This window comes from Leptospira bourretii (genome assembly GCF_004770145.1).
Lineage (GTDB): Bacteria > Spirochaetota > Leptospiria > Leptospirales > Leptospiraceae > Leptospira_A > Leptospira_A bourretii.
Window position 1 is genome coordinate 173,015 of sequence record NZ_RQFW01000018.1, and the last position, 57,211, is coordinate 230,225.

At 38.5% G+C, this 57,211-nt stretch carries 62 protein-coding genes (2 of these 62 cut by a window edge); 31 read left to right on the top strand and 31 right to left on the bottom strand.

Going from position 1 to position 57,211, the window contains the following annotated elements; genetic code table 11:
- Window positions 1-594: the 5' portion of a cytochrome c oxidase subunit II gene (gene coxB, locus EHQ47_RS12805; protein ID WP_135694041.1), read on the bottom strand. 369 nt of this gene lie to the left of the window's left edge; 594 of the gene's 963 nt are visible here — the first part of the coding sequence; the start codon lies at window positions 592-594; its stop codon lies beyond the left edge, outside the window.
- Window positions 595-1,428 (bottom strand): SCO family protein, encoded by an 834-nt coding sequence (locus EHQ47_RS12810; protein WP_135746704.1) that lies wholly within the window; start codon window positions 1,426-1,428, stop codon window positions 595-597.
- A 295-nt stretch (window positions 1,429-1,723) separates the two neighbouring features.
- Between EHQ47_RS12810 and EHQ47_RS12815 the strand changes: the two genes are divergently transcribed.
- The 4 genes from EHQ47_RS12815 to EHQ47_RS12830 are packed head-to-tail and all read left to right on the top strand — an operon-like array spanning window position 1,724 to window position 5,090.
- Complete coding sequence (locus tag EHQ47_RS12815; protein WP_135777301.1) at window positions 1,724-2,605, top strand: COX15/CtaA family protein; 882 nt, start codon at window positions 1,724-1,726, stop codon at window positions 2,603-2,605.
- Window positions 2,605-3,459, top strand: coding sequence for a heme o synthase (locus tag EHQ47_RS12820; RefSeq protein ID WP_135746702.1), 855 nt, complete (start codon window positions 2,605-2,607; stop codon window positions 3,457-3,459). The genes EHQ47_RS12815 and EHQ47_RS12820 overlap by 1 nt, the downstream gene beginning before the upstream one ends.
- Before the next feature lie 9 nt (window positions 3,460-3,468).
- The gene (locus EHQ47_RS12825; RefSeq protein ID WP_135746701.1) at window positions 3,469-4,170 is read left to right on the top strand and encodes a TPM domain-containing protein; all 702 of its coding nucleotides are present in this window, start codon (window positions 3,469-3,471) and stop codon (window positions 4,168-4,170) included.
- Window positions 4,170-5,090, top strand: a complete 921-nt coding sequence (locus EHQ47_RS12830; protein ID WP_135746700.1) for a TPM domain-containing protein — start codon at window positions 4,170-4,172, stop codon at window positions 5,088-5,090. Before EHQ47_RS12825 ends, EHQ47_RS12830 begins: the two co-directional genes overlap by 1 nt.
- A 79-nt stretch (window positions 5,091-5,169) precedes the next feature.
- On the opposite strand, the gene EHQ47_RS12835 is transcribed toward EHQ47_RS12830, so the two are convergent.
- From EHQ47_RS12835 to EHQ47_RS12860, 6 genes are all read right to left on the bottom strand, one after another.
- Window positions 5,170-7,197 (bottom strand): SpoIIE family protein phosphatase, encoded by a 2,028-nt coding sequence (locus tag EHQ47_RS12835; RefSeq protein ID WP_135777302.1) that lies wholly within the window; start codon window positions 7,195-7,197, stop codon window positions 5,170-5,172.
- A 73-nt stretch (window positions 7,198-7,270) separates the two neighbouring features.
- A complete protein-coding gene (locus tag EHQ47_RS12840; protein ID WP_135777303.1) occupies window positions 7,271-8,551 on the bottom strand; it encodes a citrate/2-methylcitrate synthase in 1,281 nt (426 codons plus the stop codon).
- 56 nt (window positions 8,552-8,607) lie between these two features.
- Complete coding sequence (locus EHQ47_RS12845; RefSeq protein ID WP_165779520.1) at window positions 8,608-8,958, bottom strand: STAS domain-containing protein; 351 nt, start codon at window positions 8,956-8,958, stop codon at window positions 8,608-8,610.
- Between the two features lie 42 nt (window positions 8,959-9,000).
- Complete coding sequence (locus EHQ47_RS12850) at window positions 9,001-9,222, bottom strand: hypothetical protein (protein ID WP_100744298.1); 222 nt, start codon at window positions 9,220-9,222, stop codon at window positions 9,001-9,003.
- A gap of 51 nt (window positions 9,223-9,273) precedes the next feature.
- Complete coding sequence (locus tag EHQ47_RS12855) at window positions 9,274-9,678, bottom strand: c-type cytochrome (protein ID WP_004787200.1); 405 nt, start codon at window positions 9,676-9,678, stop codon at window positions 9,274-9,276.
- Between the two features lie 63 nt (window positions 9,679-9,741).
- The gene (locus EHQ47_RS12860; RefSeq protein WP_135777304.1) at window positions 9,742-10,656 is read right to left on the bottom strand and encodes a TIGR01777 family oxidoreductase; all 915 of its coding nucleotides are present in this window, start codon (window positions 10,654-10,656) and stop codon (window positions 9,742-9,744) included.
- A 74-nt stretch (window positions 10,657-10,730) separates the two neighbouring features.
- Here EHQ47_RS12860 and EHQ47_RS12865 point away from each other — a divergent pair, with 74 nt between their 5' ends.
- The gene (locus EHQ47_RS12865) at window positions 10,731-11,312 is read left to right on the top strand and encodes a hypothetical protein (RefSeq protein WP_135750087.1); all 582 of its coding nucleotides are present in this window, start codon (window positions 10,731-10,733) and stop codon (window positions 11,310-11,312) included.
- Window positions 11,313-11,329: 17 nt separating this feature from the next.
- Here EHQ47_RS12865 and EHQ47_RS12870 read toward each other — a convergent pair whose 3' ends face one another.
- Together EHQ47_RS12870 and lmtA are read right to left on the bottom strand one after the other, a co-directional pair.
- Entirely contained in the window at window positions 11,330-11,587 is a 258-nt protein-coding gene (locus EHQ47_RS12870; RefSeq protein WP_135746696.1) for a hypothetical protein, read from the bottom strand.
- 6 nt (window positions 11,588-11,593) lie between these two features.
- A complete protein-coding gene (lmtA, locus tag EHQ47_RS12875; protein ID WP_135750058.1) occupies window positions 11,594-12,355 on the bottom strand; it encodes a lipid A Kdo2 1-phosphate O-methyltransferase in 762 nt (253 codons plus the stop codon).
- 47 nt (window positions 12,356-12,402) lie between these two features.
- On the opposite strand from lmtA, the gene EHQ47_RS12880 reads away from it, so the two are divergent.
- The 10 genes from EHQ47_RS12880 to thiE all read left to right on the top strand — a co-directional run bounded on the left by EHQ47_RS12880 (window position 12,403) and on the right by thiE (window position 21,315).
- A complete protein-coding gene (locus EHQ47_RS12880; RefSeq protein ID WP_135777305.1) occupies window positions 12,403-13,659 on the top strand; it encodes a lysophospholipid acyltransferase family protein in 1,257 nt (418 codons plus the stop codon).
- Complete coding sequence (locus EHQ47_RS12885) at window positions 13,659-14,306, top strand: hypothetical protein (RefSeq protein ID WP_135777306.1); 648 nt, start codon at window positions 13,659-13,661, stop codon at window positions 14,304-14,306. The genes EHQ47_RS12880 and EHQ47_RS12885 overlap by 1 nt, the downstream gene beginning before the upstream one ends.
- Window positions 14,307-14,337: 31 nt before the next feature.
- Entirely contained in the window at window positions 14,338-14,973 is a 636-nt protein-coding gene (locus EHQ47_RS12890) for a rubrerythrin (RefSeq protein ID WP_135747852.1), read from the top strand.
- Window positions 14,974-15,056: 83 nt separating this feature from the next.
- On the top strand, window positions 15,057-18,287 hold the full coding sequence (locus EHQ47_RS12895; RefSeq protein WP_135777307.1) for a SpiroCoCo family coiled-coil protein: 3,231 nt from the start codon (window positions 15,057-15,059) through the stop codon (window positions 18,285-18,287).
- A gap of 11 nt (window positions 18,288-18,298) precedes the next feature.
- On the top strand, window positions 18,299-18,502 hold the full coding sequence (locus tag EHQ47_RS12900) for a hypothetical protein (RefSeq protein ID WP_004787626.1): 204 nt from the start codon (window positions 18,299-18,301) through the stop codon (window positions 18,500-18,502).
- A gap of 3 nt (window positions 18,503-18,505) precedes the next feature.
- Complete coding sequence (map, locus tag EHQ47_RS12905) at window positions 18,506-19,261, top strand: type I methionyl aminopeptidase (protein WP_135777308.1); 756 nt, start codon at window positions 18,506-18,508, stop codon at window positions 19,259-19,261.
- A 59-nt stretch (window positions 19,262-19,320) separates the two neighbouring features.
- Complete coding sequence (locus EHQ47_RS19930; protein ID WP_265352285.1) at window positions 19,321-19,452, top strand: hypothetical protein; 132 nt, start codon at window positions 19,321-19,323, stop codon at window positions 19,450-19,452.
- A 5-nt stretch (window positions 19,453-19,457) separates the two neighbouring features.
- The gene (locus tag EHQ47_RS12910; RefSeq protein ID WP_002974709.1) at window positions 19,458-19,853 is read left to right on the top strand and encodes a response regulator; all 396 of its coding nucleotides are present in this window, start codon (window positions 19,458-19,460) and stop codon (window positions 19,851-19,853) included.
- 21 nt (window positions 19,854-19,874) lie between these two features.
- Window positions 19,875-20,678, top strand: a complete 804-nt coding sequence (gene thiM, locus EHQ47_RS12915; protein ID WP_135747849.1) for a hydroxyethylthiazole kinase — start codon at window positions 19,875-19,877, stop codon at window positions 20,676-20,678.
- Window positions 20,668-21,315 (top strand): thiamine phosphate synthase, encoded by a 648-nt coding sequence (gene thiE, locus EHQ47_RS12920; RefSeq protein WP_135747848.1) that lies wholly within the window; start codon window positions 20,668-20,670, stop codon window positions 21,313-21,315. Before thiM ends, thiE begins: the two co-directional genes overlap by 11 nt.
- A gap of 83 nt (window positions 21,316-21,398) precedes the next feature.
- On the opposite strand, the gene queG is transcribed toward thiE, so the two are convergent.
- A complete protein-coding gene (gene queG, locus EHQ47_RS12925) occupies window positions 21,399-22,382 on the bottom strand; it encodes a tRNA epoxyqueuosine(34) reductase QueG (RefSeq protein ID WP_135777309.1) in 984 nt (327 codons plus the stop codon).
- Here queG and EHQ47_RS12930 point away from each other — a divergent pair.
- The gene (locus tag EHQ47_RS12930; RefSeq protein WP_135694023.1) at window positions 22,381-22,767 is read left to right on the top strand and encodes an LIC_11502 family protein; all 387 of its coding nucleotides are present in this window, start codon (window positions 22,381-22,383) and stop codon (window positions 22,765-22,767) included. The genes queG and EHQ47_RS12930 overlap by 2 nt on opposite strands.
- A gap of 1 nt (window position 22,768) precedes the next feature.
- Here EHQ47_RS12930 and EHQ47_RS12935 read toward each other — a convergent pair whose 3' ends face one another.
- Window positions 22,769-23,164: an acyl-CoA thioesterase gene (locus tag EHQ47_RS12935; protein WP_135747845.1), complete on the bottom strand. Its 396-nt coding sequence runs from the start codon at window positions 23,162-23,164 to the stop codon at window positions 22,769-22,771.
- A gap of 43 nt (window positions 23,165-23,207) precedes the next feature.
- Window positions 23,208-23,546 carry a cell envelope biogenesis protein OmpA gene (locus EHQ47_RS12940; protein WP_244290340.1) on the bottom strand — a complete coding sequence of 113 codons (339 nt, stop codon included), beginning with the start codon at window positions 23,544-23,546 and terminating at the stop codon, window positions 23,208-23,210.
- A gap of 231 nt (window positions 23,547-23,777) precedes the next feature.
- Between EHQ47_RS12940 and EHQ47_RS12945 the strand changes: the two genes are divergently transcribed.
- The gene (locus EHQ47_RS12945) at window positions 23,778-26,054 is read left to right on the top strand and encodes a hypothetical protein (RefSeq protein WP_135777311.1); all 2,277 of its coding nucleotides are present in this window, start codon (window positions 23,778-23,780) and stop codon (window positions 26,052-26,054) included.
- Between the two features lie 72 nt (window positions 26,055-26,126).
- On the opposite strand, the gene EHQ47_RS12950 is transcribed toward EHQ47_RS12945, so the two are convergent.
- Window positions 26,127-27,071, bottom strand: a complete 945-nt coding sequence (locus EHQ47_RS12950; protein WP_135747842.1) for a patatin-like phospholipase family protein — start codon at window positions 27,069-27,071, stop codon at window positions 26,127-26,129.
- Between the two features lie 178 nt (window positions 27,072-27,249).
- Between EHQ47_RS12950 and EHQ47_RS12955 the strand changes: the two genes are divergently transcribed.
- A complete protein-coding gene (locus EHQ47_RS12955; protein WP_135747841.1) occupies window positions 27,250-27,810 on the top strand; it encodes a hypothetical protein in 561 nt (186 codons plus the stop codon).
- A gap of 109 nt (window positions 27,811-27,919) precedes the next feature.
- Window positions 27,920-29,044 (top strand): DUF1577 domain-containing protein, encoded by a 1,125-nt coding sequence (locus EHQ47_RS12960; RefSeq protein ID WP_244290341.1) that lies wholly within the window; start codon window positions 27,920-27,922, stop codon window positions 29,042-29,044.
- 1 nt (window position 29,045) lies between these two features.
- Here the strand turns inward: EHQ47_RS12960 and EHQ47_RS12965 are convergent, their stop codons facing one another.
- Window positions 29,046-29,360: a ribonuclease HepT family protein gene (locus EHQ47_RS12965; RefSeq protein ID WP_135694016.1), complete on the bottom strand. Its 315-nt coding sequence runs from the start codon at window positions 29,358-29,360 to the stop codon at window positions 29,046-29,048.
- An 83-nt stretch (window positions 29,361-29,443) separates the two neighbouring features.
- Here EHQ47_RS12965 and EHQ47_RS12970 point away from each other — a divergent pair, with 83 nt between their 5' ends.
- The 4 genes from EHQ47_RS12970 (at window position 29,444) to EHQ47_RS12985 (ending at window position 32,149) form a co-directional block, all read left to right on the top strand.
- Window positions 29,444-29,833 (top strand): FKBP-type peptidyl-prolyl cis-trans isomerase, encoded by a 390-nt coding sequence (locus EHQ47_RS12970; RefSeq protein WP_135747839.1) that lies wholly within the window; start codon window positions 29,444-29,446, stop codon window positions 29,831-29,833.
- 96 nt (window positions 29,834-29,929) lie between these two features.
- Window positions 29,930-30,841: a YHYH protein gene (locus EHQ47_RS12975; protein ID WP_135777312.1), complete on the top strand. Its 912-nt coding sequence runs from the start codon at window positions 29,930-29,932 to the stop codon at window positions 30,839-30,841.
- Window positions 30,842-30,917: 76 nt separating this feature from the next.
- Entirely contained in the window at window positions 30,918-31,412 is a 495-nt protein-coding gene (locus EHQ47_RS12980; protein ID WP_208727440.1) for a toxin-antitoxin system YwqK family antitoxin, read from the top strand.
- Window positions 31,413-31,417: 5 nt separating this feature from the next.
- The gene (locus EHQ47_RS12985; RefSeq protein WP_135747837.1) at window positions 31,418-32,149 is read left to right on the top strand and encodes an SCO family protein; all 732 of its coding nucleotides are present in this window, start codon (window positions 31,418-31,420) and stop codon (window positions 32,147-32,149) included.
- A 75-nt stretch (window positions 32,150-32,224) separates the two neighbouring features.
- Here the strand turns inward: EHQ47_RS12985 and EHQ47_RS12990 are convergent, their stop codons facing one another.
- From EHQ47_RS12990 to EHQ47_RS13000, 3 genes are read right to left on the bottom strand one after another with little or no spacing between them, the layout of a single operon-like run.
- Window positions 32,225-32,986, bottom strand: a complete 762-nt coding sequence (locus EHQ47_RS12990) for an ABC transporter permease (protein ID WP_135747836.1) — start codon at window positions 32,984-32,986, stop codon at window positions 32,225-32,227.
- Entirely contained in the window at window positions 32,983-33,909 is a 927-nt protein-coding gene (locus tag EHQ47_RS12995) for an ABC transporter ATP-binding protein (RefSeq protein ID WP_135747835.1), read from the bottom strand. Before EHQ47_RS12995 ends, EHQ47_RS12990 begins: the two co-directional genes overlap by 4 nt.
- A complete protein-coding gene (locus EHQ47_RS13000; protein ID WP_135747834.1) occupies window positions 33,906-35,402 on the bottom strand; it encodes an ABC-F family ATP-binding cassette domain-containing protein in 1,497 nt (498 codons plus the stop codon). The genes EHQ47_RS12995 and EHQ47_RS13000 overlap by 4 nt, the downstream gene beginning before the upstream one ends.
- A 187-nt stretch (window positions 35,403-35,589) precedes the next feature.
- On the opposite strand from EHQ47_RS13000, the gene EHQ47_RS13005 reads away from it, so the two are divergent.
- The gene (locus tag EHQ47_RS13005; RefSeq protein ID WP_135777314.1) at window positions 35,590-36,330 is read left to right on the top strand and encodes an adhesin OmpL37 family surface protein; all 741 of its coding nucleotides are present in this window, start codon (window positions 35,590-35,592) and stop codon (window positions 36,328-36,330) included.
- Window positions 36,331-36,404: 74 nt separating this feature from the next.
- On the opposite strand, the gene purT is transcribed toward EHQ47_RS13005, so the two are convergent.
- The 6 genes from purT to EHQ47_RS13035 all read right to left on the bottom strand — a co-directional run bounded on the left by purT (window position 36,405) and on the right by EHQ47_RS13035 (window position 41,793).
- On the bottom strand, window positions 36,405-37,577 hold the full coding sequence (gene purT / locus EHQ47_RS13010; RefSeq protein ID WP_135747856.1) for a formate-dependent phosphoribosylglycinamide formyltransferase: 1,173 nt from the start codon (window positions 37,575-37,577) through the stop codon (window positions 36,405-36,407).
- A 76-nt stretch (window positions 37,578-37,653) separates the two neighbouring features.
- Window positions 37,654-38,124, bottom strand: coding sequence for an ankyrin repeat domain-containing protein (locus tag EHQ47_RS13015; RefSeq protein WP_135747832.1), 471 nt, complete (start codon window positions 38,122-38,124; stop codon window positions 37,654-37,656).
- Entirely contained in the window at window positions 38,121-38,948 is an 828-nt protein-coding gene (locus tag EHQ47_RS13020) for a helix-turn-helix domain-containing protein (protein WP_135747831.1), read from the bottom strand. Before EHQ47_RS13020 ends, EHQ47_RS13015 begins: the two co-directional genes overlap by 4 nt.
- 26 nt (window positions 38,949-38,974) lie before the next feature.
- The gene (locus tag EHQ47_RS13025) at window positions 38,975-41,179 is read right to left on the bottom strand and encodes a heavy metal translocating P-type ATPase (RefSeq protein ID WP_135747830.1); all 2,205 of its coding nucleotides are present in this window, start codon (window positions 41,177-41,179) and stop codon (window positions 38,975-38,977) included.
- On the bottom strand, window positions 41,163-41,366 hold the full coding sequence (locus EHQ47_RS13030) for a heavy-metal-associated domain-containing protein (protein WP_135747829.1): 204 nt from the start codon (window positions 41,364-41,366) through the stop codon (window positions 41,163-41,165). Before EHQ47_RS13030 ends, EHQ47_RS13025 begins: the two co-directional genes overlap by 17 nt.
- Window positions 41,359-41,793, bottom strand: coding sequence for a hypothetical protein (locus EHQ47_RS13035; RefSeq protein WP_135747828.1), 435 nt, complete (start codon window positions 41,791-41,793; stop codon window positions 41,359-41,361). The genes EHQ47_RS13030 and EHQ47_RS13035 overlap by 8 nt, the downstream gene beginning before the upstream one ends.
- A 111-nt stretch (window positions 41,794-41,904) precedes the next feature.
- On the opposite strand from EHQ47_RS13035, the gene cueR reads away from it, so the two are divergent.
- Entirely contained in the window at window positions 41,905-42,294 is a 390-nt protein-coding gene (gene cueR / locus EHQ47_RS13040; RefSeq protein ID WP_135747827.1) for a Cu(I)-responsive transcriptional regulator, read from the top strand.
- Window positions 42,295-42,310: 16 nt separating this feature from the next.
- On the opposite strand, the gene EHQ47_RS13045 is transcribed toward cueR, so the two are convergent.
- Window positions 42,311-43,417 (bottom strand): SGNH/GDSL hydrolase family protein, encoded by a 1,107-nt coding sequence (locus EHQ47_RS13045; RefSeq protein WP_135750057.1) that lies wholly within the window; start codon window positions 43,415-43,417, stop codon window positions 42,311-42,313.
- Window positions 43,418-43,464: 47 nt separating this feature from the next.
- Here EHQ47_RS13045 and EHQ47_RS13050 point away from each other — a divergent pair, with 47 nt between their 5' ends.
- Both EHQ47_RS13050 and EHQ47_RS13055 read left to right on the top strand, forming a co-directional pair.
- Window positions 43,465-44,895, top strand: coding sequence for an LA_3751/LA_3752 family putative glycosyltransferase (locus EHQ47_RS13050; RefSeq protein ID WP_167483289.1), 1,431 nt, complete (start codon window positions 43,465-43,467; stop codon window positions 44,893-44,895).
- The gene (locus tag EHQ47_RS13055) at window positions 44,892-45,806 is read left to right on the top strand and encodes a hypothetical protein (protein ID WP_135777316.1); all 915 of its coding nucleotides are present in this window, start codon (window positions 44,892-44,894) and stop codon (window positions 45,804-45,806) included. Before EHQ47_RS13050 ends, EHQ47_RS13055 begins: the two co-directional genes overlap by 4 nt.
- Before the next feature lie 6 nt (window positions 45,807-45,812).
- Here EHQ47_RS13055 and EHQ47_RS13060 read toward each other — a convergent pair whose 3' ends face one another.
- On the bottom strand, window positions 45,813-46,118 hold the full coding sequence (locus EHQ47_RS13060) for a hypothetical protein (RefSeq protein WP_135750055.1): 306 nt from the start codon (window positions 46,116-46,118) through the stop codon (window positions 45,813-45,815).
- A gap of 114 nt (window positions 46,119-46,232) precedes the next feature.
- Here EHQ47_RS13060 and EHQ47_RS19700 point away from each other — a divergent pair, with 114 nt between their 5' ends.
- Together EHQ47_RS19700 and EHQ47_RS13070 are read left to right on the top strand one after the other, a co-directional pair.
- Window positions 46,233-46,517 (top strand): STAS domain-containing protein, encoded by a 285-nt coding sequence (locus EHQ47_RS19700; RefSeq protein ID WP_167483286.1) that lies wholly within the window; start codon window positions 46,233-46,235, stop codon window positions 46,515-46,517.
- Between the two features lie 73 nt (window positions 46,518-46,590).
- Window positions 46,591-47,706: a hypothetical protein gene (locus EHQ47_RS13070; RefSeq protein WP_135777318.1), complete on the top strand. Its 1,116-nt coding sequence runs from the start codon at window positions 46,591-46,593 to the stop codon at window positions 47,704-47,706.
- Here the strand turns inward: EHQ47_RS13070 and EHQ47_RS13075 are convergent.
- From EHQ47_RS13075 to EHQ47_RS13095, 5 genes are all read right to left on the bottom strand, one after another.
- Window positions 47,696-49,153: a PAS domain-containing sensor histidine kinase gene (locus EHQ47_RS13075; protein ID WP_135777319.1), complete on the bottom strand. Its 1,458-nt coding sequence runs from the start codon at window positions 49,151-49,153 to the stop codon at window positions 47,696-47,698. The two genes, EHQ47_RS13070 and EHQ47_RS13075, sit on opposite strands and share 11 nt — an antisense overlap.
- A gap of 4 nt (window positions 49,154-49,157) precedes the next feature.
- The gene (locus tag EHQ47_RS13080; protein ID WP_135748164.1) at window positions 49,158-50,399 is read right to left on the bottom strand and encodes a response regulator; all 1,242 of its coding nucleotides are present in this window, start codon (window positions 50,397-50,399) and stop codon (window positions 49,158-49,160) included.
- A gap of 145 nt (window positions 50,400-50,544) precedes the next feature.
- Window positions 50,545-53,664: an HAD-IC family P-type ATPase gene (locus EHQ47_RS13085; protein WP_135777320.1), complete on the bottom strand. Its 3,120-nt coding sequence runs from the start codon at window positions 53,662-53,664 to the stop codon at window positions 50,545-50,547.
- A gap of 67 nt (window positions 53,665-53,731) precedes the next feature.
- The gene (locus EHQ47_RS13090; RefSeq protein ID WP_135777321.1) at window positions 53,732-54,151 is read right to left on the bottom strand and encodes a hypothetical protein; all 420 of its coding nucleotides are present in this window, start codon (window positions 54,149-54,151) and stop codon (window positions 53,732-53,734) included.
- A gap of 15 nt (window positions 54,152-54,166) precedes the next feature.
- Window positions 54,167-54,970 carry an SDR family NAD(P)-dependent oxidoreductase gene (locus EHQ47_RS13095; RefSeq protein WP_135693992.1) on the bottom strand — a complete coding sequence of 268 codons (804 nt, stop codon included), beginning with the start codon at window positions 54,968-54,970 and terminating at the stop codon, window positions 54,167-54,169.
- A gap of 269 nt (window positions 54,971-55,239) precedes the next feature.
- Here EHQ47_RS13095 and EHQ47_RS13100 point away from each other — a divergent pair, with 269 nt between their 5' ends.
- Entirely contained in the window at window positions 55,240-56,547 is a 1,308-nt protein-coding gene (locus tag EHQ47_RS13100) for a beta-propeller fold lactonase family protein (protein WP_135777322.1), read from the top strand.
- Window positions 56,548-56,565: 18 nt separating this feature from the next.
- Window positions 56,566-57,211: the 5' end (the start) of a hypothetical protein gene (locus EHQ47_RS13105; RefSeq protein WP_135777323.1), read on the top strand. 797 nt of this gene lie beyond the right edge of the window; the window shows 646 of its 1,443 coding nt (coding positions 1-646); the start codon lies at window positions 56,566-56,568; its stop codon lies off the right edge, out of view.

Here is a 57,211-nt window from a genome sequence, read left to right on the forward strand (position 1 = left end):
AGAGTGTTTGGTTCCGCAGTATTCTGTACAGAATACGATGTATTCTCCTGGTTGTTTTGGTTCAAACCAAAGTTGTGTCAGTTTTCCAGGAACCGCATCTTGTTTGGTTCGGAAAGCTGGAACATAGAAACTATGAATGACATCTTTTGAAGTGAGGATGAGTTTTGTTGCTTTTCCAGCAGGAACAATCATTGGATCGTTTCCGGAACTATAAAACTCTTTTCCGTTCGCATAACGATAAGTCCAAGCCCACTGCTCTGCAGTGACATGAATTTCAGCAGCTATGTCTTCTGGTGGGGTTCTAAGTTTTTCGAAAATGACCATACCCCAGTAGAAAATCCCCATCATGATGATGAGAGGGATAAACGACCAAAGAAATTCTGCAAAATTATTGTGAGTAATGTATGCGGATTTCTGGTCTAAACTTGTACGTTTGAACTTGATGAGGAACCATGTCATTCCACCAATCAAGATGACAAACGAAACAAGGCTTGCTATGATCAGAAACGCATAGAGAAGATCGACTTCTTTTGCGATTTCAGTCGCCTGGATAGGCATGAACGAGGTCGCTGGAATGAGACTGCTCCAAGACATCTATGTGACTCCTTGACGGTTGTTATTTGTTATTTTTCGCCAGTTTATGTATAAAAACGCACCGAGAAGGAGTAAGGTGACCGCCCCCCCGAATTGCATCATCCTGTATGCGTATATCGTATATTTATTTTTTCTCGGATCAAATTGAAAGCAAAATAAAGCAAACTTGTCTACAAAACTCCCAATCTTCCCAGAAGATGCCTCTAAGAAGGCAAATTTCAAATCCCTTGGTTCCAATTGGATCCCTTGGAAAATGCGGGACACTTTCCCTTCTGGAGTCAAAACATAAACCCCACTGGCGTGGATGTATTGTTTTGCTTCCGAATCCCAAGCGTACCGAAAATCCAATTGTTTTGTCAAAGCATCAATGGATTCTTGAGTTCCCGTGAGGAGATGAAGGCCGGATTCAGCACCTTCTCTACCATATTCCTTCAAATAAGCTCCCTTTTTAGGAAAAGCTACGGATTCGTTTTCTTTCGGGTCAATGGATACAGCAATGTATTGGTATTCTTTGCCGAGAGTCCAATCGAGGGCTTTTAATCCTTGGAACACACCATTTAAGTGGAAGTTACAAAGAGTGGGACATTTGAAGTAAACGGGAGAAAGGAGGACTGGTTTTCCTTTCGAAAGAAAATCAGAGAACTTAACGGTTTTCCCAGATTCATCTCGGAACGGAATGTCGAGTTGGAGTGACTTCCCCGTGACATCAGAAAATCCAATATTTTCTAGTTCTTTCGGGAGTTTATTGTCCCGAGCCAGATTGGAATGCGGGTCATACGCAAAGACCTGAGTTCCAAACAACAGACAAAGAAAAAAGAAGAATCGAATGTTCACGAAGGTTTGGTAGTTACCCTATTTGGACTGAACGCTTTTGGATTCCATTCCTGGGTTGTCCGGTGTTCCCGGGTGAACGAAGGATATATAAGCGAAGAAAAGAATGTTAAGAACGAGTGTGACAAGGAAAGTCCAATAGCCACCCTTATTGTAAAGGTCTGTGTTTTGCATAATTTTACCTGATATAGTCTATACGAAAAACTGCTCTTTTTATCCAACAATTTTTAAAAGATGCAAGATTAATTTTATTTTCCCCAAACTCAGATCACAAAACCTGGAGGAAACAGATAGACGTATGACACTCAAACGTTTTTACACCATCCTTTCCGCTATGATCCTGATCAATCTCCTCTACGGACCACTCGTAAGAGCAACAGATTCAGGACTCGCATGCCCTGATTGGCCTTTGTGCCATGGGAAATTTGTACCAGAATTTACATTTCAGATTTTTATGGAAGTGGGCCATAGATACTATTCTGGAATTTTAGGGATCCTGGTAGGAATTGGATTTGTTTGGATTTTACGAAACCAAAGATATCGTAACCAATTGGGAATCCCAGCGACACTTTCACTTATCTTTCTTGTTTCACAAGTGATCCTTGGCGGACTCACTGTTACTAAACTTCTCCACCCAACAACCGTTAACCTACATTTACTCAATGCAGTTCTATTATTGTCTAGTTGTTTAACAGTTCGATTGCTGATCTCTGAAGATACCGATTCTAAATTTCAATGGAATCGACCAGGAAAGTATTTTTTTCTATTTGTACTCATCGTTGTTTTATACCAACTTTTCCTTGGAGGAAAGGTGAGCTCGCATTATGCAGGTCTTGTTTGTTCGGACTTCCCTACTTGTAATGGAGAGTGGTTTCCGAAAATGATAGGACCCATCCGATTTCAAATGGAACATAGATTGTTTGGATATTTAGCTGCCTTGTCTGTACTTTCTTTGTCTGCATATGGAATTCTTTACTTAAAAGATAATTTGGTCAAAAAGACTCTTAAAATAGCTGCTTATCTAATATCTTTTCAGATTTTTTTAGGTGCTATGAACGTTTTATACCAACTACCCAAACTCATCACCGGATTACACACGCTAAATGGTGTTCTCGTGTTTATGTTTTGTTTTATTGCAGCCTTTTATCATTTTAGGTCTCCAGGAAAAGAGGTTCTATAATGTTCCGATTATGGAACCAACTGACAAAACCTAGGGTCACTGTACTTGTACTTGCGACAGTTCTTCCGGGAATGTATCTAGGGACAACTGGTTACCCTTCACTTTTAGAAATCTCTATTACTCTATTTGGAACCTATTTAATGAGTTCTGCTTCTTTTATTCTCAATCAGTACATTGAACGAGAAAGAGATGCAGTGATGTACAGAACCAAACAAAGACCAATCCCTGCTGGTGAAATCTCTCCAGGATTTGCCCTCTTTCTTGGAGTCGCAGTGGCGATCATTGCCTTTATCATTTTAACTCATTTTATCAATCTTCTAACAGCTATTTGTGCGCTTTCTGCATTATTGTTATACGTGTTTTTATACACAATCTGGTTGAAACCAAGAACGGAACAAAACATCGTTATTGGTGGGATCTCTGGATGTATCGGACCTCTGATCGGATATTCTGCCATGGCCAATGCACTTCCAGTCCAAGCATGGGTTTTATTTTTAATGATCTTTCTCTGGACACCGGCACATTTTTGGGCACTTGCGATCTTCTTAAAAGACGATTATGAATTTGCAGGAATTCCAATGATGCCTGTTGTTTCAGGCATTCAAAAGACAGTGAACCAAATTTTCCTTTATGCAATTGCTTATTCTTTGTCTGTCATTGGGTTTTTCTTTGTAGATGAAAGGATGGGATTTTTATTTTTAAGTTCTGCGTTTGTATTAACGATTTTGATTTTAGTATTTGCTTATCGTTTGAAACTTTCAAAGGACAAAATTCTCGCAAAACGATTTTTCTTTTTTAGTATCTTTCATTTATTTTTAGTAAGTTTAGCCATCGTGATCGATTCCAAAATCTAGGTTTTTTGATTGATTTGGGCAGGAAATCCTGTTTTTCTTCTGCCCATGGGTATCCTCAAACATTATTTCAATCAATCTGATTTGGAAGAAATCAAAAGAGCTGTCGGTGAAGCGGAGTCAAAAACCTCTGCAGAAATTGTTCCTTATTTTGCAGAATCCTCTCACCACTACAAAGAATGGGCCTGGCTTGGTGCCTTCCTTATGGGTGGAATCACTGGTATCAGTTTTTATACTGCTCAAAAGTTTTATGGTCTTGTTTGGAATGGGGAATCTCTTTATGCAGTTCTTTCTGTTTGGATAGGAGCTATTTTTGGATTAATCCTAACTGCTCTTTTCCCAAAACTTAGAATCAACCTGGTTTCAAGAGCCGCAAAACAATACTTTGTCGACCTTAGAGCCAAAGAAGCCTTTTTGGACGAAGAAGTTTTCCGTACCAAAGACCGAACCGGAATTTTAATTTATATCTCTCTATATGAACACTTTGTTCGCATTTTGCCTGACAAAGAAATTGCAAGAGTTGTCCCTAAATCGGAATGGAATGAAGCAGTGAAACTGATCATTGAAGGGATGAAGTCGAATCAAAAAAAAGAAGGGATTGTATCTAGCATTCTCTTTTGTGGAGACTTACTCAAAAAATACAACATCCAAAGAGAAAAGGATGATAAAAACGAAATCTCAAATGAAATTCGAGATGGTGGGAAATTGATGTGATGTATCTCAAAAGAAAGCTGAATCATTCAAAACTAAATACATTTATCGATTTTGGAAAAATATCTCTTTTTATTTTTCTTTTATCCCCAATCTTTACAGAGATTCATTCCTACCCTGTTCCAAAATTAGAAAGAAGGGTGATGGACCATGCAGGAATTTTATCAGAAGCAACCATCACCCAAATTGAAACGAACTTGAAGCAGTTTGAAGCAGAAACTTCTAATCAGATTGCGGTGTATACAACCCCGAGTCTGCAAGAGGAACCGATTGAAGAGGTAGCCATTCAAATTTTTGATGAATGGAAGTTGGGACAGAAATCCAAAAACAATGGAGTTCTCTTCATCATTGCACCTAACGAAAGAAAGATGCGAATAGAAGTAGGCCGTGGACTCGAAGGGGCACTAACGGACATCCAAGCCAAACAAATCATTCGTGATGAACTTAAACCACGTTTTAAAGCAAAAGATATGGATGGTGGGGTGATAGCCGGTGTGAATGCGATTATGGCAACGATTCGAGGAGAATACACACCTTCAGCAGATGATGTCGCCACGACTGGAAATAGTTCCGACGATGAAGTTTTTTCCTCTGGAATTGTAGGAGGTATTTTTACCTTAATTTCCTTAATTGTCCCTTCGATTGGAGGAATCATTTTTACAATCATTGGGCTTTTAGTTTTATTCCCACTTTTAACCTTTCTGTTCGGAAGTACGTTTGGCCTTATCGTTGCTGTTTTGTTATTTTTTCTTGTTATGTTTATAAAACGTAAATTAGGAATCGGTAATGGTGGTGGCTCCGATGGTGGATATTTTGGCGGCGGTGGTTGGTCTAGTGGCGGAGACTCTTGGTCTTCAGGTTCGGACAGTTGGTCTGGTGGAGGTGGTGACTCTGCTGGCGGTGGAGCTTCTGGAGATTGGTAATTCAATGAATTTCATTGAATTATAAACTTCAATCAAGAGTTCAATCGTTTCAACATAAATCACCTAACTCAAACTCAAGTTAGGTGATTTCAATCAAAATGAGCGTGGAATCGTCCTTCCATTGTGGTTTATTCAACCTTTGAAATAACATGTTTTGAATTGTGGGTAGGACTTCCGTAAAGGTTAAAGTTCCTGTTTTCTGAATTATATCCAACAAATCAGCCCAAGCTTGTGCTCCATCAGATTCGTTTAATTCCTCAAACAATCCATCTGTAAATAAAAAGATACGATCCCCCGACTCCACTTTTGATTCAAAAATTCCATATCGATAGTGTTCCAAAATCCCAATAATGGGACCTGTATTTTCCAATACTGACGTGACACCGTTTTTTTTCAGATGAATTTGATTTTGAACTCCACCGCCCGCATAACGTAGGATTTTTTGATGAAAATCAAAATCCATCACGATCGCTGGGAAATAAATTTGAAGGTCGGCATTTTTATCATAAAAATGTTGGTTCATGTAGAACAATACATCATTTGGCCGCATGGCCACAGCAGATACACGCTCAAACTCTGATTGGATCATCATTGAATAAAGTGCCGCCTGTAAACCATGCCCAGTTGCATCACCCAAAAAGAAGCGGTAATAAAAATCCTGAATTCGTTTTACGAAATAAATATCTCCACCAACCTCAGCAATTGGTTTATATAAAATATCTACTTTGAGGTAAGGGTCTAAATCAGGAAGTTTGGTAACACTTTGAATGATGGACTTAGCAAGCCTCATATCTTTTCCAATTTGATCCAACTTTCCTTGGAGTTCCTCGGTTTTATCTTTAACTCGAGTCTCTAATCTTTCATTCAATTCAGTGAGTTGGTTTTGAACTCCTTGTAAGGTTTGGTTTTTATCAGAAAGTTCTACCGCTAGATTTTCAGCCTCAACAAATCCTTTTGAAAAATTTCTAGCGATATAAACTGACTGCACAAAAAACATTGTAAAAATTCCAAAATGGATGGTAAGCGGTCCATATATGATTAAATTATTTACCAATATATCGTTAACAAAACTTCCAATAAAAATTGCAAAACTCAGAAAAAAGATTTTTGACCCGGGTAAGGAATCACGAATTGTTCTGGTGATGACAACAAAGGTATATCCAGCACCTAACAATGTAAACACTTGAAACGGCACCATCAAATAAGTATAAAATGAAGATCTAGTCACTAAAACGATAAAACAAAAAGCAAAACCTAAATATTTTAGAGATTCATACACTCTTCTAGAAAAATATGGTTTGAAGAGCAAATAAACATATCGTGCAAAAACAGGTGTGATTAAAAAGAAACTTAGATAACTCAACTTCAAATGGACTTCCCAAGATAAGTCAGGATACAACTGAATGATATACTTGTTACCAGTAATAAACACCCGTAAGGCGACTAAGATACAGGTGAGAGCAAACCAATAAGTAAATGGATCTTTTTTCCTGTTCCAAAATAAAAACAAATGATAGATCCCCATAAACAAAATACTTCCAACAAGGAGCATATCTCGTAAAATCGCAAATTCGTATTTGTTATGGATATCGGACGTCCTACCTAAGATGATCGCTTGGGCTGGACCACCTTTCCTATGATGATAATTCGAAATTTGTAAAACAATAGACGTTTCGTTTTCTTTTGGGAAAAAATCAACAATTCGTGGACGATACTCCGGTTTCCCTGTTTGGTATGAAGTAGCCACAACCCCATTCGAAGACATCTTTACACCATCAACAAACAGGTTATAGGCGGTCTCCATCTCGGGTACTTTTAATGAAAGAGGGACTCCTTGAAGACCATGTTTAACCTTGAGGCTAAAGGTGGCATATCCATCCCCAGCAAGAAATCCGCGGTTTAAAAAAGAATCAGACCAAATCCCCGGAACGTAAAAAAAATGTGGTTCTCTACTTGTATTTAAGGTTTCGAAATCATTAGGGGATATCAGTAAGCCCGGATAATATTCCCAATCCCCTTTGAGTTCTAAGGTATTTTTCTGCCCACCGAGATACGACTCTGCCGATAGAACCCCTCTATCGGCAGTGGGAGGTACTTCTGCCGCCATACACGAAAAAAGCACCAAACACCAAATCATTCCGAACCATCGGAAATTCATGGACAAAGGAAGTTTAACAGACCTATAGGCGGTTCTGAACCGGGATGTATTTTCTTTGGTTTTCACCCACATATATTTGTTTTGGACGAACTTTTGAGAAGTCTCCCTTCACTCTTTGTTCTCTCCAATGTGCAAGCCAACCAGGAAGGCGACCTATTACTTGCATCACAGAGAACATATTCTTAGGGATTCCCAATGTGTGAAATACGAGTCCAGAGTAGTATTCTAAATTCGGGTAAAGAAGATTCTCCATAAAATAAGAATCGTTCCAAACTACTTCGTCTATTTGTAGGGCAATGTCTTCCACAGCAGACAGTTTTCTGCCTTTATAAAATTCGTGAATGATTTCACGAGCCACTTTGGCACGTGGACTTACCACATCGTATGCCTTTTGTCCAAATCCATTGGTTTGGATGTTTAGGCCACCGCGTTTGAATCTTTCAAAATAATCTTTAACAGGTGTTTTTGTTTTGATGATGTCTTCGATTAGCCCAATCGCAGCCGTAGGACGCCCACCTTCTCTTGCTCCCCATTGTGCCATAATCCCTGCAGAAATAGAGGCAAATAAATTGGCTTGTGTGGACCCAACCACTTGGACTGCGGTGTTGGATACGTTTTGTTCATGATCCGCATGTAAAATCCACATCTGATTTAAAATGCGATCGAACTCTTCTGGAACTGTATAATTGTCCGCTGGCATTTTATGCATCATGTAAAGAAAGTTTGTGCAGTATGGATTTTTATCCAAAGGATATACAAAAGGATGGCCCACTGCATGTTTATAAGTAAAAGCAGCAATGGTGCGGATTTTTGCGAGTAACCTTGCAATTAAATCCACTCCCATATCTAACTTTTCTTCATATTCTTCTAAATAATAACTAGAAAGTGAAGTAACCATGACAGACAAAACTGCCAATGGATTTGCAACACCGGGAAATCCATCGAAAAGATTTAACATATCTTCATGGATCATAGAGTGTTTTGAAAGCCGACCAGAAAAATCACCTAATTCTTGTTTGGTGGGAAGGTTTCCGTAAATTAATAAAAACGAAGTTTCCACAAATGTGGATTGATAAGCAAGTTCTTTTAAATCATAACCTCTGTAGGTTAGTTCCCCTTTTTCGGGATCACGTCTTGATACTTTAGACAAACCAAGAGCAGTGTTGAATAAACCAGGATCTACAGTGACCAGGCCCGTTTTTCTATAAAAATCGGTTAGGTCGATTCCCTCTTTTCCATCGGTACCAACAATGACCGGTAATTTATATGTTTTGCCTTTGACGTGGAACTCCACTTCACTCATGAAAAGACCTCTCTCCCTCCTATCTTACGGAAGGGAAGTTTGGAATCTAGAATAATTTAGACTTGGGTGAGTGCAGAATTAAGAGAATCGTGGATGAGGACAAAATCAGTGAGACCAACAATATCCATCACTTTTCGAAAGTGTGTATTGAGACCGGCAAACTCGATTTTTCCCTGATTTTCAGAAGACTTGGTGATCAGACTGATGAGGGTTGCGATTCCCGCTGAATTGATGTAAGAAGTCTCCGAAAAGTTCAAAATGACGCGACTGCGTTTGTCTCCCGGAATGGATTCGTAAGATTCAACAATCTCTTCTTCGGCTTCGGATGTGATTTCACCAGATATATGAATTACGGGTAAATTACCCCCGTTTTCAAATCCCAACCGAATTTTAAACTCTTCCATCATTAGCTTCCAGGGAAATTCACCAAGAACGAGGGTCAACAATAATTAGGATTTCGATTTTCTTTCTTCTTTCGACAATCGACCAAAGGGTTGTTTGCACTTTCGACAAACAAAGTATATATCAGTTGGTGTAGCAGATATCCCGACAAGTCCCATGGCGATCATTCCCCAAGTGGAATACTTAACAACTTTACGTGCATTTTCATCGTCACGAGTGGTGCCACAATCACAAGTGGGACGGTCGGCTTTTTTAATGATTTGGTTCATAAAGACAAGTGTTCGGCTCCAACCCGTAGGCGGAACCGAAAAAGACAATGATTAATTTTTAGAAAGGTGTTCTACGTATTTTGCAAGGATGCGGATGTTATCATCACCCAAATGTCCGTAAGCAACCATTGGAGATCCTTTGATTCCTTCTTTCAAAGTTTTAGTCACACCAGCAGCAGTATTTCCGTTTTTCCATTCAGAAGCTGGGGATTTGTAGTTTCTTGGTTTTGGGTTGAGAGCGGCTGCAGCTGCACCATCACCAGCACCTTTTTCGCCGTGGCAAGAAGAGCAGTTTTGAAGGTAAAGTTCTTCCCCTTTTGCAAGATCAGGATCTGCACTCGCGCTAGATTCAACTGCTGCAGGTGTTTCTTCTTTTGGTTTGGAATCGCCACAAGCTACCATCACGAAAGCGAAGGAGAGTGCGAAGAGAGAGACTAAGACTTTTTTTGAGTTCATTTCTTACTCCAAGATAAGGTTGGCTCCAGTCTCTCACCCTTCTTATCTTTTGAAAAGAAGAAATCACTGTTTTTCTAAAAGATTTGCAAGTGCCTTTTCTAAATTTTGAAACTGAAACTCATATCCGCTAGAAAGCAACCGTTCCGGAAGCACATACTGTCCCTTGGTCACCACAACGGAACCTTCTCCATAAAGCGCCTGTATGGCGAAGGATGGAACTTTGAAAAAGTTTGGCCGATGTAAGGTTTTGGCCAAAGCGATCGAAAATTCATCGTTACTTACGGGATAAGGTGAAACTAAATTATATGCACCGGAAGCTGTATCCAACTGCATTAAGTGCAACATGGCAGAAATAAAATCCAATATATGAATCCAACTCATCCCTTGTTTCCCGGAAGCAATGGACCCACCCACACCTAGTAAAAAAGGAGGGATCATTTTCTCCAAGGCTCCCCCATTAGGAGATAGAACGATTCCAGTTCGCAAAACCAACGATCGAATTCCTCTTGTAGAAAGGGGATGGATTTGGTTTTCCCACTCCACACAAAGTTTCGCTAGAAAATCCTCACCGGGAGCAGACTTCTCAGTATAGGGAGGATGGCTGTCTTCTGACATTCCATAATAACCAATCGCACTTGAGTTCACAAAAACTTTGGGTGGTGATTTTAGATCCATAATGCGAGCCACAAGTCCACGTGTAAAATCAACACGAGAAGTACGAATCAGTCGTTTGCGTTCTTCCGTCCATCTAACACCTGCTATTGGCTCACCAACTAAGTTGACGATGGCATCTAGTCCTTCCAGGTCAGAAGTTTGCGGAAGGATGCAGGAAACAAATTCCAATTCTTGATAAGAAGAAAGTTCCGGTGGTAAAGATGGTTTTCTAGAAAAAACACGAAACCTATGTCCCAAACCTACTGCCCTTTCAATGAATGAAGTACCAATCAGACCAGTACCACCTAAAATTCCGATTTTCATAGGATCTCCCAAACATTGGAATGATAAAAAAAGAAGTAGCCCATTTTCTCAGGTTGGAGAAGTTTTTCTTTCATATGAGACCTGCCATTGTTCTTCCGATTTTTTTCGCCATTACACTTGTTCTCTTCGGGAACTACTATCTATTTTCTGGAACCAAAAAAAACATAAATTTATACAATGAAAACCCACCCTTCCGCATTGAAGACACAACAGGATCTGGAAGCATTCACCTTCTATTAGACAAAGATAAAAAAACCGTTTGGAGAAAGAAACAAAACGGGAAGGAAGATTTTGATTTTTTCTTAGAGATGAAACTCTCTCATTTTTGGGATGGAACTGAGTTTTCACCCAGACAATTTAAAAATTTAAATGTCATTGCTTGTCCGGGAGAAACATTACCTACATTTCAAATGCGTTTTTTATTACGGGAAAGTATTAATGTAGACAAAGAACTTAGGATGCCAAAAGACCAACTAACATTTGTTTATCGATATGAAGAAAAAAATAAATCGGAAATTTCGATTTCCCTTTCAAAACTCCCAAAGTTTCAAAAAGAAAAAAATTATCCAGAAAACATTTATATTTTAACCCCGGAATTCAAACTTTTTTCTCAAGAAGGATGTATAGCGGAAGTAGAACTGGAAGAAATACAGTAATTGAACTTTTGATTGAATCAAACGCCTTTTGTTTGTTTCTCTATTTCTTTTTTTAGTTCGATGATACTCATATAAAGGTTTGCAAAAGTGGTGAGTTGGTTCATTGCATCTTGCAAACCCGCTTTGAATAAAAGTCCGTTGTCCATATGTTCTCGAAAGATGGTGAGCGGATTTTCCGACTCCATACTTCCGACAGTTTTTTGGTAAGATTCCATCAGTTCTATTTTATCATCTAGAGACTCAGGAATTTTCCAACCATTGGACAACCGACTCATAAAAAATTATCTACCTTCGACTTCGAGAAGTTTGGTGGTCTTTACAATGAGACGTGTGACAATATAAAATACAAACCCAAACCCAAAAAACCAAGTATGAAATGGTTTCCAAATTCCTGTGATGTCTACTGCTCGAAGTGTTGGCTCTTGGAAATAAACTTGGATCAAATCAAAAACTGTGAACACAACAATGATTCCAAATAAACTTGGGTATTCACGTTTCCAAATATTACGGAAAGAAAAACTTAAATTTGGTTTTTTATATCCAGACAAACGAGGGATGAAGGCTGGCGTTTTGTCCGCCCATTCCAAATATCCTTTTGCAAATTTACCACGTAAGAAGTATTCTTCTGCAAAGATGATTCGTTCGTAATACAAATAGAAAAACATGATGTATACAAGCGCAAAGGCAAAATCCCGAAGGATAAAAACCGGGCCAAGATACATCAGAAAATTCCCTACATATAACGGGTGTCTGACTAGTGAGTATATCCCTGATTGGTTTACAACATCAGCCACTTGTTGTTTTGTATTTCTACCAGAAGTGTTTTTGGGAGTGTATCCGATCGTAAAACATCTAACAAAAAGTCCTGCAAAACTGACTAAAAATGCACCTGATAACCAATACAAATTGGACTCGTAATTCCCTTGGAAATAAGGGACATACGGTAGATACAGTAAGGAAAGAAACAAAATGACTCCTGGAATGTAGGAGCGCCATCGGAAGAGAAAATTGCCTTGTTGGTTGAGTTCTTCTATAAGTGCCATGTGAATTCGTACTTGCTTCCTTTGATTAAGCTGTCAGCATTCGTCCTATGTCAATCAAATCCTTTATCCCTGCAAAGTTCAATCTTCCTGCTCTATGGTTTACGGATCTGACTCTTCCGGTTCTGAACAAAATGCTCCACAATCTTGAATCCATCGAGATATCAGAAACCGACCAGAAGACATTAAAAACCTTTCAAAAAGAACGACTCCTTTATATCTCCAATCATCCCACAACGAAAGAACCAGGAATTGCTTATCATGCTGCAAACATTATGGGATCAAGATTTCATTATATGGCAGCAAGAGAGGTATTTGAATGGGGGTTTGGGTTTGTTGGCGACTTCATCCAATCGCTAGGGGCCTATTCCGTGTTAGCTGGTGCACCTGATCGTGAATCCTTAAAAGCATCAAGGGAAATTCTTGCCTCTCCTGGTGGTAAACTTGCCCTATTCCCAGAAGGAGAACCCACTAGTGGTATGAACGATACCCTACTTCCCTTCCAACCGGGAGTGGCCCAACTCGGATTTTGGGGACTAGAAGATGCACTGAAAAAAGATCCAAATGCTAAAATTTGGATTTTACCTACCTTCGTTAAGTACAGAATGACCGCCTCCATTAGTTCCATGCAAAAAGACATTGATTTGGCGATCACCAAAATGGAAGAAAAGTTTGGGATCACAAAAACAGGAAAAGATATCCTTCACAGATTTTTATCTGTAGGGAAACGAATGATTGAAAGAGAAGAAAAAGAATATGGAGTTCCTGTCGAAGAAAGTAGGGCCGATGATTTTGATTACCGACTGGGAAGGATGCGCCATGCCATGCTCGACAATATTGCAAGGAAGGCAAAAATTCCCAAATGGGACAATGATGCCAATGCCATCGAAAAACTGAGAAGAATTTTGAGTGTTTTAGAAATGGTTTCTGTTGGAATGGCCGATCCCAATGGAGAACTTCCTAGCCTAGAAATGGCAACATGGGCAAGAAATGCTGCTACCAAAGCCTATGACTTTATCACCATCCAAACTGCCTATATCAAAGAATTACCGAGTGCGGAGCGTCTTTATGAGTTTTTATACCGTTACGAAAACGAACTTTTTGGGGAATTTAAACCCCGCCCTCACAGAGCGGTTGTTAGATTCGGAACCCCATTTACGATCAATGAGTATTTAAGTTCTTATAAAGAAGACAAAAAGAAAACGCTAGATGTCATTACGGAACGTCTAAGAAAGGAGTTACAGACGATGCTTGTGGAAGAAAAATCCAAATCCAATCCACTCTTTCCAAGCCAATATATTTTTTGATGGAAGTCTTAAGCCTAGAACAAACAAACCAATTGGTGAACCAAGGAACACCCATTGAAATGACTGCATATGGTGCCTCCAAAACACTCGATGAAAACTTGGTTAAGGTTTTGGATGCGCTCACTGAAAAATACAAAATCCCCGATTTATCTGCTATTTTATTTACAATTGTAAAAGACTTAATCCTCAACGGTTTTAAAGCCAACTTTAAACGAATTTTTTTTCAAGAGAACCAATTAGACATTCATTCCCCCACCGACTACGAGTTAGGTGTTAGAATGTACAAAAGCCTTATTCTTTCTGGAAGGGGAAATACATTTGAACCTCTCGCACGAGAAAAAAACTTATATGTTCATCTAAAAATAGAACATACCGAATCCCAAATTAAGTTTGATGTCAGAAACAATACCACTCTCGTGCGGGGAGAGATGCAAAAAATTCGCAACTCACTCCTACATGCGCAAAACTATAACGATATCATGGAATACTATATCGAACGTGGGGACAATTCGGAAGGAGAAGGGATTGGGATTGCCCTTTGTGTCATCCTTCTCAAAGGGGAAGGTTTACCCACAGACCAATTTCGAATTTACCATGAGGATGGGGAAACCATCGCCCAACTGAACATCCCTCTAAAGAAAGACTAGCCCAAAGAAACACATCTCACAATTTGGATTTATGGGTTCTGTTACTGTCCTCTCGAATGATTCCATTCCTAAAGTTCTTTCTGATATCGTTGCCAATGAAACCAACCATGCACTTTGGCTAAACACTCTTTCTCTCTTAGAACATCTTGGTTCGAGAAAAATCCTCCTCACCCAATCCAGTGAAGAAACTTCAGAGATGATTTTAAAACATGCCACCGAAGAAGCAAGGCATGCCCTCTTCTTTAAAAAAGCAGCCCGCACCATAAGACCCAGTTTCCAATTGGGATACCAAAACTCCGCCCTTGTTAGGGGAACGGCGGCAAGAATTTATTTCGCAAAATTAGATACTTTGGTGCGCCGAAGTCTACGAAAGGTTTTCCCAGACCCAAAACAATTTACCTACCTTGCCTATTTGTACACCACCACGGTCATTGAAAAACGGGCGATGGTCGTCTATGCAGCGTACGACGAGATTTTGGACCGGACTCAGTCCCCCATCCGCCTAACCAACCTGATTTTGGAAGAAGAAGGCCACCTTTCTGATATGAGTGCTGAAATGTTCCGCCTCGATCCAAATGCCAAGGAACGATTGGCCGCACTCGAGGCCGAAGAATCGAAAATTTTTGCCCGATTTTGGCTCCAAATCCGCGAATTCTCATTGAATTAAAAAAGGCTTGCGGAAAAAATCCGAGGCTGGTTTTCTTCAACCATCTTCATGCGACATAATACTATTATTGGATCTTTGAGAAAATGGGATTAGAAGTCTTTTTATTGCCTTTTTTGGCCAGTGTTGCGGTGACCATTGGGTTACGTCGTTTGGACAAATCCAACACCAAACTCTCCCAACTCAAACGTTATGCGTCCAAATTGACCGATGAAATTGATGGTGTCGCCCTTCAAAAAATCCAATTGGTCAAAGATGCCGGTATTGATCTCGATATCCTTGTCAAACAATCCCGCAAAGTCGCAGAAGACATCCAATCTTTAAGTTCAGAATCCCGTGACCTATTCGAAAAGATCCGCGCCAGTAAAGATTACCTCTCTTCCCTGTCTGGTGAGATGGAACAAATCCAAGATTTGAGTTCCCAAGTCCGTCGTGAAAAACAAAACATGGAAGAAGGACTCTCTCAAATCAATTCCCACAAACGAGAGTTACGTGGAGTATCCGAAGATATGGAAGCACTTCATAATGAATCCATCTCCATGTTGGATACTTTCCAAAACAAATTGAATCACAGAAGTGATGAAATTTTACAATCTGTTGCACAAAAGATGGTGGAGTTAGAAAGCCTACTCGAAACCAAATCTGATTTTTTAGACAATTCGCTTTCTAAAATTGCAGAGACTGCCCGTGAAAAACTTTTATCCCATGCCGATGTGATGGTGGGGGAAACAGCGGGACGACTCGACCACGCGCGAAAAGAAATGGATTTGTTACTCGAGTCCATGAAATACGCACAAGGTGACTTAGATGTTCGCCTAACAAAATTCGAAGATACCTCTTCCTTACTCTCTGACAAAGTGGATAAGTTTGATGAAAGGTTAGAAGAAAAATACCAAAGAGCTTCTGGTAAGTTGGATGAGAAGGTAAACTTACTCGAGAAAAAAATCCAAGAACGTTTTGATTCTATTTTTGACCAAGTCACTCATACAAAAGATTCTTTTATGAAAGGTCTTTCTCAAGAGACAGATGCCATCAAACGAGAAATTGAAGACTTGTCTCTGGAAACACTTTCGAAACGTGATGACATCATCAATGAAACCAGAAGGCAAGCTGACGGGATCAACCAAACCATCATCCAGTTCCAAGAAAAATATTTGGAAGCAGAGAACAAACTCCTTCGCCAAGCGGACATTCGCAAACAAGAACTCATTCGGGAAATAGAAGCCTTCTCAGAAGAATTCCATCGAATCTCTGAAGAATTAAAAGAGGAAGCCACTTCCCTCAAAAAAAGTGCCCTCCAAGAACTCAAAGATTTTGATCGTGAGTTGGATTCAGTTCGTTCCAACCAAGAAACAGTCATTAAATCTTCTCTTTTTGAACTAAGAAAAGAACTCGAAGAAAGAATGAATTCTGATTTCAAACTCCAAAAGAGTGAAATGGAATCAGATCTTGAGATAGTCCAGTCACAAATCAAAAACTTAAACGAATCCATTACAGCACAAACAAAAGATGTGGATGAATATGTAGAAGAGCTAAAATCAGCCCTTCGTGAATCGGCCCATGAAATCCTAGAAACTGCGGAAGAAAAAGCCAAAGAATCCGAAGAAATTGTGACAGAAAAGATTCGTATCGCCAATGCCAACTTAGAACAATTTGTCAGCAAATGGGAAGACGAACTTGGGAAAATTCGGGAAGACCAAAATGATAGCATCGAAAGACTCCAAGACCGCCTAAAAGAAATTCATATAGAAGGTGCTGACCTACTCGGTGAATTCCAAAACCAATTCCAAAAAGCAAAATCCAATTTGGATATGGCAGCAGAGTCCAAAACCAAAGAAAGTATTTCTCGTTTGGAAGAAGAGTCAAAACTTGCTCGTAGCGAAGTCGAACGAATCCTTAAACATTTAGAAGAATCGGGTGAATCCTTTTTCAATTTACAAGAAGAGAAAATGGATAGACTCAATGAAACCATTGATTCCAAAATCTCTCACCAATTGACAAAACTCCTTGATAAAGGGAATGTCCAATTAGGACAACTCGAAGAAAAAATTTCTAACCATCTAAATACCGTCAAACGCAACTTAGATGAAAGTATCAAACGTTCCAAAGACGAATCCAAAAAACAAATTGAAACATACCAAAAAGATTACGAAAAATCTTTCAAAGAAATTGCAAAAGAAAGCCAAGACTTCTTAAAAGAAAGTTTAGACCGTTTCCAAGACTTAAAATACGAAATCAAAAATGGATTGGATGATCTAAACGATACCAAAGAAGAAACTCTTTCTAGTTTCCAATCCGAAATGGAAACATTAAAAGAAGATATCTTAACTCTTTCGAGTGAGTTAGAAACGGTCAAAGAACATTCCGATTTATTTGCTTCCGCCAAACAGATCGCAGATGAATCCAATCGTGCTGTAGAGGAAATCTCCGAAGCACTCCGGGCCCTTGAAAAAAATCGCCCAGACATCGACCTTTACCAATCGGCAATATCTGAATTTTCTGAACTTAGAAAAGAAATCGCAAACGAATTAGAAACCTTAAAAGAAGCTCAGTTCCAAACTGAAGACATCGACAAACAAGTGCAAATCCTTGCGTCCAATATGGTACATGTTTCGGAAACAATGGAAGGATTTGAACAAAGTTTGAACGAAGTAAGTTCTATTGAAACTCGGGTGGCCAAACTCACGGCAGAACAATCCAAAATTGAATCTTTCCTTTCTTCCTTACAAGAATCACAAGATTCTGTTTTCCACTTGGTAGAAAACTTGGAAGGCCAAAAACACAATGCACGGGAGCTCCAAGCCCGCCTCGACATCCTCGACCGAGAAATCGAAGTGGTAGAGGCTCGCGAAAAGGAACTTACCGAAACCATTCGCCAGGCAGAAAACCGCACTTCCTTCCTTGTGGAAAGGGAAGCTCAGATTGATTCGGTAGAACGTAAATTTGACAAAATCGAAGAGCTGCTAGGCGACCTATCGGATCGCCACCGCCAAATCCTCACCCTCCAAAAACGATTGGAAGACCTGAAAGAATCTTCAAGAGAAACCAAAGACGATTTGGAATCCCTTCTTGGGGAAGCAGACGAGACCTTCGAAAAACTCTCCGAATTCCTGGACATTGTCCAAGGGGCGATGCAAAATCCGGTCCCGACGGGGAAATCAGACCGAAAAGTTTCGGGAAATCCCCTTGTCGAGAGAAAAAGAGCCACCATCCAAAGCCTCCACGACAACTACCAGTGGTCTTCTGAGGCAATTAGCGAAAAATTAAATATTGAAAAATCCCTCGTAGATAGCATCCTCGGAGTTAGAAAGAAATAACCGAGGTATCCATGTCCGAAGAACAAACAGAAACAACGTCGAAGGAATCCCTAATTGTCACTTCTAAAGTGAAAGCTTATATCAAAAGTAAGGGATTTATGACTTCTGGAGACGCGATCGAAGGAATCAACGAAGAGATTTACCGTCTCATCGACAAAGCGCTGGAAAGAACCTCTGCAAACAAAAGAACAACGGTTCGGTCCACAGATTTCTAATCCGTGATTTACATTAAAAACAAATCTGAAATTGAAACGATGAGGAAAGCGGGAAAATTTGCCGCTGAACTCCTCGTGTATCTAGAACCCTTTGTCAAAGCAGGGGTTACCACCCTCGAGCTAAACGATTTGGCCGAAGCCTATACCAAAAAACATGGCCACCGCTCTGCACCTCTTGGATACAAAGGCTTTCCGAAATCCATTTGTTCTTCCATCAACCATGTTGTTTGCCACGGAATTCCCAAAAAAGAGGATGTCCTTGCCAATGGAGACATTGTCAATCTAGACGTATCACCCATTGTGGATGGATACATTGGAGACACTTCCAAAACCTTTATCGTAGGTGGGAAATCCACTCCTGAGGCGGAAAAACTAGTGGCAGATACGGAAAAAGCCATGTGGGTCGGGATTGAACAAGTGAAACCCGGAAACCGGATTGATGATATCGGCAATGCCATTGATGACTTTCTCACCCCACTTGGGTATGGGATTGTTCGGGATCTAATGGGTCATGGAGTTGGACGTAATTTCCATGAAGAACCGCAAGTACCTCATTTTCGCTCTCCCCGGAAACTTGCAAAAATCGAAGCCGGAATGATTTTCACAGTAGAACCGATGGTCAATTTAGGAACCTGGGAAGTGAATTTTGATAAGTCAGACAAATGGACCGTCCGCACAAAAGACGGAAAACTCTCTGCACAATTTGAGCATACCGTACTTGTCACAGACAAAGGTTATGAAATTCTAACAAAAGTTTGAAGAAATCGTTCTTGCTTTCGCATCCAATCTATCGTCTAATTTCAAAAGAGGATTTTTTTATGAAACTAACCATCACTCTATTTAGCCTTTTTGTCATCACATCTGCATCTTTTGCGATTTGCCCAGGAAAAGAAAAACGTTCCTGCCCTGGTCATGACAAACTCATCGAGTGCCCTCACGACGGAAAATAGGTCCAATGAACAAAGCCATTCTCTTCGTTGATGACGAACAAATCATTCTGATGAGTCTGAAGTCTCAGCTCAAAAAACATTTTGGGAACGAGTATCGTTATGAAACTGCCCAAAATACAGAAGAGGCTTGGTCGATCATAGAAGAATTGGCAGAAGAAGGAATCGACATCCTTATCATCATTTCTGATTGGTTAATGCCCAACCAAAGAGGAGATGAGTTTCTTAGGGATGTCCACAAAACTTATCCAGGGATAAAGAAAATAATTATTTCTGGTCATATTGATGAACTTTCACTCAATAAATTGCGAGGGGAAGTGGACTTACATAGTTTTTTAAACAAACCTTGGTCTGAATCTGATTTAATCAAAAAAGTAGAAGACGCCATTGCGAAGATTGCCTAGGTTTTCCTAGGAAACCTCCGCATGTCTCAATCAATCATTCAAAACACTATCGAAGACTTAGAAAGTTTACGTTCTAAGTCCCCTCTCGTTCATAATATTACAAACTACGTAGTTATGAATAACACTGCCAATGCACTGCTTGCCATTGGTGCTTCTCCCATTATGGCACATGCCATTGAAGAAGTGGAAGAGATGGTTACAATCTGTTCGGCAACTGTCATCAATATTGGAACTTTATCTGAACCTTGGATCCAAAGTATGGAAAAGGCAGCGGCAAAAGCTGTGTCTCTAAACAAACCTCTCATTTTAGATCCAGTGGGTGCAGGAGCGAGTAACTTGCGTAATATGGCAATTCGTCGCATCCTTGGAGCAGGCAGTCCCAGCATTGTTCGTGGGAATGCTTCCGAAATTCTCTCAACTCTCAATTCTTCTGGTAAAACAAAAGGTGTGGATGCAACAGATTCCTCTGAGTCAGCAGTGGATTCAGGGAAGTCTCTTTCTAAAGTCACTGGTGGTGTTGTGGTCATTTCAGGTGCCACTGATTATATCTTAAGTGGAACTGAAAAAGCCCAAGTGAGAAATGGGGATGTACTGATGACTAAGGTCACGGGCCTTGGTTGTACAGCTTCTGCCATTTGTGGGGCCTTTGCTGCCATCCAACCCAATCAGTTTCGTGCCGCAACTTCTGCTATGGCTGTGATGGGAATTGCTGGGGAAATGGCAAAATCCAAAACAAGTTCTCCAGGTAGTTTTCAAGTCGCTTTTTTAGATGCCCTTTATGAAATCGGAGCAGATACCATTAAACAAAAGTTAAATGGAGAATAAAATCAAAGGGGTTTATCTGGTCACAGATAGACCCTTATGTTTACACCATAACTTAGCAGAAGTTGTAAGACTTGCGGCACTTGGTGGAGTTTCTCTTGTCCAACTGAGGGAAAAGGAAGCCGATAGCAGAACATTTTTAGAGCTCGCCAAACATTTAAAAGAAATCCTAAAACCATTTTCAGTTCCCCTTCTCATCAATGATCGATTGGATATTTGTTTGGCCGCAGGAGCCGACGGTGTCCATCTGGGACAATCCGATTTACCTTGGTGGGAAGCACGTAGAATTTTAGGAGAAAAGGTCATCATTGGACTTTCTTTAGAAACGAAAGAAGATTATTTTTCTCTCATCCATAATGACCCAAAACCTCCACTCCATTATCTTGCGATTTCCCCTGTATTTGATACAGATACGAAAACGAATACCAAACCAGCATGGGGTTTAACTGGCGTTCGCTGGTTAAAAAATGAGACTCATCTTCCGATTGTTGCCATTGGGGGAATCAAAGAATCCAATGCGGCCGATGTAATCCAAGCAGGTGCCGATTCCCTTGCGGTTGTGAGTGCGATTTGTTCGGCAAAGGACCCGAAATCGGCCACAGAATCCCTATCGAAAAAATTCCATTCATTAAAAGAATAAAATAAGTTCCAATTCTAAGAAACTGAAACTCATATCTTCAATCTTTCAATCAGATTGAATCAATTTCGTTGTGATTAAATTTATCAGTTTGATTCTTTTTCATTCAAATGTTGTAGATTTCGGTTCCAAATTTCAAAACCAATCCTTTCGATCGGCGAATTTTTAAAATAACCATCGAACTCTTCTTTGGTGAGTCTTTTTTTATTGATAAAATCAGGATCGGTCCAGAAAGCTCTGGGTAAAAAATCCGGCTCTATCGTCTCAACTTCGTTTCGTTTGGCGACATTGGCATTCCAAGGACAAACTTCTTGGCAAAGATCACAACCATACACCCAACCTTTCCGGTCCCAACTTAAAAAAGATTCTGTGGCTTCCGTTTCTTTCCTATCTTCAATGGTTAAGTAAGAAATACATTTTTTGGCATCGATTTTATATGCATCCAAAGCACCTGTCGGGCAAACATCCAAACATTTGCGACAACTCCCGCAGTGGTCAGTGATGATTTCTTCAGGATCTGGGCCACCTAATTCCAAATCGGTGAGAATGGTAGAAAGAAAAAAATAAGATCCCAGTTTGGGGTGAATGAGGTTGGTATTTTTTCCCTGCCAGGCAATTCCAGATTCTCTCGTAAGAATTTTTTCTGCCACGGGCAAACTATCCACAGATTGGCGAAATTTATGATTGGGGAACTGCTCTTTTAGAATTTTTAAAATCCGATTTCCTTTTTTTTTAAGAATGTTATGGTAATCAGAACCTAACGCATAACGGGAAACTTTGGATTCCATTTGAGAAAGAATTTTTTCGGAAGCATCCGAACGGTATACAAATCCAAGACAAATCGCAGAACGAGGCGTAAGACCTAAATTTTCAAAACGATTCCGAATTCCCAGAGCATGGTCTTTGGCAAACCAATCCATATTCCCAAATCTTCCTTCCGAAATCCACTGGTCCAAATGTTCCAAATCAGATTCAGGAATTTTTGCCTCGGTAAATCCTACCAAAGAAAAACCTTCTTTTTCACAAATGGTTTTAATTTGAGAACGGATCTGGTAAATTGGATTTGTCATGAGTGATGGAGAGAACGAAGTATATCTTACTGAAATGCAAGGCCAGTTGCCAAGCCATTTGTATGTCCATGTTCCAAAACTAGTTTCCTTATTCCCTCAAATAGAAGCATTGGTGGCAGTTCCCAAGGGACTTCCCGATCTATTGCGAAAGGGAATTTATTTTGCCCTACTCCAATCTGTGGTAAGACTCCTCGAAAGGAACACAGATCCTCTTTTGCCAGAAATCCTTCCCGAATACCGCGAGCTCATTCGGTCTGTTTCAGAAACTTATTCTGTTCTGAGTCCAGAGCTTGAATCCAATTGGCTCTCAGAATGTATCCAATACGGGGATAAATCCGCCTACCATTGGGAATGGAAACATTTTGATTCACATGAGTTGTTCTAAATTACATACGTTCTTTTTCTAATGATTTTAAAAAATCAGGAGGAATTGGTTTTTTGGATTTAGCTCTGTAATCAAAATAGACCTGAACTGTTTTTGCAGAAACATAAAGTTCACCGGTTTTTTTATCTCGAATGGAATAAGAAAATTCCCAAGAAGTATTTCCAATAGAGGAAACCCAAGTTTCAACAAAAATCGAAGCTCCAGGCAAAACAGAAGCCTTTAAATCCATTTCCACACGTGCCAAAACAAAAGGGATGTCTTCCAATTCCGAAACGGAAAGATAACGATTACAAAAGTCTAATCTTGCTAATTCTAAATAAGTCGAATAACTAGAGTTATTGACTCTTCTCATGGGATCCATGTCATTAAATCGAATTTGGATATCAGTTTGAATCATTGTCGTTTATGCAAATGAATCAATAGGATTATATATGTCATCTCTATGTTTCTAAATTGTATTGAATCTTAACAGAACGCAGTGACCTTCGTTCATCAGGACTTCTGCCAAAACTAGGCTCCAAATACATTTTTTTAATTTTATCTTTGGAAATTCCCATGGATAAAAAATATCTTTCCACCGTCATGATTCGTTCTTTCACCAAACGTCGATTGGTTACCAAATGCCCGGATGCATCGGCAGAACCAATTAAGGTGATATATCCTATTTGGGATAAAATGGAAGGATTTAAAAACTCCCGCAAACGATCCATTGCATGTTTTTCCAATTGAGAAAGTCCTGCGCTAAATAGAACAGATATTTCCTTCCGCTGGGATTCCATAACATTTGCAATTTTTTCTGTAGTGAGGGTTTTTTCTTTGCGTAAAGGAAGTACAGAGCTGTTAATTTTTGGACTTTTTTCCCAAAACCATACAAGAACCAACCCTGTACCGACTAACAGCAAAAAAAACCAAACCATCAAGGCTTTAGACTCGCCTCAGATCGGCAGAAATTTATTTCAAACGACTGGACAAATAATATTACTTTAGTAGAATAACGAGTCATGATGGGCATGCGAAAACAGATAACATTTTTTTCATTGGCAATGGGTTTAGCCTTTGGCTGCAAACCTGCTGAACTCTCGAACACTTGCGATGCGAAAACAAAAGAATACTTCCAAGCAACAATCATACGGTTTGTCACAGGTGACAGATCTCCTTCTTGTCTCCCCTCTTTTGATTTTCAAGACTTATGGGGTGTTTATATGGGTACAGGCACCACTGGTGTCAATGCCATCGCAAGTTATAACGATCAAATCATCATTGGTGGAGATTTTCAATTCGTGGGACCATCTACCGGGAATGTTGTTTATTTAGAAACATCCAATGGGAAGGTGCTACCCAATCGTTATTGCCCTTATTTAAAAGTAGTGGGGACTACTGGTATCGCCATCTCTGATGGGAATGGTGGATTTTATATTGGCGGTGAATTCTATGCAGTCCAAGGCGTAGAAAAGTTTAGTATCGCCCATATCCTTCCTGGTTGCCAGTTGGATCATAACTTTACGGTTCCCAATGATAATAATAAAAGTGTTTATACTTTGTTACTCGCTGGAGATTTCCTCTATGCAGGCGGATATTATACTGACGATAATAGTGGATATCTAGTTCGTGTGAATCGATACACTGGTGCCTTGGACACTTCGTTCGCTCCAAATCCAAATACACTAGTGTCCGATTTAGAAACCGATGGAGACTCTCTTTATGTTTGTGGAGATTTTACGAATATCGGTGGTTATGCGAAAAATGCCTTAGTTAAGTTTTCTCTTTCCACTGGTCTTGTCATACCTTCTTTCACGACAACCATAACTGGAGGTAGTTGCCTCGATTTGCATTACGGAACCGATGCCAGTGGGAGTCCCGTTATCTATGCTGTGGGTGATTTGACAACCCCAACCTTTAATAGGGCCCTATCTTTTTTTCCCGATGGGTCTTTAACCACTTGGAATCCAAATCCGAATGCCAAGGTCAACTCCATCCAACAGTATCACAATACGATCTATTTAGGTGGTGATTTTACCACTATCAATGGGGGAACTACCTCTAACTATTTAGTCTCTGTCAATAATAGTACGGGTACTGCCATCAATACAAATTATGGTCTTGGTGCCAGTCAGCCTGTCGCCACCCTGCAAATCATTGAAAATACACTATACTTAACCGGAGAATTTACCTCCGTAAAATCTGTTCCGAGAAACTATGCTGCCGCACTTTCTTTGCCCGATGAATCGGTCACTGCCTTTAATCCGACTTATGATAATGGTATCACTAATCCTGGTTCGGGGATTGTATCGGCTGGAAACGGGGTTGTACTTTTCACTTCCAGTCGTTCCACAGTGAATGTAGTTGCCCGAAATCATTTTGCCGTTTTGGATGAGGTGACAGGGGCTCCGATCGAAGGAACACCTTACTTTGATTTCCCGATCAAAGCCCTCCATCGCATTGGAAACAGACTGTTTGTCGGTGGATCTTTTACTAGTATTGTTGGACAATCAAGGAATCGATTTGCCATTTTGGATTTACCAAATTACCAACTAAGCCCTATTAACATCGTTCTCTCCGGTAACCCCGATATCCGCACGATCACTAGCGATGAATCACAAATATATGTAGGAGGAAACAGTTTAACCAATGTAAACGGTCAAACAAGAAACGGAGTCTTTGCACTGAACTCAAGTGACCTTTCCGTTAGTGGATGGAATCCAGATCTAGGCATTGGGAGTAGTGGAGAGAGTATTTTAGTCGTAAATGATCTTGTTTTTATAGGTGGATTGTATTCAGGAATTAACGGAGATGGTGTTACCACAAATTACCAAGCAGTGGACAAAGTTTCTGGAATCAAACGTGGCATTCCTTCAACAAACAATTTTCCTAGTAGCGGTGTTTATGCGCAAAGTTTAGTTGGATCGAAAATTTTTCTCGGAGGGCAATTCACAACAATTGGTAGTTTAGGAACCTTTAACTCGATTGCGGTTTATAATCTCGCCAGTCAATCTTACGAACTACCGAACCCAGTATTTAGTGATAATATTGTAAACCATATTGCAGCTTATCCAGATGGAAACGTTCTCATTGGAGGATCCTTTACTACTTTAAACGGTATCCCTGATCACTATTCCCTGGGAGTCTTTAATAGTAACACCAATACACTTTCTCCATGGAAGTCGTCCATCAACGATGTGGTTTATACATCCATGTATAAAAATGGAAAATACTATATCGGTGGTGCATTTACGATTGCACACAAAAAAAGTAATGGTGGGCTTGTCCGGTCTAGTTTGAATGAATGAGATCAAAAAAAAATAAAAGTTATATAAAAAATTTATACACGGGAGCCGGTTCCTAACCGGCAAAAATAGGTTTCATTTTTGTTTTTTAAGTTTTCTTTTTAAAATCTTTTGCAAAGCTTCTTCACCCTTTTTGGCACCAAGTAAAACTGTTTTATAAAGTTTTGTACGAATCGTTGTTGTGAGTTTAACAGGCAAAGGTCCATCTGGGGCCACAGTGATAATCTTTACTCCACGAGGAGGTTTAACTACAATCTCTCTTGCCGTATTAAAATGAAAATGATGAAGTTTTCTCATCAACCTACGAATGGTTCGCCTTGTTGGAAAAGCAAGTAAACTGGTAAATCTTGTAAGCGGACCAGATATATGTCGAATGGGTGAATTCATAATCACCACAATTTCTTTATACCCGGCTTCGATGATATCTTGTATAGGGAGTGGATTTAAAATAGCAGCATCAGAATACAATGTTCCATTTAACCAATGTTTACCGCGTGTGGCGATTGGTAACGAAGTCGCTGCTTTTAAAAGATCGAACACATTCGATGAAGTTGCTTTAATGTATTCAATGGAATGAGTATGTAAATTACTTACCGCCACCACAAAATGTGGGACATTCTTTCGATCCAAAGTTTCCGATTCCAAACGAACTTTTTTACGAAAGATAAAATCAATGAGATACTCTTGGTTGAGTAAAGTTTTGCCCTGAAAGGGATGCAAAAAAGAGATTAGTTTTCTTCCTGATAAATCTCTGTACCAAACAGCCAGTGCCTTTTCGCTTTTGATAGGTTCTTCTTTAGGCATCGATACATAATAAGCTGCCGCACAAGCACCGGAGGAAACACCAACCACCAAATCAAAGTAATTCGGTCGTAAGAATCTGTTCCAAGCATACAAAACTCCTCCAGAGAATGCACCTTTCATCCCACCCCCTTCCACAAGTAAGGCTCGTTTTGTCCCTTTCGCCTTAGGAAGTTTGGATTTATTAGGAGATTCACTAGATAATTCGTTCGACACCATAATGTCAGAGTCTTTCAACCCAGTTTCGGTTGCAAAAAACTATTCAAAAAAAGAAGGAGAAATTCAGTTTTAGGGGAATCGACAAACAAAGGCATCAGGAAGTGGACAAATTCTGATTATGATAAAAAATTTCCTTTCGATACAATAAATTTCACTACGTACGCAATTGAATAATAGTATGCTCGGCATTAAAACTTTGGAGACAAACGTAAACGGAACCCTTGTCAAAGGTTCTCTCCAATTGAATGCCAAAGGAGCTTACCAACTTGATTTGATCTGTCCTTATGTGGGACCCATGTTTACCTTTTCTTTTCCCAAGGTTTACCATGCACTTTGGGACGGACATGTTTCCGAAATCGATGGGTATGCCACAAGCCATCTACGTACACTCTTTCACAAATGCGAAAACATAAAAAAGGAAGTTCCTAAGTTCGAACGTGAACTCAAAGAGTTTTGGTTGGAGATAGAAACGATTTCAGTACTTTCCCCATTAGAGTGGAATGAAAAATGTACATTCCTTAAAAAGGCCTTACAAGATGGTTATATGGACGCAGACATATACGAAAAAACTCTTAATGATCTAACCATCATGATGGAAAAAAAATATTTTGAACGAGAGAAACGTTGTGAAACATTTTTACATCAGTACCTTCCCGAGTATTCACACCTACAAAATTATTTTTCATGGATTCGCTTCTGTTATGAATTAACAGAAAAAAAACACCTGCTCTTACTTTAAATTTTCCTTTTTCTTGCCAAAGATACGAGTCTCGTCTTTACTTTCCATTAGAACGGAAATTTATTTCCGAAAATCCCAATATTAAACTCGGAATTTAGCTATGCGACCAATGGATCAAATCACAGGGAAAGAGCAAAAACACCATGTGATCTTACACTATCTCATGAATCAGGAAATGAAATCGAATTGGAATGGGCAAACCCAAACCATGACCGTCACACAGGAATTACCTGGTGGAGAAGAGATTGTTGTTGATTGGTCAGAAGTTTGGCCACTCACCCAAGGTTCTACCTTTATCCTTTCTAAACTTTTAGCACGATATTTAGAACTTCATTGCACTTTTGTAAAACAACTTTCCCCTCATAAAATTCAAATCCATGTAGATAAAGTTCTCATTGCAAAAAAAGAAAGATTAAATCCACGTTTTACGATTACAGAAGAAGGACTTGTCAATGTAACCAACATCGTCAGCTCCAAAACCATTATCGAAGCAAATATGTTTAATATCCCAACTCTTGTGCGAGTGAACTTTGAAGATTATCGCAAACGGATGATGGTTAGATCCGGTGAAGCCGGGACGATGGATATTTTTAAATCAGGATTAGAACGAAAGTTTGATGTTGTTAAATCAAGCCATAAAATTCTTTTTATAAAAGATGCAACGAACTCAGAAAGTTATCGTTCCGATGCAGAAGGTTTTATCAACTACGAAGATGAAATTGATGAACAAGTTGAAAAACTTGCTATGGTTGCTCGTGATAAAAAAATAAAGTCAGAACTCATTGTTCCGATTCTTTATAAAAACGAATTAGAAGAAATCATTCCCATCGGATATTACTGGTTACAAACAAAGGATAATTTCATCACCGATGACGATTTGACTTTTTACCAAACACAAATTGCTGAAATGATCGAAAGGATCAAAGATGCCAATCTAATGACCACAGTGGAAAAATTTCCTGTTTTGGATTTGTCGGCCACTGGATTAAAACTTAGAATCGCAAATAGTAGTTTGGTGGAAACACTTCCTAAACAGAAAGGAATTTTGTTGGAACTGGTTTTTAAACTTCAAACTCCATTTCGTTTTTTTGGCAAAATCGCATGGGCGAGAAAAGAAGATTCTGGAGACTTACTTGTAGGTGTGGAATTTTCTGGAAAACGAACCTATGCTGAAAAAGTTCGCTTCGAAGAAAATATCGAGATCATTAAAAATAATGGGAAATCCGCCGCCTAAACTAACGGGTTTCCAATTTGATTGTTTTTGTAATTTTGGGAATTTCGTAAGCGCAGATATAGTACAACATTTTTAAATCAATGTAATCGTAGGCCCGGGCTAAATCTTTTTGCCAAAGGGAATCAATCTTATCCCAAGGCAAACTTGGGTATTTTTGTTTTTCTGACTGAGGGATTTTTAAGGATTCTGTTTGAATGTAACGAAGCATTTCCTCAGCAAAAAAACTATCATGCTCCCCTTCTTTGAATTCTTGGATTTGGTTTCTGAAAAGAAAGGACTCCAGTTCCCGGCAATAGAAGATAAACTCATGAAACATATGGAGACTCTAAAATACGATTCCGTTAAGAACAGTTTTTTTCATTGGCAAAGAAATCCAAATCTTGGAAGCTTTCACTACGTATGAAGACCAACATCCGAACTGTCTTATTTTTCCTTTTTGTTTTGGTTCTCCCCATCCAATCAGCAGAAAAGGACTTCCAAATCATTGATCTTGTTGTGGGAAAAGGAGAAGAAGCCTTTTCTGGATCCTATGTCACAGTTCACTATGTGGGCAGACTGACCAACGGTACGAAGTTTGACAGTTCTCGAGATCGGAACCGACCTTTCGAATTTAACTTAGGTGCGGGAGAAGTGGTGAAAGGTTGGGACAAAGGAGTAAAAGGGATGCGAGTGGGTGGCAAACGCAAACTCATCATCCCACCGGAACTTGGATATGGAAGTAAAAAAGTTGGAAACATCCCACCGGATTCCACTCTTATCTTTGAAGTAGAACTTTTAAAGATCTATTAAGCTTTATTCATCGGACTTGTACGTATAAAAAGAACGATCACAACTCGGTCATGAATTTCTTGACAATGTTAAGAATGATTCTAATTTGTTTTGACTATGCCAGTTCCAAACTTTCGAACTTTTTCCCTCCTTCTCCTCATCGGTTTTTCTTTGTCGTTATGCAAACCTAAGTCAGATTCCGACGAAGAAACCTTACTCCTGTTAGCTGCCGCTACAACAAAAATTTGTGCCAACGCAGCATATACCGGAGCCACAGTTGTCAATTCAACTGCAACTCTCAATGCAAGTACAGATTGTATCACGGGAATGACTTCTTCTATGTCAGCTGATTTACCAGCTTGGATACGGAATAACTTTAAATGTTCAGTCGGTTCCGTTTCTGGTTCTAATTATGTATTCCGATCACAAAACATTCCCAATAACAAAAGTTTTTATTTTGGATCTACTTCTCCAATGTATGAGGCACTTGCTGGTGGACAAAAATCTGCTGGGAACAACCAAATTGCATCTCAGTGTTTGGTATACACTATCCCAAGCTCTCCTGCTGCAAAGTCAGGAGCGCTTGTGGGAACCCAAAGTGGTTATGCTTCTGTAGGGATTACGGTGAATGGACTTGCCATCTTCAACAATGCAGCAGCACCGGGAGACACACTTGCTACGGAAGAACAAACCTTTGATAAATACAATGGTCACCCGCAAAGCTCTGGTGTATACCACCACCACTCCCAACCTCTCAATGTATCAAACAACAACTCCAATTTAATTGGTGTCCTGATTGATGGATTCGCTGTTTATGGAAGAGATTGTACATTGAATGTTAATAGCGGAGGAACCACTTCCACTCCTACTATTGGAAGTGATTTAGATATAAACCATGGGCATACGACAACAACCGCTCATTTCACTACAGCTACCTATCATTATCATTATACGACTGATCCAACGGCAACAATACCTACTCTGATCGGTTCCAATTTTCACGGAACACCAGGGACAGTTTCCAATTAATATTTGTTATCTAGGGAGACAAACTCTCCTCTCCCTAGTTTTATCACTTTACCTAATCTCTTGTTCTCCCCTTCGTGTGAATTCGGAGGACAAGGAACTGAGTCAAGATTCCAACCATTTCCTACTATACCAAGGAAAACCACTGACGGGAATCCTGATTCAAAAAAATCCGATTCTTTCCGAAATCTATGAAACCGAATATTACAAAGGAGTTCCTCACGGTCGTTATACGGCGAAAAAAGAGAATGGAACTCTAATGGAAGAAAGGAATGTTCGGTATGGACAAAAACACGGAAAACAAATTAGTTATTTTGAAAATGGGAACTTACGTCAAAAATCTGAATTTGATAATGGTAAACCCATGGGCGAATCGATTGACTATTTTGACAATGGGCAAATGGCCACCTATCAGACATTCTACGATTCAGGGAAACCAAAAGTTACTAAAAAATGGAACAAAAGTGGACAAATATATTTGAACCATGTTTTTCTGGAAACAGGGGAAAGTTTTGGAAGGCCCGGAAGCAAACTTTGTGATCCCATTCCCGAGGGGGAGAAAAATCTTCCATAAATGCAATGTTGATCAATCCAAACATTTCCAACCAATCTGATCAAAAAAAAATCCAACCTAACCCTCATGTTTTTTTTCCTTTTTGGGTTCTCATCTTATTTCTATTGACTGCCAGTATGATCCATGTGAATTGCAAACCAACAGAACAAAGTCCCGATCCCAATGTTCCCCCTTATTTTTCGGGAAAAGATTTTGACCCGGTTTGGACAGAAAATCCAGAAAAAGATTCCAATATAAAAAGAATTCCAGATTCATTGGAGCTTATCGAACAAACGGGAAAAACAATTTTCCCCAGGGACTGGGCACCAAGCGAACATTTGGTGGTATTCTTTTATGCCACCTGTCGTGGGATTTGTCCGCTCATCACAAGAAACTTAATCCAAATTGAACCAAATTTTTCTGAATTCCCAGAACTCAAAATTTTTTCCATTTCGATTAATTCGAAAGAAGATACAGTTCCTGTTTTAGAAAAGTATCGAAAGACCTATCAAATCAAAAACACAAATTGGAGTTTTTTTACCGGTAAGGAAACGGTGATCGAAGATTTTGCCAAAGGGACTTGTGGTGCAGAAATGGAAGGATTTTCTGTCGAACGAGGCAAGTATGAATTTGTTCATACAGAGAATATTTTTTTATTTGATAAAGATAGATATCTACGCGGAATCTACCGTGCCAAAGGTACGGGAGATATACAGAGGTTAGTGGAAGATTTACGAAAACTAAGAAAAAACCATTAATCTAAGGATTTTTTTAAAAATCCTTAGATTGTTCCAGTGATCAGAACAGAAGTTTGACCATCTATTTTTTAGAACTTAGTTTTTAATTTTATATCCCGTGCGAAAGATAAGCCAAGTCACAGTCAAACAAAGAGTCAAAAAAACAAGAATCATCGAAATACTAACAGAAAGTGCTACATCTGCTCTTTCAAAAAAACTGTAACGAAACCCACTCACCAAATACAACACAGGGTTAAACATACTTAATTTTTGCCAAAAAGGTGGTAACATTTGGATGGAGTAAAAACTTCCTCCGAGAAATACAAGTGGAGTGATGACAAGCATAGGAATCATCTGGAGTTTTTCAAAACTATCCGCCCAAATTCCTATCACAAACCCAAACAAACTAAAACTAATACATGTTAACACAAGAAAAAACACCATCAGAATAGGATGATCGATACGAATGGGAACAAAAAAAGATGCCGTGATCAGCATTAACACACCAAGCATGAGTGATTTGGTGGCCGCAGCTCCGACATACCCAATCACAACTTCCCACATCGTCACGGGTGCTGAGAGGATTTCATAAATGGTACCATTAAACTTAGGAAAATAGATTCCGAAGGAAGCGTTCGAAATACTTTCGGTCAGTAACGACAACATCACAAGGCCTGGAACGATAAAACTTCCGTAATGGATTCCATCAATCTCTTGGATTCTGGATCCAATGGCCGATCCAAAAACAATAAAGTACAAAGAAGTGGAAAGGACAGGAGATGCGATACTTTGTAATAGTGTACGAAAGGTTCTTGCCATTTCGAATTTATAGATAGATTGGATTGCGTAGAAATTCATACAGCCTCCTGTAATAATTGAACAAAAATTTCTTCTAGTGAACTTTGTTTTGTACTCAAATCACTGAATTGGATTTTTAGTTTTTTCAAATCATCCAAAAGTTTAGTAATGAGACTACTATCATCAGAGCGGTCATATGTAAATACAAGAGCCGAGTGGTTATCAACAAGTTCCAATTCATATTTTGAAAGAGACTTTGGAATTTGTTTTAGGCTTTTTTTAAGTTCAATCCGGAGTTGTTTGGTACCGAGTTGTTTCATTAACCTATCTTTATTTTCAGTCAGAAAAATCTCACCTTTTCGGATCACAGAAATTCGGTCGGCAATAGATTCCGCTTCTTCGATGTAGTGAGTGGTTAGGATGATGGTCACACCATTTTTCCTAAGAGATTCTACAATCTTCCACATATCCTTCCGTAATTCCACATCCACACCAGCACTTGGTTCATCCAAAAAAAGAATTTTAGGTTCGTGTGACAGTGCTTTGGCGATTAAAACTCGACGTTTCATCCCACCGGACAATGTCATAATCCTTTGGTCCTTTTTGTCCCAAAGAGAAAGTGATTTTAAAACTTCTTCAATGTATTTTGGGTTGGCTGGTTTTCCATAGAGTCCTCTCGTAAAAGAAACACTGGCCCACACTGTCTCAAAAGCATGGACACTAAGTTCCTGAGGAACAAGGCCAATGAGAGATCTTGTTTTTTTAAAATCTCCAATGATGTTAAATCCAGATACGTTCACCTCACCACCGCTTGGCGAAACAATCCCACAAATCAAATTGATTAGAGTGGTTTTTCCTGCTCCATTGGGGCCAAGTAGTGCGTGAATTTCGCCCTCTTTTACTTCCCAATTTACATTCTTTAGTGCTTGGAATCCATTGTCATAAGACTTGGAAACTTGTTTTAGAGTGAGGATTGATTTCAAACAGTTTCATCCTTCCAGCCAATGTCATTCAGGAAGTCATCATAACCCCCGTCATAGACAAAAACTCGGTCATCATCGAATACAATTAGTTTTGTGGCTACAGCGCGCAAGTGCATTTCGTTGTGTGTAACCATGATTACAGAACCATCAAAGTTATCAATGGCCTCAATGAGTGAGTCACAAGATTGCATGTCCAAGTGGTTTGTCGGTTCATCCAAATACAATAAATGGCAAGGTGTGACCAAAATTTTTCCAAGAAGGACCCGGCTCTTTTCTCCGCCAGAGAGAACCTTAATCTTTTTTAAAGCTAGGTCTTCCGAAAACATAAGCCCACCGGCAATGTTTCTTGCCTTTCCTTCGGAACAATTGGAATCCGCACTCATGATCTCTTGGACAACGGTATTACTTTCGTTCATATTCAATTTGTTGGTTTGTCCAAAATACCCTTCTTTCAAGATCGGATGTTTTTTGACAGTACCTGAAACGGGTGAAAGCTCTCCTGCAATTAACTTTAGCAAGGTGGACTTTCCTTTTCCGTTTTTCCCTATGATACAAATTCGATCTTCTGGCCCAACACTAATGGAAAAGTTTTCAAATAAAAAAGGTGCCTTATTTTCATAAGAAAACGAAACTTCCTCTACACTTAACATCTGATTTGCGGAAAATGGAGCGCTGTTAAAATAAAGTTCCATATCTTCAATGGTGTCGAGTGCTTTCATTTCACCTTGTTTCTCTAACTTTTTAACACGAGATTGGGTCCGACTTGCAAAACTTGCTTTTGCTTTAAACTTTGCGATAAAGATCTCTTCTTGTTTGCGTTTTTTCGCTTCGTTTAGCCTGGTTTTTTCATAGATCTCTTCTGCTTGGTTGATCTGTGTGTATAACTTTTCTGTATCACCTTGGACCTTAATGGCTTTGGTTCTGTGAATGGCAACAGTATGAGTCACAACGCTATCCATAAAACTTCTATCATGTGTGATGAGAATGATTTCTCCTTCCCATTCACGGAGAAATTCCTCTAACCAACGTATGGTGACAATATCTAAATAGTTATTTGGTTCATCTAAGATGAGCATATCGGGAGCTGAAACTAGAAGTTTGGCTAGGTTCATTCGGATTTGGTATCCACCAGAAAATTCATCTGGGCTTCTCTCCATGTCTTTTTCCGAAAATCCAAGACCAAATAAAATACGTTCTACTTTCCAGGTTTCGTATTCATCCCCTTCTGGAAGGCCAAGGGCACATTCTTCCAAAACAGTGGGTTTGGTAAAAACCAAATGCTGCTCTAGATGCCCAATGCGGTATCCTTTTGGAATGGTGATGTTCCCTGAGTCTGGCTCAGATTTTCCTAAAATGATTTGGACAAGTGTGGATTTACCATGCCCATTACGACCGACAAGGCCGACACGTTCGCCACGATTGACGCTAAATTGTAAGTCATCGAATAAGACGTTACCGTTAAATTGTTTGTTTAAACCAGAGATTTTGATCATATCATTTCCGAAGGTTACCCTTCTAGTTAGAACCAGGATCGAAAAAGAACCGGAAACGACGAGTAGAAACGAAAAGAAATAGGGAACATTCGGTCAAGAAATCCAAATTCCCAAGACATAATCACAGGGAAAAACACCTGTCAAATTATGGACTTTTTTTGAGGTTCCAAAATTCCGAAACTATACTGTGCGAACTTTTCTTTTTTTTATCCTTAGTTTCCTTTGCCTCACTGCAGGTGAAAGAACCTATGCCAATGGCAACTTACAAGTGGCCTTTGGTGCGGAAGAAAATTATTTACTAGTTCGTTCACTTGACTCGAGTGTCATCCATTTGGGAAGCCCAGAAGAAAAACAAGAATACCAGGAAATCATTGATGAGTATTTGCGATTCAAAAGTCTACACATCCAAGGGAAATATGGAGATGCCTATTTAGCCGTTCGTTCCACACAATCCAAACTCATCAAACTGTATGATAAAATTCTTAGTAAAAATATCGCATTGGTTCGTTCTGAACTTATTTTACTCGGTGGTAAGTCTCGCGATAAAGAAAAAACACAAACAAGGGCATTTTTACGTCTGGCACTTCGGGATGTAAGTGAAGCCGAACAAAAGTTAGTGATGGCAAGAAACACTCGCCCTCTCCTTTATCTTTTGAAACTACGTGAAATGTTATTTTCTTTAAAAATTTTAAAACATGCGGGGAAGTTTGTAGTGTTTCTCAACTTATTACACGATGGTAAGTTTATGGATTCCATCGAGTTTTCTGATTTTGATTCCATCGAATCAGAACTCATTCGTGGATTTGGGAAAGGGAACAACCGACTGCTCGCACTTCATTATGATAATTCCTTTTTACCTTTTGGAGAAGAAAGTATTTACGAAAGTATGATGACAAACTACAAAGCTCCAGAAATCAAAAAAGACTAATCACGTAGAATCGAATTTGTTCGTTACCGATTTGTTTGTTTTTTGATCGAACAATCGAATGTTACTTTCGTTCATCATTTTAAGTGAATTAAGTCTCGGCCACGATTTGCTTTTTCTTTGGCTTCTTCGATTGTATTTCCCAATGCTAAACTAACACCCATTCGTCTCTTCCCATCAATTTCCGGTTTTCCGAAAATTCGAATGTCAACTCCCTTTAGTTTTAAAGTTTCTTCAATGCCTGAATAAACTGGCGATGTCGTTTTTCCTTCTAAAAGAATGGCGGAACTAGCAGCTGGAGTTTGAAAGATGAGCTCCGGAATGGGTAAGCCAAGTAAGGCTCTCGCATGAAGTGAAAATTCAGAAAAATTTTGCGAGATAAGAGTCACAAGCCCTGTGTCATGTGGTCTTGGAGATACTTCACTAAAGTACACTTCGTCACCCTTAACAAAAAGTTCGACTCCAAATATACCCATCCCACCTAGTCCTGTGGTAACTGCTTCTGCAATTTTTTCAGCGGCACGTAAAGCAAGTTCCGACATGGGTTGAGGCATCCAAGATTCCACATAATCCCCGTTCACCTGTCTATGCCCAATGGGAGGCAAAAAAGTAGTTCCTCCAATATGGCGTATGGTGAGAAGAGTGATTTCAAAATCAAAAGGGATAAACTCTTCAATGATCATTTTCCCTTTTCCAGTCCTACCTCCCGTTTGCCCATAGTTCCAAGCCTTTTGTATCTCCGATTCATTTCGTACCAAACTTTGTCCTTTCCCAGAAGAACTCATAATCGGTTTGACCACACAAGGAAAACCTATCTCCTCTACCGCTTTCGTAAAACCTTCTTCCGTATCGGCAAAAAGATATTTAGATGTTTTTAAACCGAGTTCTTGGGAAGCAAAATTACGAATCCCTTCTCGGTTCATGGTAAGATTCACTGCTTTGGCACTGGGGATGATACGAAAACCTTCTGCTTCCAATCGTACCAAAGTTTCTGTATGGATGGCTTCAATTTCGGGAACTACAAAATCTGGCTTTAACTCGCGTATGGTGGCTTCCAATTCTTTTGGATCAAGCATATTAATGACACGAGATTCTTGTGCCACAAGCATAGCAGGTGCATTCGGATAACGATCAACTGCGATGACATGAACACCTAGTCGGTTTGCCTCAATGGCAACCTCTTTGCCAAGTTCTCCGGATCCAAGAAGTAAAAGTTTAGTAGCGTTGGGAGTAAAAGGAGTTCCGATCATAATCACATAGATCGGGAAGTGGCTCATTCAGACAAGAAAGATTATGGCCACTCATTCGTTGGAAAATGATGTTAATTTACATCAAGTAACGTTTGCCGAGTTTATCTCTTTGGTATACATTTGCACCCATTCGTATCAATAGATCGGAAATTTCACCGAGACCATCAAAACTATTAGCGATATGAAGGGCAGTCACTCCACTGGGGTCCGCAGCATTGGGATTGGCGGCAGAATTCAATAATACTTCAACAGCTTCGATATTTCCTGTTTCAGTTGCTTTGTGAATTGGATACAAACCCATGTTATCTGGTAAGTTCGGGTCCAAACCAATTGTGAGTAATTTTTTCAAATAATAGATATCTGAAACTTCAGTGACGGCAATCCCAAGCAACAATGCAGACTCAGATACCAAAACTTCTTTTAATTCAGGATCGGATAATAACAAATCAAAAGAATCTTTATCTTCTCGTGTGATGGCAGAACACAAGGTGCGTAACCGGAGGTTGGATTTAGTTTTACCAACAAAATCGATAATGTTTTGTATCATGTTTCTATCCTATCAGTATGAGACGAATCTCCATTGTAAAAATGGGACATTTTTTCATATTCTGCGAACCATTCATTGGGAATACTTCCCGAAATTCGTTTGAAATCGTGATTGAAATGGGACTGGTCAGAGTATTCAAATTCATGTGCCAAATCGGTAAAACGGAGTTCTGGGTTGTTTTTTCGGTAGTGGTCTGGATTTCGCACCATTTCCAATAACCTGTGCACTGTTCTGTATTCAGAAGGATTCATTCCCACTATCTCTTTGAATTTACGATCCAATTGTTTTCTGGAAATTCCCAATTTTTGGCAAAGGCCTTCGATGGGAGTGGCTGGATTTGTGAGTTCCAAAAGTGCAAACCGAACATACGTTGGAATTTCCGAAGGTTGTCCCGGATATTCTTTAAGAAACCGAGTGAGAAATTCAGAAATTCGATTTTCAGCAGGGAAACCAAAATCGGAAACTCCACCTAACATTGATTCATCACCTATTGAAATAAATTTGTTTTGTAATTCATCTCCACGTTTGGAAAAAAGAGAATACATTCCTCCTACAAAAAACCGAATGGCAAACAAATTTAAATCTGATTCTGATAAAATCCTCCACCTTCTAGTTTGTGGGCCAACGATGTGTAACTTTGGTAACTTAATGATTTCTCGGTTTTCTGTTTCTACAAGTGGCGGCTCACCCAAATGAAAAACCACCTCACATTCGTAAGATGGCAGTACCCAAGGAAGGTCTCGGACATTCACTCCCTCCCAAATCCAAAATTCCTTAACAGATGATTCTAAATGGGAAGGAGGTTTAATAAATCGAATGTCCAATCGTTACACCATTTTTATTTATACTTTTATTTCCAACGACTCATTCGAAGTGCATTCAAAACAACAGATAAAGAACTGAACGCCATGGCAGCGCCACTCACCCAAGGAAGAAGAAGCCCGGAAGCAGCAATGGGGATTCCTAATAAATTGTACCCAAGAGCCCAACCAAAATTTTGCCGAATATTCGTGACTGTGTCTTTACCAATTGTGATAAGATCCACAATCCTTTGGATGTCTCCATTCACAAGCACGACATCTGCCGTTTGGATGGCCACATCAGATCCAGTTCCCATTGCAATCCCCACATCAGCCGAAGCAAGTGCTGGGGCGTCATTGATTCCATCTCCAACCATCGCTGAATGGATTTTTTCTGTTTTGAAGGTTGTGATGATTTTGGCTTTTTCCTCAGGAAGGAGTCCGGAATACACTGCTGAGATCCCCACTAACTTGGCAACTTTGTTTGCAGAATTAGGATGGTCTCCCGTCAAAAGGACTGGTTCAACTCCCATAGATTTTAATGTGGCAATTGCACCCATCGCATCTTCACGCAAACCATCTTCGATTCGAAAGACAATCATACCATTTGCATTTCCTCGAATGCCAACAAATACCAAACTCGATCCATCTTCTGACCAAACTTTCACTGACTCATTCATTGTATCAGAAACAGAAAACCCGTTCTCTTCAACAAATGTCCGTTTGCCGGCAAAGAAGGTATTCCCATTTTGTTCCGACTGGATTCCTCCTCCAGGGAAGGTATTGGTTGAAACCATTGGACCTGAACTTTGATACAGATTTTTTTCCTTCCCATACCCAACAATGGCCTTGGCTAAAGGATGGTCAGAAGTTTGTTCCATCTGGACAATGTTGATTAAGATTTGGTCTAGATCCGAAAGACTCAATCCATAATGGATCATTTCTGTGACTTTCGGTTTTCCTTCTGTCAAAGTTCCAGTTTTATCAAAACCAATCCAATTGATTTTTGAAACCGATTCCAAAGCCTCAGCACTACGAAACAATACTCCATGTTTGGCAGCTCTTCCCGTACCCACAAGTAATGAGATTGGTGTTGCAAGACCGAGGGCACAAGGACAAGCAATCACAAGAATGGCAATACTTGTTTCAATTGCCGAAGTAATATCTCCAGGTGTTAAAACAAAATACCAAACAAAAAAATCAACCGCACTAATTGAAATCACAATCGGAACAAAATACGCAGAAATCTGATCTGCGATCCTTTGGATGGGTGCTTTGGTACCGAGTGACTCTTCCACAGAACGAATGATATGTGAAAGTGTTGTGTCATTCCCTACTTTAGTTGCCTTCACCACTAGCGAACCATTTCCATTGACTGTACCACTCAGAATCGAATCACCGATTTTTTTTTCTACTGGCATACTTTCACCAGTTAACATTGATTCATCGGCAAAACTGATTCCTTCTGCAACAATTCCATCCATCGGGAATCGTTCTCCCGCTTTTACCAATACAAGATCCCCAGTTTTCAAATATTCATTGGGAACCTCTGTCCATATTTCATTGGATTGCACAGTGGCAGTCTCTGGGCGGAGTTTGAGTAATGCATTGATCCCATCGCTACTTTTTCCCTTGGCATAATGTTCGATCCATTTACCACCAAGAATAAAAGTGATAAGAACAGCAGAGGTTTCAAAGTATAAATCTTTACCGAATATACTATAACCGTAAGCAGCACTTGTCCCAATGACAACAAGGACATCCATATTGGCAGATCCATTCCTTAGTGCCCGATAGGCAGATTTGTAAAACGGAAATCCAATGATGAACTGAACTGGGAATGCAATTGCCATCTGGACAAACCGGTCCATTAAAAAATGTGGCATAGGCATAAAACTTAAAAAACTGAAGTGGGTAACCATTCCATAAAACAATGGTAAGGAAAGGACCAAAGACGAAAGGAAACGAATTTTTAAATTTCTAGTTTGATCCTTTTGTTTTTTTTCAGTTTCGGATTGTTGATTTGCATCATGAACCAGTGCGGAGTATCCAAGAGATTCTACTTTTTTTAATAAAGAATCTACTGTGACGGAATCAGAAGTTCGCAAAAAAACAGATTCTCGAGCAAAGTTGACTCGAACATCAGAAACTCCATCCATTTTGGCAAGGCCCTTCTCAATGCGAAGGGCACAATTTGCACAGGTCATACCAAAAAGATCTAATGTTCGTTCGGTGGTATTATTTAGCGTTTCCAAGAGAATATCCATCCTCACCCAAACGTTCGCGAAGTAAATTCAACTCCGCATCCGTTAAAGATTCTTTCACAGAGACAGTTTTTAAATCTAAATTTGCAGTTGCCTCTTTTCCATTCTCTGCAAACACTTTCTCTACAGTTTTTTTACAATGCCCGCAAGTCATTCCTTCTATTTCATAATTAACCATGATGATGCTCCTTCTTTTCTTCCTTAACCTCAGATAACGGGAGTTTGTATCTTACTTCCGCACCTTTTTGAAAATTCCATTCAGGAGAAAGAATCAATTCTCCCTCCAAAACAGAACTTCCCTTGGGAATTTCACAATAAAAATGATCAGGATGGCCTGCACATTTTAATGGGAATTCTTTTCCATTTGATACAACCTTACCTTGTAACTTCGAATTTTTGGAAGTAGGATTTTCAAAATTAATATCAAGTAGATACACTTTAAATCCCAAATTTTGGTAAGGAAGCACTTCCGTGTGGAAAGCCCCTGGCATCCGAATCACACCTCCGTGAGGGCCGGGTTTGTGTTCTCCGTGCGCTGACATCTGATTGGCACTAACCAGAAAAACCAAAACCATAAGTTTGACAAATTTTTTGATTGGCTTCATGATAACTCCTCTGTTAACATAAATCCAGTCTAAACCTTCCTACGATTGGAAGGTCAATAGCCGATTTCATTTTTTTTACTATTTTTCTAAATTTTTTTTTGGGAGAACCTTATGAATATTGGAGAACTTTCTAAAGAATCCGGAGTCAGCGCAAAACTCATCCGTCATTATGAAGGTATCGGACTCATTCCAGAAGCAGGTAGAACTGAAAATGGCTATAGATCCTATACAACCGATGACATCCACTACTTACGTTTTATCAAAAGATCAAGAGAACTTGGTTTCCCTTTGGAAGATATAAAAAGTTTACTTGGGTTATGGAAAAACAAGTCACGAAGTAGCAAACAAGTAAAGTTACTTGCAGAAAAACATTTAAATGATTTAGATTTAAAACTAAAACAACTAAAGGATATGTCTGATACTTTAAAAAATCTCGTCAAACATTGCCATGGCGATCATAGGCCTGACTGTCCCATTCTAAAAAACTTGGAACAAACCTAATCGAGAAAAATATAATTTATAAATCTTTTTTGAGAACATCGGCAATCATTCGAGTGGCCACTTCATTGATATGAATATCTCCATTTTGTAACAAATCCGTTCTGTATCTCATAAAGTTTCGTAAATCGATAAATGGAATATGATTTTCTTTGGTCAACCGGATCAAATCCAAAACCAACTCGGAATCAGATTCCAACCAACTAGGGTTCATTTGAAATCCTATGTTTTTATAAATTTCATAACGAGTTCTATCATATTCAACTTCCAATGGAAGATAAACTACCCTTAATTGTTTGCCGTCTTTTTCTATTTGGTCTTTTAGTTGGAAAAAAATCCGACTCCATCGTTCAAAATTTATTTTTGCAAACGATTTTGTATCAAGAGCACTCGAAAGGTAGGTCGGACTAATTTGGTATAAAGTTTTAAGCGGAAGAAAATCTACGACCTCATTTTTTTTTGACTTATGAGTGGATGGTGAATAAGGAAATTTTGATACTCTCTCCAACTCGTCTTCCATTCGTTTTTGAATGGATACAAAGTATTTTTTTTTCAAATACAAACGAGTAGCTTTTGGAAAAAAAAATGATGAAAACTGAAGATACATTTTTTGGTGATTTACAAAATGTAAATAGTCAGGAGTATCTCCTGTTTCATAAATATCATTACCATAAACGATTAAGTATACAGTTTTTTCTTTTAAGTAGGGACTTACCTTTTGATACATCGAAAATTCGTTTTCTAAAGTAAACCCAGGAATCCCAACGTTTGTCCATTGGCAGTTTGTCTCTCGATTTAAAATTTCAGAAAAAGTATCCTTCCAAAAAATTCCGGAACCAAATGTTTGAGAATCACCTAATAACAAATAACCGCAACTAAAGTTACTTTTTGTACTACCGATTCGAACCCCAAATTCATTGATTTGCCCAAATTCTCTTTCACCTTGTCGAAAATAAGGAATTTTTCTGCTTACAGGGAAATGGTAATGGCCATAGGAAGATTCTAAAAACCCAAAGGAATCAATGGTTCTCGTCACAAACAATGACCCACAAAAGAACACAATGGCATAAAAAGTCAATTTTATGGATTTAGAAAGAAAAGTGGCTTTGTGAATATCTTTTTTCATTGCGGATCTTTGGAATGGAAGAAGAGTATACCTGTTTTCGATTTCACATGGATCAATCAAAAAAAGCAATAGGTTTCTTTGTTAGTTTGGGAATTTTGGTTTTAGGTTTTTTGTTCTTCAATACAAAACAAATCGATCCATTTTCTGATTTTGCACTTTTGGAATGGCAAATCAAGTTAGCGCTCCAAGGTAAATTTTATTTACCTTATGATTCCTCTTTGTTAGATCCGAATTTCCAATTTTTCCCTTTACCAGATCTTTTTTTCCATGTACACAAAGGATTTGTATACTCCACTTTCCCAAATTTTTATCCAATTTTTTCGGCCCCGTTTTATGTTATCAATGGACCTTTCGGGATTAGAATCGTACAATTCGTTTTATTTTTTGTTTCAATTTTTATTTTCTATCAAATCAAAAAAGATGGAATTGCCACAATACTTTTGTTATTTGGATCATCAATACCGCTCTATATTTTTTTGATTCATGATACAATTGTATTTTTCTTTTTAGAAATTTCCATATTATACCTGCTTCATCGCAAATGGAATGTATTACCTGGAATCTTATCAATCTGTTTAGTTTGGATGCGACCGGAAATGGCAGTTTCCATTTTTCTCATTCTCTTTTTTTTCTCTAAAGAGAAGAATTGGAAAAATATCACCATTACATTTATGCTGACAGGGTTTGTTTTTTCTATTGTTAATAAAATAACATTAGGTACTTTTTTTCCCCTCCGTTTTGTGAAAAGCCCGGAATTCCACTTTAGCACAGAAACAAGTTTGTTTTTATTAAAAATTTTATTAGAACAAATTCCTATTTTTATTTTATTCATTATCTATTTGATAAAGGCAATCAGCCAGAAAAAGAATTTATACCAATACATCACAATCATTTTCGTTACTTTCTTATTGGTTCTCATTTCACCCAATACAGGAGGGCATAATACACCTAGGTATTTTTACGGACTCTTTCCTCTGTATATTCTTTTACTCAGAAACAATGACATTGAAACAAGAAGTACTAAATTCACAAAAACATGGGGAGTTCTTTGTTTCATTCTTTCATTGTATCAAATTAATTTACTTTTTCAAAAATCAAAAGAACTGATAAAAATTTCAAAATACCAAACAAATACAGTGTCTGAAATTACAAAATTAGAAAACAAAGTTTTGGTTTTTAATAATTCCGATTTTTCTTTTGTAAGTTTACCTGTTTTAGAAAATATATCTTCCCTTCAGACCAAAAAAGATATATTGTTACTCAGACCAAATTTTAGTAAAAAGACATTCATCCAAATTTTATCTGCAAAAAATGCCGACTCATTTGTTTTTTTAGAACTCCCTCCTTCGCCAATTCCACTCGGTCCAATTGTAACGGACCCAGAGAATAAAAAGTTGGGAGAATACAAAGAGGAAAAAAATTATCAATTACCGAATGCCTTACTCCCCATTCAAATAACGGAATACAAACGCCAATGAATACAAAACAATGCCCAAGCTGTGGAAGTACCAATATTTACCAAGAGTCCGCGACAGTGTATCGCTGTGGGGATTGTTTTGATCGCCTGCCAACAGGAAGTATGGTTGATCTCCCGCCTCCAAAAGTATATGGAACACAACAAAAATCAGAAACTAATCCACTTGGAAATTGGAAAAACCTGATCACAGGGATCGTTGTGGTTTGGGTTGTGTTAGGATCTTCTGTGTTTACATACTTTAAAAATCTCCAATTGAGCCAAGGTAATTCAGAAGAAGAAACTACAACCATCAAGATAGATCCCAATTTGGAATCCATAGAAATCAATCCAGAAGGAGAATTTCAATTTACAACACCAATTCCAGACGGGATTGGGAACATATACATCGTTGGGAAATTCACTAACAAAAGTGGACAAACATTACTAATGCCCAAGTTTACTGTTGATTTATTAAACGAAGAAGGAACAATCGTTGGATCAAACGAAGGTTATGCAGAAAAGAATGTTGTTTCAGATGGAGAATCTGTCATTTTTCAAGTGTTAGCTGAAAAAGCACCGAACTTTTCTAATTTCGAAACTAAAGTCACAGCCACAACCATACCAGATGATCAGAAAAGACCAGAACTAGTATTAAAAGAAATTGATTTCAAACGAAATGCATACAAAGAAATAAAACTTGTTGGAAAAATCAAAAACAAAGGAATGACAACTGCAAACTTTACGCGCATCACTTGTTTGCTCATCGACAAACAAAACAAAACGATCGATTACGGAAGTATTAGTTTAGAAAAAGAAGATTTTTTACCAAAAGAATCACTAAACTTTGAAATTAATTTTGCAAGGGCAAAAAAAATTCCAGATTCTTACTATTGCGAAACCGATTCTATTTTAAAAGAAAATATAAATCAATAAAACGGATTAGTCCCAATGCTTATGCAGGACTCTATAAAAATTGTCGATTGATTTATCTAAATTATGAGATCTCCAATAGGGATTGGCTTCTAACGCATCTTGAACAGATTTTACAACATTCCGAGTGAAGCTAGTGCGTTCTATTTTTGAACCAGTTTCTAGTTTTTCAAAATTGGTATTACGAATGGAAAGTTCTTTTTTAATGGCTGTAGAGATGACCAAAACTGCTTCTTCTGATGTTAGGCGGTGTTCCATAACGAGCAACTCGGCCGCTTCCTTGATCAATTTTAGTTGCCTTTGACTCACCGACATACAAAACCAAATTCAATCCCATCATAAAAAGATTTGAAAAACAATTCAGAAACAAAAAATCAAACTGGAAAAATCCTTTCAAAATTTACGAACTTATAAAAATAGTTTTAAACCTTGGCAATTGTAATCGAAATCAAGAACAATGATCTTTCTTTTGATGGACTCAGTGGATTCCGGGAAAGAATTATGTCTACCATTCACAATACGAAGGAAGATGTGGTCTTGGACTTTACTGAAATCTCCATGTCTTTGGATAGCGCGACCATTGGTGAATTGATGAAGTTTCATTCTGCACTGGAATCCCAACACCTACAATTACAAATCCGAGGGGTCAATAAACTCATTCGCACTGTCTTTCGATTGAACAAACTCGACACCATCCTCCACTTAATCGACTAAAGTATACGTAAGAGTACGAATCAGTCTAATCTAATTTCTACAGGTCTTTCCTTTCCATTTCGTCTGATTGTAGATGAAAGCATTCTGGCTCATCCTTTTCATTTTCATTTTCACAACTTGTTCTCAGAGAAAAACGGATTCCCTACTTTGGCTTTTTCCTTTGCTTGGGACCACAAACACTACACAGAGCCTTCCTGATGAGCCCACAAACCCAGTAGCTGTGACAGTCCCCACCTCCGTCCAACTGACAATTCTACCACCAGAGTCAACAGAAACACTTTGTCCAACTTATGGAGGACTTTTTATTCAATACATAGAAGGAGAAGAAAGAACATGTTCTCCTTCCGAACAAAATGCCAGTTGTGTCAGTGTGAAAAATAATGAAAATGGATTACCAATTTTCTTGGATCCAAGGTCTTATGTGGGTATTGAATTCCCAACGACTTTCGAAGTTGGAAATCATTTATTTCCTAAAGATAAAAAATCTAGTTTATTTTGTTTTTTAATGCCTATCCCCACAGATTCAAGCCATATGGAAATGTATAGTTTTCAAAACCAATCAAACAATGCCTCACTGAATAATTGTTACTACAATTTAACGGAAACTCGTTGTGTAGATACATTCCCTCTACTTGGAAGTGCAAGGTTTACAATTCCAAAAGAATTTCCAATTGATGTTTCAGATGGAAATGGTCATGCAGGATCGCATACCTTGGAACTTAAGTTTGTAACAGATGATGATCTTTTTACGACATGTATCTATATTGGGAATGAGCATAGTAAGTTACCAGGATTTACAGCAAATGCTTACATTGCTGGGAACTCGGAGTTAAAGGGAAAAACAGGATACTGCATTCAGTGTGAATCCAACTATTGTAATTCGATAGATCCAGTCACAGGTCTCATCACTCCATCCGTTCAGGTGAATCGATTTATAATTCCAGTTGGCGAAAGATTTACTGTAAAAAACGAAATTTCATTATCCGTTATTAAAGGACAAGGACCTTTCAAACACACGACACGTTGGACCATTGAGAACTTTCAACAAATTATAAGTTTTGAGGAACTATCTGTGTTACCTGCGAGTAGCATATTCCTTCTTTGGTTTATTGTCCCTACCTTCGTCATGATTTTTTATTTTTATCATAAAAAGTGGAAACACTTGTTAAAGAAAAAAACTAACGAATAGGAAAAGATAAATCAAACTGAACACTTTGTCCTGGTTTCACAATTACTTTTCCTTTCAATTGTTGAACCAGCAAATTCATAAGTTTGATTCCAAACCCAGATTCCGAATTTTCTAATGAATAATTATCCGGTAATGCTTCACCATCATCACGATAAAGAAAATGGATTTTAAAATCTTTTTTCTGAATTTGGATAACAATTTTTCCAACTTCTTCCATCCGAAAGGAATGTTTAACAGAATTACAAATTAATTCGTTTAAGATGATACCTAAATTATTAGCTATGTCCGGTTTGACAATGATAGGTTCGTCTGAAATAAAATCAAAACGAATCATCTTCGGATATGTTGATAAAATTTGACCCACTAAATTTGGTATGTATTCTTTTAGATCAATTTCATTTGGATTCTGCGATCGATACAACCGATCATACAATGCCATCATACTTCGCAATCGACCGGCTGCTTCATCAAACTGTTCTTTTAGATGAGAATCTTGAGAAAAGTTAGACTGCATTTTTAAGAGACTAAAAACAGAAAAAAGATTGTTTTTGATTCGATGGTGAACTTCTTGCAAAAGTAACTCTTTCTCCTGCAACAATTGAGTCACCCTTTCTTCAGATTCAATGGTTCTTGTAATTAAAGTATGTAATGCAACAAATCGATTGATACTACCATCAATGGATCGCAAAGGAACAATGGTTGTACTGACCCAATAAATAGAACCTGTTTTTGTTCGATTTCGAATCTCTCCCTTCCAGACATATCCATTTTGAATCATATGATACATTCGTTCAAAAAATTCGGACGAATGGAATCCTGAATTCAACAAACGGTGGTTATTTCCTAATAACTCTTCTCTTGAATACATAGAAATTTCGCAAAATCGATCATTTGCATAGGTGATATTTCCGTTTCGATCGGTAATTGTAATTATAGCATGTTCATCAAAAGCAAATTTTAATTGAGAAAACTCAAACTGAGACATCTTCAATTCAAAAAAACTTTGGTAATGTAAATCAAGTGGTTTGAAACGTAAATCAGTTACGGTTTGGTTTTGGTTAGTAGATTTGGTGTGTAGTTTGAACTCAACTCCAAGTTCTTCTGTAATGTCTCTTGCCACAACTAAGATCCGTTTGTTCCCATCCGAATCTTGTTGGAGTTTTCCTCTACATTCAAAGGTCAAAAAATGTCCATTTTTATGTGCAATTCTCCAAATCCCCTTGGTTTCCGATCCAGGGGTTTGCAAATAAGACATTTTGGTGAGCAATTCAATCCGATCTTCTGGGTGAAAAAAATCCTCTACAGAACGACCCAATATCTCATGTGCTTCATAACCTAACCGATGTTTATGAAACGAATTGGCATACCGAATTTTTTCGGATGAATCTAATTCGCAAATTAAATCTGGTATGTTCGAAAGTAAATCATCGTAATTTGTTTGAAACATAAACTTAGTTTTTTAACACGGGCAACGAAAACTGAAATGCCACTTTTGTAACAGGACTATCACTCCATTCAGAATGGTCTATGATATTATGGACAGACAATTTTCCTTCATGTTTCTTAAAACATGAATCCACATAACTAAGTCCTAATCCAAAATCCAAAGTACCATATACATCAAAAACATTTTTGGATAAACGATAGAATGGTTCAAAAATTAAATTTTCAAATTGTAGCGGAACTCCATACGTTCCATCAGCATTAGGTATAGGTTGGTTATAAATTATACATTTAAACCAATTGTATTCAACGTTCGTTACAATTGTTATGTTGGTATCTGCCCGCGAAAACTTACACGCATTCGTAATAATTTCTTTAAAAGAATTTTGTAGAGAAACTTTGTTATAAGAAATTTTATATTTTGAGAGGGTCGGCTTGAGATCTCCCATCAAAACCTGCTGGTTTTTTAAAGCCAATATCGGTTTTAATTCTTCAACCCATAAAATCAATTGTTCATAAAGTTCAGCACAAGTAATTTCTTCAAACTGCATAGGACTAGATACCATTAAATCGATATCAGCAAACATCTTTAGGGCCTTCTCTGCCATACCCGTATTAATTTGAATTAACTCCATTAAGTCTGATTCTATTTTATAATGATCGCCCTCTTTCACCGTTGTATCGGAAACTAATTTCAGAAGCGTAACCAAAGCACCAAATCCTGCACCTTGACAAAAACTGTTTTTCAAACTTTCAAATAAATTTTGATTGAGTCGATTGAATTCGCCTCCAGCCATTTTTTCTTTCCACTGGATCCATTCTAAATGACCTTCCAAACGAAGTTGACGTTCTCTCTTTGAAATTGTTTCCGTTCGTTTCATTTCATAAAATTCAAATGCCCTCTTTAACTTTATGGAAAGTTCGTGCTCTTCCAAAGGTTTGACGAGATAATCAAAAATTCCCAATTTCATGACGTTGACAATCAACTTAGGATTACTATGAGAAGTGAACATAAATATAACAGGTTCAATTTCTTCTGATTTTAATTCCTGAATTAACTCAGCACCATTCAATCCAGGCATTTCATAATCAGTGATCACGACAGGAAATGGATTTTCTAAATAGAATCCTAAGGCTTGTTTTCCGTCAGTGGCAAGAGTTACCTTGTAGCCCAATGCGGACAAACTGTCCTTTAAATAGGTTGCCGACACCAATTCATCTTCAGCCAATAGAATTCTTTTTTCGTACACCTAAATATCCCAAACTTTTGTAGTAACCATCTTACAAATCATGTTTATTTTAGTGATTCCATGGTCAACAGATACGAATGGAACGGACTATCCGGGATAAAATAAAATTTCAATAAATTTCTTTTGCTTATATTCTAGAACAATTCTAATTCAATCTAAGTCTTTTTCTGCGAAAATATTTCACTGTTTCATTATAAATAATCATAACAACAGTTCCATGGAATGCAAAAAGATATACATGCAAAGGAATTGGTGCAAAATAATAAACAGAACTTAGATCTGTATAAAAGAATATCCCACATAAAAAGAAGGAAAATAAAATTCCAACCCAAATGATTCGATTAGAAAAGAGATCCATCTGAAATATGGATTCCGTTCTGGATCGTTTACAAAGAACATTGGCAATCTGGACTGTGATCGTTGGAAAAAAGAATGCAGTTAAAGATTGAAGGTATGAAGGACTTGCATTAGCCATATTCAAACCTACAGGAGAAAGAGGTAGAATGCCATTACACTCTGTATAAACAAAATAGAAATACGTTGCAAAACATGATAAAAACAAAATCATTCCTTCTACGAAATAAGACCTAAGGATAAATCGAATCGAAATCAACTTTTCATTTCGATTCCTAGGTGGCCGGTACATAATTCCTTTTTCTGGCGGTTCTGCCCCAAGCCCCATTGCTGGAATCAAATCGGTTCCCACATCAACTGCAAGGACACCCATCACAGTCATAAGGAGTGGGAATCCAGGAATCAATGCCCACAGTAAAAATGGAATGAGCTCTTGAGGATTTGAGTTCAAAACGTACGCTGAAAATTTTCGGATGTTATCAAACACTCCTCTTCCTTCTTCAATGGCATCGGCTATCGTTGCAAAATCGTCATCAACAATAATCATTCTTGCAGCTTCTTTCGCAACTTCGGTTCCTCTTTTTCCCATCGCAATCCCAATGTCAGCTTTTTTCAAAGCCGGACCATCGTTTACTCCATCTCCAGTGACAGCCACAATTTCACCTAACTCTTGCAACATTGTAACAATTCTTAATTTCTGTGATGGCGAAACTCGAGCAAATATAGGCTCTCCTTTGCGGATCCATTCTTTTAATGCCACGTCACTCATTTTATCTAATTGCGCACCTGTGATGACAACGGGTGACTCCCCTCCAATCCCGATGGATTTACCCACAGATTCAGCAGTTAAGGGATGGTCACCTGTTATCATCAGAATCCGAATTCCAGCAGTATGACATTTAGAAATTGCATCAGGCACTTTGGGACGAATTGGATCTGCAAGACAACAATGTCCCAAATACACCATAGAGGATTCAACTGAACTCAAAATTTCTGGAGAAGGATAACCTTCTAACAATTTATAGGCGAACGAAAGAACTCGATAACCTTTCCCTGCAGAAAGATCAGAAGCATTCTTTAATTTTAACCTCTTTTCCTCATCCAAAGGAACCACGGAACCATTTTCATAAACGTGAGTGCAAACAGATAAAATTTCAACCGGGCCTCCTTTTGCATACGCCGTCGTAAAGTTGTCTCCCTGAATCACAACACTCATTCTTTTTCTTACAGACTCAAAGGCATTTGTATGAATTCTTTTTCCATTTACATTTGTGATTCGACCTTGCGATAAATATAATAATGCAAGCTCTGTTGGATCACCCATAGGCTTAGGATCTAAAACTGCATTATTGCAATGATAACCACAACTTAGAAATATTTGGTTCCCTTCTTTTGTCTCTAATTCTTGCGGTGTGTATGATTTTGAATCAAAATAAACTTCGATCACTCGCATTTGGTTTTGGGTTAAGGTTCCTGTTTTATCGGAACAAATCACAGTTGTACAACCCAAGGTTTCTACACTAGATAGGTCTTTTAGAATGGCATTTTTTTTGGCCATCCTAGAAACACCTAATGCAAGAGAAAGTGTGACTGTCGGAAGTAAACCTTCTGGAACATTGGCAACAAAAATTCCTATAAAAAAAATAAAGGCCTGAACAAAACTTAGTCCAGCGACCATATATCCTAAAAAGAGAAATAAGATTCCTATGACAAAGGCAAAAAGCGAAATAGAGATTACTGTTTGTTTCAGTTGTTTTTGTAAAGGGCTCTCTTCTCTTTTGATTTTTGATGTGATGCCTGCAATTTGACCGATCTCCGTTGATTGTCCTGTACCAAAAACAATTGCTTTTGATTTCCCTTTAATCAAGGAACTACCAGCAAAAAGAATATTTGGCATTTCCAACCAAAGAAACTTTCCTTCCAAAACAATTTCGCTATCTGATTTATAACGCCTTGCAGAAGTAGATTCACCTGTTAAAGATGAATTATCAACTTCTACATCTTCTGATTCGATGATACGACAATCTGCAGGAACAATGTCTCCTTCGGATAGAACAATCAAATCACCAGGAACAATTTCATCTGCCGGAACTGTTGTGGTCTCCCCTTCTCGTACCACAGGACATTCTTGGGCCAATAACTTGCGTAAGGCTTCTACTGCATGATCCGATTTTGATTCCTGAAAAAATGAAAAAATTCCATTAATGACAACAACTATAAAAATAGCGACACCCAATTCAGGCATGTCCACACCAGGCACAAAACAAAGAGCAGTCGCCACCCAAAGTAGAATCGCAAATAAACTAAAAAAACTTTTAAAAAACTTCCAAATGATAGGTGCTGATTTTTCGTTTTCTATTGCATTTTTTCCAAATGTTTTTAATCGAATTTTCGCTTCTGAATGGCTAAGACCATTTTGCAAATTTGTTTGTAGCTCAAATTCAATTTGTGATTGATTTAGGTTTTTGTAACTAGGCTTCATCTCGGATTCGCCTCGTTGCACCACCGATAAAATCTTGGACTCTGTATCACAATTTAATAGTTCATCAAAAATCTGTGGCAAAAGTGAAGAAAGGCCATGTAACAATCTTAGGTGAAGCGAAGGTTGTGTCTCCGGAATCATCTGAAACAAAACCAAATGCACTATACGCTCGCCTAAATGAATTCCCTTCGGGATTAAAAACAAAAAAACTTCAGGTGTTTTAATATGGATGGAGCGAAAATGAGGAATGAGAATATGAGGGCCGAGACTACCGAACAGACTGTCCGGCATAGTCCCCAATCGATTTTGTAAATCTTCCTTTATTGGATCGTTTTCGACTTTCTTTAATAACTCTTGGCTTATATCATCCCAACTTTTTGCCTTGGGAAGAATGTGAATCGAATTAACATTTAGATATTCGAGAAGCATACTCCAATCAAATATACCCTAAACGGAGATTCTATCACAATATCAAATCTTCTGATAAATTATCAGGTTACTGGAAAATTTCCTTGTTTGCCTTTGGATAACGAGACTGAATCCCATCCCACCAAACATCCGTACTAAATGCGCCTGATTCAGAAATCTGCCACTTCCCATTTACTTTTTTGAATAGTGCTTCTACATGACAACAATCATAAGGAATATCTTCCGATAAGGAAATTTCTTTACCATCTTTCCGTTTGGCCGTCCCACGGAACCAAGCATAATCACCAGAAATTTTAAAATGTTCTACAACAAAAACAAACTCTTGTTTGAATTCATTGGATAGATTTGCTCGTAATAAATCTAATAAATAGGTTCGTTCTTTTTCATTGGATTTTGTTTTTGTTTTATAATCGAGCATGAGAGTGTCAGCAAATACCCCCAATGTTAGAAATAGAATCATTCCTACTGAATAAAATATTCGTTTCAAATGTATTTACTCCTATTACCTTACTTTTGCATTTTGAATCATTTTAAAAAATAATGACGGATATACTGTTTGTAAAAACAGTCCAAATTTTTCCTTAATGCCTGCAATCACAACTTCACGCTGTTTATTTGCAACTGCATGTAAAATCCTATGTGCACATAACTGAACAGGTAAACCAGCTGCAATCACTGAGTCCATTGTGCCTGTCGAAGATCCGTCACCTTTGAGTGCATTCTTTGAAATATTGGTTTGGATAAAACCAGGGTATACCATAGTCACAAAAATTCCCGACTTCTCTTCCTCCGATCGTAAAGAATGGAAAAAACCAACTAATGCGAATTTGGAGGCAGAATAAGCAGATCGAAGTGGACTACCAATTTTCCCAGCAACACTTGAAATCACGGCAAAATGAACATCTTTTTTCCCCAATATTTCCGGGATCATTGCGCGAGTCATTTCCGCGGCCCCATAAAAATTGGTCTTCATAATCTTTTCTAAAGTAATTAAATTTGTTTCTTTCGTTAAAGACCTTTGACTGATCCCACCATTATGAATGACTACTTTTGGTATCCCGTACTTTTGCAAACAACGTTTGGCAAAACCTGCGGTAGATTTATAATCTTCTAAATCTAATTTTTCCACAGCATAACGACCTTTTTCTAAATGAAGTTCTTTTGCCAAAGCTTCTAGGTCCTTCGTTTTACGAGAAGCAAGGAGGACCTTTGCTTTCTGTTGGTAGGCTTGGGAAACTAATTCTTTTCCAATTCCAGAAGAAGCTCCCGTAATCCAAACCCATTCATCTCGGTAAAATTCGCTCATACACTCCCTCTTGTATCCCTGTTCTTTTTTCCTAAAATTTCCATTGGATACGGATTTGCCACAACTTGTTTTTCAAGGCCCTAGGGATTTCGAACGGAAGAAATATTTCTGAACATATGTCCATTATCGTGTCCGTACAACTAGAACGGGCTCTAGCAAATTGAATTGACAGAGGAAAAGTTATGTGTACTTCTAAAGAAAGCAGTCAATAAATTGCATTCAAGTCAAGTAGTCCATTTTCCAACTCGGGTCTCCAATAGAAGGATCTTATGACAGTTCGTTCTCAGTTCATTTCACGTTTCTTTTTCATCACGGTTTTATCTGCATTTGCCTTCCAATGTAAGATGGCTGATTTAAATAATCCGGGGGATCCGCTTTCTGAAGAGTTTGCGAAACGTTCAGTTTTTGCTGAGTTTGTTAGGTATTTTTTATTAGAAAAAGCACTACCTGATGGCCTCGTACTTTTACTAACGAAGAACGTTGTACCATATGAAGCAGGTTTTAGAATCTATCGAGTCGATCCCGAGCTTGGATTAACAAATGAGTATGACAGTGATATCAGGGCAGCCAATACGGCAGCCTTTCCTGGTTGCGACCCAGTAAGGATTGCGGTACCTCCAAGTTCAAGAGATATAGTCACCTTTACGGGAACCTCAAGCAACCATCTTGTCGTACATAGATATGGCACGGATCGTTCTCTTTCTCTTCTTCAAGACCAAACAGGTTTGGGTAGTCCCAACATGATAACATTTGATTCCACCGGAACAACGATGTATCATATCAATGCAGGGGTGGACCCAAACACGGTCAATCGTTCCTACAGAGACAATATTACAGGTTCAATAAGTATGAATAATGCAGGCAGTTATCCATTCGGAGTTGGGTGTTCGCCAGTCTCAATAAGAACAAGTGATACGGACGGAATTATTTTTATTGCGACCACGGTCGGTGCCCAACTCGGAATCAACGTCCACAAGAAGACTGGTACTGATACTACTTTCCATGTAGGAGGAGCACCTTTTGATCCGGCAGACAATCCTACACAAAACAATAACATATGTTTGGTCGAGCCATCTAGATTTTTATACATGACTTCAGTGAACCCCACTTTTCCCATTTATGGATTCCGGTATGATAGTGGCGGGAATATGCAAGTATTGCCAAGCTCGCCATTTTCGCCAGATTCTTCCTATTCAGCTGCTGCATCAGTTGATAATTTTTCAACAAGTCTAACTCTTGATCCAAATGGAAAATTTGCAGCCGTGCTTTATGGTGCCGGAGGAACAAATTATCTGCGTATCCTAGCTGTTGACGGATATACAGGAAATCTTACTCCAACTGAACAAAAGCTAAGTGTAGGAAACGCTCCCAAACATATAGTATGGGATAAAAGTGGGAAATTTATTTATTTAGTTTCTGATACTGGTGGAACCACAAATAAATTCCAGTTGGAATACTTCAAATTCTCACAAGATGGAACCCTGACGAAAGGAGTTAATTCTCCAATTACGTTCAGCAATATGTCAGGGGACTTTACACCGAGAGATCTTAAGTCTATTCAAAGATACTATCACTAATAACCATATATTTTTTCAGTGCCAACATTTCGTTATGCAATTCTTTTAGGAATCACCTTATACGGAATCCTTCTATTTGCATTTGCAGGTGTTCCCGATGCTGATATATTTTATCATTTTGCAATCGCCAAACTCTATTTAAAGGAAGGATTTGTTTCCAGACTTCCTTGGCCAGAAATTGGCATCCAGTCCAAAGAATTTACAGATTATCATTTCCTATTCCATCTAACACAAATTCCGTTTCTCCTTTTACCAATCGAAGAAACGATTGCAATCAAACTCTTTATCTTAGTTTCAATTGGGAACTTATTATGCCAAATTACGAAATTCCTTAAATCAGAATCGCCGAACCTATCCCCCTACCTTATTGTTATTTTTTTTATTCTAGGTTCGGTATTGTTCACGGGTAGAATGTTGTTCGGGAGAGGGAATTTATTATTTTTTACTCTTTATTTTATAATATTAAGAATCTGGAATGTAAAATACATTAAGTGGATTTTTTTTCTTTCTTTTTTGTCGGTTTGGTCTTATAGCGGATTTCCTTTTTTATTCTTTACCGGACTATTTATCATCTCCTTAGAGAATAACAAAGAACAAAGGAAAATATTTTTAACCTCTGTTTTGGGAATGGTTTCTGGTTTGGTTATCCACCCTTCATTTCCCT

Excerpts from the sequence above, each read along its gene's own strand:
- EHQ47_RS12850 (WP_100744298.1), bottom strand. The coding sequence starts at position 9,222 with ATGAACCAAATCATTAAAAAAGCCGACCGTCCCACTTGTGATTGTGGC.
- EHQ47_RS13095 (WP_135693992.1), bottom strand. The coding sequence starts at position 54,970 with ATGAGCGAATTTTACCGAGATGAATGGGTTTGGATTACGGGAGCTTCT.
- EHQ47_RS13075 (WP_135777319.1), bottom strand. The coding sequence starts at position 49,153 with ATGTTTCAAACAAATTACGATGATTTACTTTCGAACATACCAGATTTA.
- EHQ47_RS12855 (WP_004787200.1), bottom strand. The coding sequence starts at position 9,678 with ATGAACTCAAAAAAAGTCTTAGTCTCTCTCTTCGCACTCTCCTTCGCT.
- EHQ47_RS13070 (WP_135777318.1), top strand. The coding sequence starts at position 46,591 with ATGAAAGCATTCTGGCTCATCCTTTTCATTTTCATTTTCACAACTTGT.
- EHQ47_RS12890 (WP_135747852.1), top strand. The coding sequence starts at position 14,338 with ATGGGTTCTGTTACTGTCCTCTCGAATGATTCCATTCCTAAAGTTCTT.
- EHQ47_RS13030 (WP_135747829.1), bottom strand. The coding sequence starts at position 41,366 with ATGGTTAATTATGAAATAGAAGGAATGACTTGCGGGCATTGTAAAAAA.
- EHQ47_RS12985 (WP_135747837.1), top strand. The coding sequence starts at position 31,418 with ATGTTGATCAATCCAAACATTTCCAACCAATCTGATCAAAAAAAAATC.
- EHQ47_RS13085 (WP_135777320.1), bottom strand. The coding sequence starts at position 53,664 with ATGCTTCTCGAATATCTAAATGTTAATTCGATTCACATTCTTCCCAAG.
- EHQ47_RS12820 (WP_135746702.1), top strand. The coding sequence starts at position 2,605 with ATGTTCCGATTATGGAACCAACTGACAAAACCTAGGGTCACTGTACTT.
- EHQ47_RS12975 (WP_135777312.1), top strand. The coding sequence starts at position 29,930 with ATGCCAGTTCCAAACTTTCGAACTTTTTCCCTCCTTCTCCTCATCGGT.
- EHQ47_RS12835 (WP_135777302.1), bottom strand. The coding sequence starts at position 7,197 with ATGGCGGCAGAAGTACCTCCCACTGCCGATAGAGGGGTTCTATCGGCA.
- EHQ47_RS13055 (WP_135777316.1), top strand. The coding sequence starts at position 44,892 with ATGAATACAAAACAATGCCCAAGCTGTGGAAGTACCAATATTTACCAA.
- EHQ47_RS12960 (WP_244290341.1), top strand. The coding sequence starts at position 27,920 with ATGGATCAAATCACAGGGAAAGAGCAAAAACACCATGTGATCTTACAC.
- EHQ47_RS12865 (WP_135750087.1), top strand. The coding sequence starts at position 10,731 with ATGAGACCTGCCATTGTTCTTCCGATTTTTTTCGCCATTACACTTGTT.
- EHQ47_RS13100 (WP_135777322.1), top strand. The coding sequence starts at position 55,240 with ATGACAGTTCGTTCTCAGTTCATTTCACGTTTCTTTTTCATCACGGTT.
- EHQ47_RS12860 (WP_135777304.1), bottom strand. The coding sequence starts at position 10,656 with ATGAAAATCGGAATTTTAGGTGGTACTGGTCTGATTGGTACTTCATTC.
- EHQ47_RS13045 (WP_135750057.1), bottom strand. The coding sequence starts at position 43,417 with ATGAAAAAAGATATTCACAAAGCCACTTTTCTTTCTAAATCCATAAAA.
- EHQ47_RS12950 (WP_135747842.1), bottom strand. The coding sequence starts at position 27,071 with ATGGTGTCGAACGAATTATCTAGTGAATCTCCTAATAAATCCAAACTT.
- EHQ47_RS12840 (WP_135777303.1), bottom strand. The coding sequence starts at position 8,551 with ATGAGTGAAGTGGAGTTCCACGTCAAAGGCAAAACATATAAATTACCG.
- EHQ47_RS13015 (WP_135747832.1), bottom strand. The coding sequence starts at position 38,124 with ATGATACAAAACATTATCGATTTTGTTGGTAAAACTAAATCCAACCTC.
- EHQ47_RS12940 (WP_244290340.1), bottom strand. The coding sequence starts at position 23,546 with ATGGAATCCCAGCGGAAGGAAATATCTGTTCTATTTAGCGCAGGACTT.
- EHQ47_RS12945 (WP_135777311.1), top strand. The coding sequence starts at position 23,778 with ATGCGAAAACAGATAACATTTTTTTCATTGGCAATGGGTTTAGCCTTT.
- EHQ47_RS12870 (WP_135746696.1), bottom strand. The coding sequence starts at position 11,587 with ATGAGTCGGTTGTCCAATGGTTGGAAAATTCCTGAGTCTCTAGATGAT.
- EHQ47_RS12935 (WP_135747845.1), bottom strand. The coding sequence starts at position 23,164 with ATGATTCAAACTGATATCCAAATTCGATTTAATGACATGGATCCCATG.
- EHQ47_RS12930 (WP_135694023.1), top strand. The coding sequence starts at position 22,381 with ATGAGTGATGGAGAGAACGAAGTATATCTTACTGAAATGCAAGGCCAG.
- purT (WP_135747856.1), bottom strand. The coding sequence starts at position 37,577 with ATGATCGGAACTCCTTTTACTCCCAACGCTACTAAACTTTTACTTCTT.
- EHQ47_RS12910 (WP_002974709.1), top strand. The coding sequence starts at position 19,458 with ATGAACAAAGCCATTCTCTTCGTTGATGACGAACAAATCATTCTGATG.
- EHQ47_RS13000 (WP_135747834.1), bottom strand. The coding sequence starts at position 35,402 with ATGATCAAAATCTCTGGTTTAAACAAACAATTTAACGGTAACGTCTTA.
- EHQ47_RS12965 (WP_135694016.1), bottom strand. The coding sequence starts at position 29,360 with ATGTTTCATGAGTTTATCTTCTATTGCCGGGAACTGGAGTCCTTTCTT.
- EHQ47_RS13035 (WP_135747828.1), bottom strand. The coding sequence starts at position 41,793 with ATGAAGCCAATCAAAAAATTTGTCAAACTTATGGTTTTGGTTTTTCTG.
- EHQ47_RS12990 (WP_135747836.1), bottom strand. The coding sequence starts at position 32,986 with ATGAATTTCTACGCAATCCAATCTATCTATAAATTCGAAATGGCAAGA.
- EHQ47_RS19930 (WP_265352285.1), top strand. The coding sequence starts at position 19,321 with ATGAAACTAACCATCACTCTATTTAGCCTTTTTGTCATCACATCTGCA.
- EHQ47_RS13050 (WP_167483289.1), top strand. The coding sequence starts at position 43,465 with ATGGATCAATCAAAAAAAGCAATAGGTTTCTTTGTTAGTTTGGGAATT.
- EHQ47_RS12900 (WP_004787626.1), top strand. The coding sequence starts at position 18,299 with ATGTCCGAAGAACAAACAGAAACAACGTCGAAGGAATCCCTAATTGTC.
- EHQ47_RS12880 (WP_135777305.1), top strand. The coding sequence starts at position 12,403 with ATGTCAATCAAATCCTTTATCCCTGCAAAGTTCAATCTTCCTGCTCTA.
- queG (WP_135777309.1), bottom strand. The coding sequence starts at position 22,382 with ATGACAAATCCAATTTACCAGATCCGTTCTCAAATTAAAACCATTTGT.
- EHQ47_RS12895 (WP_135777307.1), top strand. The coding sequence starts at position 15,057 with ATGGGATTAGAAGTCTTTTTATTGCCTTTTTTGGCCAGTGTTGCGGTG.
- EHQ47_RS12845 (WP_165779520.1), bottom strand. The coding sequence starts at position 8,958 with ATGATGGAAGAGTTTAAAATTCGGTTGGGATTTGAAAACGGGGGTAAT.
- EHQ47_RS12885 (WP_135777306.1), top strand. The coding sequence starts at position 13,659 with ATGGAAGTCTTAAGCCTAGAACAAACAAACCAATTGGTGAACCAAGGA.
- EHQ47_RS12970 (WP_135747839.1), top strand. The coding sequence starts at position 29,444 with ATGAAGACCAACATCCGAACTGTCTTATTTTTCCTTTTTGTTTTGGTT.
- EHQ47_RS12955 (WP_135747841.1), top strand. The coding sequence starts at position 27,250 with ATGCTCGGCATTAAAACTTTGGAGACAAACGTAAACGGAACCCTTGTC.
- EHQ47_RS12815 (WP_135777301.1), top strand. The coding sequence starts at position 1,724 with ATGACACTCAAACGTTTTTACACCATCCTTTCCGCTATGATCCTGATC.
- cueR (WP_135747827.1), top strand. The coding sequence starts at position 41,905 with ATGAATATTGGAGAACTTTCTAAAGAATCCGGAGTCAGCGCAAAACTC.
- EHQ47_RS12830 (WP_135746700.1), top strand. The coding sequence starts at position 4,170 with ATGTATCTCAAAAGAAAGCTGAATCATTCAAAACTAAATACATTTATC.
- EHQ47_RS13060 (WP_135750055.1), bottom strand. The coding sequence starts at position 46,118 with ATGTCGGTGAGTCAAAGGCAACTAAAATTGATCAAGGAAGCGGCCGAG.
- lmtA (WP_135750058.1), bottom strand. The coding sequence starts at position 12,355 with ATGGCACTTATAGAAGAACTCAACCAACAAGGCAATTTTCTCTTCCGA.
- thiE (WP_135747848.1), top strand. The coding sequence starts at position 20,668 with ATGGAGAATAAAATCAAAGGGGTTTATCTGGTCACAGATAGACCCTTA.
- thiM (WP_135747849.1), top strand. The coding sequence starts at position 19,875 with ATGTCTCAATCAATCATTCAAAACACTATCGAAGACTTAGAAAGTTTA.